Annotated in this window: 45 protein-coding genes and 1 tRNA gene; 11 read left to right on the plus strand and 35 right to left on the minus strand. The window is 73.2% G+C overall.

The features are described 5' to 3' along the window. A partial coding sequence (locus LX15_RS27355) for a 4Fe-4S dicluster domain-containing protein (protein WP_253672849.1) occupies positions 1-1351 on the minus strand: 1351 nt, incomplete at its 3' end. 198 nt (positions 1352-1549) lie between these two features. After that, the gene (locus LX15_RS27360) at positions 1550-2122 is read right to left on the minus strand and encodes a class I SAM-dependent methyltransferase (RefSeq protein WP_253672851.1); all 573 of its coding nucleotides are present in this window, start codon (positions 2120-2122) and stop codon (positions 1550-1552) included. Between the two features lie 55 nt (positions 2123-2177). On the opposite strand from LX15_RS27360, the gene LX15_RS27365 reads away from it, so the two are divergent. Both LX15_RS27365 and LX15_RS27370 read left to right on the plus strand, forming a co-directional pair. Beyond that, complete coding sequence (locus LX15_RS27365) at positions 2178-2948, plus strand: AraC family transcriptional regulator (protein WP_253672853.1); 771 nt, start codon at positions 2178-2180, stop codon at positions 2946-2948. 135 nt (positions 2949-3083) lie between these two features. Beyond that, a complete protein-coding gene (locus LX15_RS27370) occupies positions 3084-3884 on the plus strand; it encodes a methyltransferase domain-containing protein (protein ID WP_253672855.1) in 801 nt (266 codons plus the stop codon). 41 nt (positions 3885-3925) lie between these two features. On the opposite strand, the gene LX15_RS27375 is transcribed toward LX15_RS27370, so the two are convergent. After that, positions 3926-4906, minus strand: a complete 981-nt coding sequence (locus tag LX15_RS27375) for a monodechloroaminopyrrolnitrin synthase PrnB family protein (protein ID WP_253672857.1) — start codon at positions 4904-4906, stop codon at positions 3926-3928. 294 nt (positions 4907-5200) lie between these two features. Here LX15_RS27375 and LX15_RS27380 point away from each other — a divergent pair, with 294 nt between their 5' ends. Together LX15_RS27380 and LX15_RS27385 are read left to right on the plus strand one after the other, a co-directional pair. Continuing rightward, the gene (locus tag LX15_RS27380; protein WP_253672859.1) at positions 5201-5713 is read left to right on the plus strand and encodes a hypothetical protein; all 513 of its coding nucleotides are present in this window, start codon (positions 5201-5203) and stop codon (positions 5711-5713) included. A gap of 478 nt (positions 5714-6191) precedes the next feature. Continuing rightward, positions 6192-6758, plus strand: coding sequence for a response regulator transcription factor (locus LX15_RS27385; RefSeq protein WP_253672861.1), 567 nt, complete (start codon positions 6192-6194; stop codon positions 6756-6758). 41 nt (positions 6759-6799) lie between these two features. On the opposite strand, the gene LX15_RS27390 is transcribed toward LX15_RS27385, so the two are convergent. After that, positions 6800-7378, minus strand: coding sequence for a TIGR03086 family metal-binding protein (locus LX15_RS27390; protein WP_253672863.1), 579 nt, complete (start codon positions 7376-7378; stop codon positions 6800-6802). A 221-nt stretch (positions 7379-7599) separates the two neighbouring features. On the opposite strand from LX15_RS27390, the gene LX15_RS27395 reads away from it, so the two are divergent. Then, positions 7600-8826, plus strand: a complete 1227-nt coding sequence (locus LX15_RS27395) for a metallophosphoesterase (protein WP_308213531.1) — start codon at positions 7600-7602, stop codon at positions 8824-8826. Here LX15_RS27395 and LX15_RS27400 read toward each other — a convergent pair. The 5 genes from LX15_RS27400 to LX15_RS27420 all read right to left on the minus strand — a co-directional run bounded on the left by LX15_RS27400 (position 8798) and on the right by LX15_RS27420 (position 16122). After that, a complete protein-coding gene (locus LX15_RS27400; RefSeq protein WP_253672865.1) occupies positions 8798-9826 on the minus strand; it encodes a DUF418 domain-containing protein in 1029 nt (342 codons plus the stop codon). The genes LX15_RS27395 and LX15_RS27400 overlap by 29 nt on opposite strands. A 113-nt stretch (positions 9827-9939) precedes the next feature. Then, entirely contained in the window at positions 9940-10419 is a 480-nt protein-coding gene (locus tag LX15_RS27405) for a hypothetical protein (protein ID WP_253672867.1), read from the minus strand. Between the two features lie 525 nt (positions 10420-10944). Then, positions 10945-13362, minus strand: coding sequence for a penicillin acylase family protein (locus LX15_RS27410; protein WP_253672868.1), 2418 nt, complete (start codon positions 13360-13362; stop codon positions 10945-10947). A gap of 874 nt (positions 13363-14236) precedes the next feature. Then, positions 14237-15610: a GntT/GntP/DsdX family permease gene (locus tag LX15_RS27415; protein ID WP_253672960.1), complete on the minus strand. Its 1374-nt coding sequence runs from the start codon at positions 15608-15610 to the stop codon at positions 14237-14239. A 14-nt stretch (positions 15611-15624) separates the two neighbouring features. Further along, complete coding sequence (locus LX15_RS27420; protein ID WP_253672962.1) at positions 15625-16122, minus strand: gluconokinase; 498 nt, start codon at positions 16120-16122, stop codon at positions 15625-15627. A 323-nt stretch (positions 16123-16445) separates the two neighbouring features. Between LX15_RS27420 and LX15_RS27425 the strand changes: the two genes are divergently transcribed. Then, positions 16446-17141: a FadR/GntR family transcriptional regulator gene (locus tag LX15_RS27425; protein WP_253672870.1), complete on the plus strand. Its 696-nt coding sequence runs from the start codon at positions 16446-16448 to the stop codon at positions 17139-17141. 227 nt (positions 17142-17368) lie between these two features. On the opposite strand, the gene LX15_RS27430 is transcribed toward LX15_RS27425, so the two are convergent. Beyond that, positions 17369-19762, minus strand: coding sequence for a tetratricopeptide repeat protein (locus tag LX15_RS27430; protein WP_253672964.1), 2394 nt, complete (start codon positions 19760-19762; stop codon positions 17369-17371). Between the two features lie 74 nt (positions 19763-19836). On the opposite strand from LX15_RS27430, the gene LX15_RS27435 reads away from it, so the two are divergent. Next, on the plus strand, positions 19837-21573 hold the full coding sequence (locus tag LX15_RS27435) for a hypothetical protein (RefSeq protein WP_253672872.1): 1737 nt from the start codon (positions 19837-19839) through the stop codon (positions 21571-21573). 282 nt (positions 21574-21855) lie between these two features. Here the strand turns inward: LX15_RS27435 and LX15_RS27440 are convergent. After that, positions 21856-21932 (minus strand) — tRNA-Leu (locus LX15_RS27440). A gap of 146 nt (positions 21933-22078) precedes the next feature. On the opposite strand from LX15_RS27440, the gene LX15_RS27445 reads away from it, so the two are divergent. Then, positions 22079-22300 (plus strand): DUF3618 domain-containing protein, encoded by a 222-nt coding sequence (locus LX15_RS27445; protein ID WP_253672874.1) that lies wholly within the window; start codon positions 22079-22081, stop codon positions 22298-22300. A gap of 37 nt (positions 22301-22337) precedes the next feature. Here LX15_RS27445 and LX15_RS27450 read toward each other — a convergent pair whose 3' ends face one another. From LX15_RS27450 to uraD, 14 genes are all read right to left on the minus strand, one after another. Further along, positions 22338-22952: a TetR/AcrR family transcriptional regulator gene (locus LX15_RS27450; RefSeq protein WP_372502801.1), complete on the minus strand. Its 615-nt coding sequence runs from the start codon at positions 22950-22952 to the stop codon at positions 22338-22340. Between the two features lie 220 nt (positions 22953-23172). Beyond that, positions 23173-23556 carry a hypothetical protein gene (locus LX15_RS27455; RefSeq protein WP_253672878.1) on the minus strand — a complete coding sequence of 128 codons (384 nt, stop codon included), beginning with the start codon at positions 23554-23556 and terminating at the stop codon, positions 23173-23175. Between the two features lie 29 nt (positions 23557-23585). After that, positions 23586-24227, minus strand: a complete 642-nt coding sequence (locus LX15_RS27460; protein ID WP_308213532.1) for a nucleotidyltransferase family protein — start codon at positions 24225-24227, stop codon at positions 23586-23588. Further along, positions 24224-25369 (minus strand): XdhC family protein, encoded by a 1146-nt coding sequence (locus LX15_RS27465; protein ID WP_253672880.1) that lies wholly within the window; start codon positions 25367-25369, stop codon positions 24224-24226. Before LX15_RS27465 ends, LX15_RS27460 begins: the two co-directional genes overlap by 4 nt. Positions 25370-25460: 91 nt before the next feature. Then, positions 25461-26474: a GTP 3',8-cyclase MoaA gene (gene moaA / locus LX15_RS27470; RefSeq protein WP_253672882.1), complete on the minus strand. Its 1014-nt coding sequence runs from the start codon at positions 26472-26474 to the stop codon at positions 25461-25463. Positions 26475-26486: 12 nt separating this feature from the next. Further along, on the minus strand, positions 26487-27959 hold the full coding sequence (locus tag LX15_RS27475) for an NCS2 family permease (RefSeq protein WP_253672884.1): 1473 nt from the start codon (positions 27957-27959) through the stop codon (positions 26487-26489). A gap of 228 nt (positions 27960-28187) precedes the next feature. Beyond that, the gene (locus LX15_RS27480) at positions 28188-28685 is read right to left on the minus strand and encodes a nucleoside deaminase (RefSeq protein WP_253672886.1); all 498 of its coding nucleotides are present in this window, start codon (positions 28683-28685) and stop codon (positions 28188-28190) included. A gap of 158 nt (positions 28686-28843) precedes the next feature. Further along, entirely contained in the window at positions 28844-31153 is a 2310-nt protein-coding gene (pucD, locus tag LX15_RS27485) for a xanthine dehydrogenase subunit D (RefSeq protein ID WP_253672888.1), read from the minus strand. Then, positions 31150-32598 carry an 8-oxoguanine deaminase gene (locus tag LX15_RS27490; protein WP_253672890.1) on the minus strand — a complete coding sequence of 483 codons (1449 nt, stop codon included), beginning with the start codon at positions 32596-32598 and terminating at the stop codon, positions 31150-31152. Before LX15_RS27490 ends, pucD begins: the two co-directional genes overlap by 4 nt. After that, positions 32595-33095, minus strand: a complete 501-nt coding sequence (locus tag LX15_RS27495; RefSeq protein WP_253672892.1) for a (2Fe-2S)-binding protein — start codon at positions 33093-33095, stop codon at positions 32595-32597. The genes LX15_RS27490 and LX15_RS27495 overlap by 4 nt, the downstream gene beginning before the upstream one ends. Beyond that, a complete protein-coding gene (locus LX15_RS27500; RefSeq protein WP_253672913.1) occupies positions 33086-33970 on the minus strand; it encodes an FAD binding domain-containing protein in 885 nt (294 codons plus the stop codon). The genes LX15_RS27495 and LX15_RS27500 overlap by 10 nt, the downstream gene beginning before the upstream one ends. Positions 33971-33988: 18 nt before the next feature. After that, positions 33989-34861: a factor-independent urate hydroxylase gene (gene pucL / locus LX15_RS27505; protein ID WP_253672915.1), complete on the minus strand. Its 873-nt coding sequence runs from the start codon at positions 34859-34861 to the stop codon at positions 33989-33991. A gap of 3 nt (positions 34862-34864) precedes the next feature. Further along, positions 34865-35182 carry a hydroxyisourate hydrolase gene (uraH, locus tag LX15_RS27510; protein WP_253672918.1) on the minus strand — a complete coding sequence of 106 codons (318 nt, stop codon included), beginning with the start codon at positions 35180-35182 and terminating at the stop codon, positions 34865-34867. After that, positions 35179-35697, minus strand: a complete 519-nt coding sequence (gene uraD / locus LX15_RS27515; protein ID WP_253672920.1) for a 2-oxo-4-hydroxy-4-carboxy-5-ureidoimidazoline decarboxylase — start codon at positions 35695-35697, stop codon at positions 35179-35181. The genes uraH and uraD overlap by 4 nt, the downstream gene beginning before the upstream one ends. A gap of 156 nt (positions 35698-35853) precedes the next feature. Between uraD and LX15_RS27520 the strand changes: the two genes are divergently transcribed. Further along, the gene (locus LX15_RS27520) at positions 35854-37398 is read left to right on the plus strand and encodes a PucR family transcriptional regulator (protein ID WP_253672928.1); all 1545 of its coding nucleotides are present in this window, start codon (positions 35854-35856) and stop codon (positions 37396-37398) included. A gap of 25 nt (positions 37399-37423) precedes the next feature. On the opposite strand, the gene LX15_RS27525 is transcribed toward LX15_RS27520, so the two are convergent. The 5 genes from LX15_RS27525 to LX15_RS27545 all read right to left on the minus strand — a co-directional run bounded on the left by LX15_RS27525 (position 37424) and on the right by LX15_RS27545 (position 41629). After that, positions 37424-38215 (minus strand): ESX secretion-associated protein EspG, encoded by a 792-nt coding sequence (locus LX15_RS27525; RefSeq protein ID WP_253672929.1) that lies wholly within the window; start codon positions 38213-38215, stop codon positions 37424-37426. Positions 38216-38242: 27 nt separating this feature from the next. Further along, positions 38243-39580 carry a PPE domain-containing protein gene (locus LX15_RS27530; RefSeq protein WP_253672931.1) on the minus strand — a complete coding sequence of 446 codons (1338 nt, stop codon included), beginning with the start codon at positions 39578-39580 and terminating at the stop codon, positions 38243-38245. A 135-nt stretch (positions 39581-39715) separates the two neighbouring features. Further along, positions 39716-40306 carry a DUF3558 domain-containing protein gene (locus LX15_RS27535; protein WP_253672933.1) on the minus strand — a complete coding sequence of 197 codons (591 nt, stop codon included), beginning with the start codon at positions 40304-40306 and terminating at the stop codon, positions 39716-39718. A 3-nt stretch (positions 40307-40309) separates the two neighbouring features. Continuing rightward, complete coding sequence (locus LX15_RS27540; protein WP_253672935.1) at positions 40310-40669, minus strand: hypothetical protein; 360 nt, start codon at positions 40667-40669, stop codon at positions 40310-40312. Between the two features lie 126 nt (positions 40670-40795). Then, positions 40796-41629 (minus strand): Crp/Fnr family transcriptional regulator, encoded by an 834-nt coding sequence (locus tag LX15_RS27545; RefSeq protein WP_253672937.1) that lies wholly within the window; start codon positions 41627-41629, stop codon positions 40796-40798. A gap of 386 nt (positions 41630-42015) precedes the next feature. On the opposite strand from LX15_RS27545, the gene LX15_RS27550 reads away from it, so the two are divergent. Beyond that, entirely contained in the window at positions 42016-42249 is a 234-nt protein-coding gene (locus LX15_RS27550) for a hypothetical protein (protein ID WP_253672939.1), read from the plus strand. A gap of 11 nt (positions 42250-42260) precedes the next feature. Next, complete coding sequence (gene bcp / locus LX15_RS27555) at positions 42261-42734, plus strand: thioredoxin-dependent thiol peroxidase (protein WP_253672941.1); 474 nt, start codon at positions 42261-42263, stop codon at positions 42732-42734. 389 nt (positions 42735-43123) lie between these two features. On the opposite strand, the gene LX15_RS32770 is transcribed toward bcp, so the two are convergent. The 5 genes from LX15_RS32770 to rph all read right to left on the minus strand — a co-directional run bounded on the left by LX15_RS32770 (position 43124) and on the right by rph (position 46965). Further along, a complete protein-coding gene (locus tag LX15_RS32770) occupies positions 43124-43258 on the minus strand; it encodes a hypothetical protein (protein WP_301305358.1) in 135 nt (44 codons plus the stop codon). 112 nt (positions 43259-43370) lie between these two features. Next, complete coding sequence (locus tag LX15_RS27560; RefSeq protein WP_253672943.1) at positions 43371-44258, minus strand: S1C family serine protease; 888 nt, start codon at positions 44256-44258, stop codon at positions 43371-43373. A gap of 113 nt (positions 44259-44371) precedes the next feature. After that, on the minus strand, positions 44372-45382 hold the full coding sequence (locus LX15_RS27565; protein ID WP_253672945.1) for a zinc-binding dehydrogenase: 1011 nt from the start codon (positions 45380-45382) through the stop codon (positions 44372-44374). A 225-nt stretch (positions 45383-45607) separates the two neighbouring features. Beyond that, a complete protein-coding gene (gene rdgB / locus LX15_RS27570; RefSeq protein WP_253672954.1) occupies positions 45608-46213 on the minus strand; it encodes an RdgB/HAM1 family non-canonical purine NTP pyrophosphatase in 606 nt (201 codons plus the stop codon). Then, positions 46210-46965 (minus strand): ribonuclease PH, encoded by a 756-nt coding sequence (gene rph, locus LX15_RS27575; protein WP_253672956.1) that lies wholly within the window; start codon positions 46963-46965, stop codon positions 46210-46212. The genes rdgB and rph overlap by 4 nt, the downstream gene beginning before the upstream one ends. Positions 46966-47646 lie beyond the last annotated feature (681 nt).

Genomic DNA, 47646 nt, shown 5'->3' on the forward strand with positions numbered 1-47646 from the left:
TCTGCCCCCACGGGTTGCCCTTGTTCTCCAGGTTCTTGAACATCCCTCCCAGCTCGGTGGGGAAGTTCGACTCGATCAGCACCTGGTAGCGGCGCATGTCGATGATGTGGTCGACGTGTTCGATGTCGACCGGGCACTGCTCCACACACGCCCCGCAGGTGGTGCAGGACCACAGCACCTCGGGGTCGATCACCCCCAGCTCGTCCGGGCCACCGACCAGCGGCCGCTCCGCCTCCGCCAACGCCAACACATCAATGCCAGCCAGACGCTGCTCGGCGTTGTCGCCGGTGATGCCGACCTCCTCACCGGCCATGTCCTTACGCCCACCGGCCAACAGGTAGGGGGCTTTGGTGTAGGCGTGGTCGCGGAGGCTGGTGATGAGCAGTTTCGGGGACAGGGGTTTGCCGGTGTTCCAGGCGGGGCACTGGGACTGGCAGCGGCCGCATTCGGTGCAGGTGGTGAAGTCCAGCCAGCCCTTCCAGGAGAAGTCCTCGACCTTGCCCGCCCCGAACACGTCCTTGTCCGGGTCGGCTTCCTCGAAGTCCAGCGGCTTGCCACCACTCATCATCGGCTTCACCGCGCCCAGCGCGATCCCCCGGGGCTCGCGCTTGAACAGCACGTTGAAGAAGACGGTGAACCGGTGCCAGGCCACCCCCATGGTCAACACCAGCCCGACCACGATGAACCAGACCATCGAGATGGCGATCTTGAGTCCGGCGACGCCCCACACCGCGTTCTCCACCGCGGACCGCGACAGCCCGGAGAAGGCCAGCACCAGCGGGTAGCTGATCGCGAAGTGGACGTCGTACGAGGTGACGCCCTGCAACACCCCCTCCAGTCCCCGCAGGACGAGCACGAGGACGGGGATGGCGATGATGACCGACTCGACGAAGTAGGCCTGCCAGAAGCTCGACCCGGCGAACCGGGACTGCCGCTCGGGGCGACGCGGGTGGTGGAGCTGCCGGATCACGACCAACGTCAGGCCGGTCACCAGGGTCGCCGCCGCGAACACCTCGGTGACCAGTTCGAACGGCCACCAGTGGCCGACGCCCGGCAACACGAAGGCCGGGTCGGCGAGCTGGCCGTAGGCGTTGACCAGGGTCGGCACCAGCAGCACGAACCCCAGGAACACCCACCAGTGCGCGAAGCCGACCAGGGTCCACTTGAGCATCCGGGTGTGGCCGAGGGTCTCCCGCAGCACGCTCCCCACCCGGCCGGGCCAGTCGTCGGTCCTGGTCGGGTCGGGCGCGCCGAGCCGGACCACGGCGACCACGCGCCACAACGCGCGGAGGAACAGCCCCCAGCCGAGGACGCTCAGGGGGATCGACACGAGGATGGCGGCGAGCTGCATGGCCGGGCTCCCTGCGCGTGGGTTCGGGCCGTCGCCTCCGATTCTGCGCACCCCGCGTCACGGGCGCTCGCCCACCAGGTGGACGGGCGCCGCCACGCGTGGACAGGCCCCGGGCCGTCGCACCGCCCCCCGTCGGTCCCCCACCGCCGACGACCCGGGAAGCTTTGTCCACTGTGGACCCCGTCCTCAGTCCGCGTCTCACTCCGCCCGTTTGCGGGCGCGGAACCGGAAGGTGCCGCGGCGGAGGGTGACCCTGATGTCGGCGAACCCCACCCGGTACAGCCGATCACCCAGCGTGTCCGGATCGATCGGCATGTAGGTGTCGCCGAGGTGCGCCAGCCGGAAGCCGAGGCTGTGCACGTCGTCGGCCCCGGCGAAGACGCCGCCCGGGCGCAGCACCCGGTGCGCCTCGGCGAAGATCTGGTCCTGCGACCCCGGCGTGGGGACGTGGTGCAGCATCGTGAAGCACACGACGCCGGAGAACCGGGCGTCCGCCAGGGGCATGCGCGTGCCGTCCCCGTGCACGACCTGGACGGCGTCGCCGTGCCGCTCGCGGAGCCCGGCCGCGAGGGCCGCGTCGAGTTCCAGCGCGGTCAGTCGCGGCGCGCGGCGGACCAGGACGCGGGTGGTGGCCCCGTAGCCGGGCCCGATCTCCAGCACGTCGGCGCCGAGGTCGACGCCCTCCAGGGTCCAGGGGATCGTGTGGCGCTCCACGCCCCTGGCCCACAACTCCGACCGGCACAGCCAACGGTGGAGGCGATTCATCGGCATGACCCGACGCTAGGGGCGGGTGCGGATCTTCCGCGAGGCGATAGCCTGCCAGCTCATGTCGCGATCCGGACACCTCACGCCCGTGCCGCCGCTCGGCGCGATCGTCGTCGGCACGTTCGCCATGCCGCGGGGCGCCCGGTTCGACTGGCACCGGCACGGGGTGCACCAACTGGCGTGGGCGTCCCAGGGGGTGCTGACGGTCGGCGCGTGCGGCAGCACGTGGGTCCTGCCGCCGTCGCGGGCGCTGTGGATCCCGGCCGGTGTGCGGCACCGAACGGGGTCGACCAGCCCGTCCACCATGCGCAGCCTGTACTTCTGGCCCGAGCGGTGCCCGACCCGGTGGACGGCGCCGACGGTGGTGGCGGTGTGCGGGCTGTTGCGGGAGCTGATCGGGTACCTGGCCGGCGAGGCCGTCCCCGACGACACCAGGGCGCACGCGGAGGCGCTCGTGTTCGGCCTGCTCACCCCGCTCTCGGTCACCACCATCGACCCGCCCGCGCCGTGCGACGAGCGCGCCAGGGCGGTGGCCGAGGCGGTGCTGGCCGATCCGGCCGACGGGCGCGGCCTCGACGCGTGGGGGCGGGTGGTCGGCGCGAGCGGGCGGACGCTGGCCCGCCTGTTCGTGGCGGAGACCGGGATGAGCTTCGGGCGCTGGCGCGGGCAGGTCCGACTCAGGGCCGCCCTGCCGTTGCTCGCCGAGGGCGTCGCGGTCGCCACGGTCGCCCGACGCGTCGGGTACGCCACGCCGAGCGCGTTCGTCGCGGCGTTCCGGAAGGCCGTCGGGGTCCCGCCCGGCGCCTACTTCGCGCGGGGCGGCTCGCGCTGACCACCGTCGGGAGTCCGACCGCGGCTCTCCTTCGGGGGAAATGGTTCCACCCCTCGGCGCATCTTCACTCAAAAGGGTGATCTTGGGCGCTAGCCTGGCCGGCGACGATCACTCGTTCGGCACGGAAGCAGGGCGATGGGCACGTACGTCTTCGACCAGGCGTGGGCACGCGAGCGGGAGCGGCTGACCGCGTTGGAGGACCTGTACGACGACCAGTCCCTGCACCGGCTGGCCGCGCTCGGGGTGGCCGAGGGCTGGCGGTGCCTGGAGGTCGGCTGTGGGGCCGGCAGCGTGGCGCGCTGGCTGGCCGACCGGGTCGGGCCCTCCGGGCGCGTGCTCGCCACGGACTTCGACCCGCGCTTCGCCGAGGGGCACGGCCTGCCCAACCTCGACGTGCGCCGGCACGACATCCTCGTCGACCCGCTGGACGACGACGCCTACGACCTGGTGCACGCGCGGGCGGTCCTGGAACACGTCCCCCGCCGCGAGCTGGCGCTGGAGCGCATGGTCGCCGCCACCCGGCCGGGTGGCTGGGTCGTGGTGGAGGACTTCGACATCGGCGGGCCGATGACCGTGGCCGCCGCCCGGTACTACCCCGAGGAGCACGCCGAGCTGGCGGAGCGGCTCGGCCGGGCGCTGGAGCGGCTGTTCACCGAGCGGGGGGTCGACGCGAGCCTCGGCCGGCGCCTGCCGGAGATGTTGGCCTCGGCGGGGCTGACCGACGTCGCCGCCGAGGTGCGCGCGCCGGTGCTGTCCGGCGGATCGCAGGACTTCTTCCGGCTCACGCTTGAGCGTCTGCGGCCCGGCCTGGTGGCGGGCGGGCTGCTGGAGGACGCCGAGCTGGACCGGTTCCTCGACCTGCTCACCCTGCCGGCGTTCCGGTACGCGCCGAACTTCATGGTGATCGCCTGGGGGCGTCGACCGGAACCGGCGTGACACCCGACGGGGTGGGCGATCTCTGGTGATCCCGGGCGCCGTCAGCCGTGGCGCCCCGTGGCCGACCGCAGGGCCTCGGCGCACCGCCGGGTGAGTTCGAGGATGTGCCGGACGACGTCCGGTGAAGCGCCCGCGCTTCCCGCGCAATAGTTTTCGTTGTCCGTGTAGGCGGCTTTCACCATCGGGCTGTGCCGACCGCGAAATACGATCAGGACGCGCAGCAGGTCCGACACCACCTCGACCGAGGGAAGCAGTTCCGGACCCGCTCCGCCGGCCTCCCGCACCGCGCGGACGACCCGGGTGACCAACGTTTCCCGCCCCTCGTCGCGCGCGTACAGGCGACGCCACGCCGGCAGCCCGTAATCGATCAGATCGTCCTGGAGCGCGGAATGCACCGCGTCCCCGTGGTCGGCCGACCACACCACCCTGTCAAGCAGGTGCAGCGGCACGTGGGCGGCGGCCGGGCCGTAGTACCGGCGCCCGTCGACCTCGACGTCCTCCATGAACGGGCGCAGCCTGGCGGCGAAGAACCGGGCCGGGTCCACGACCCGGCCGACCGTGCGCATCACCTCCGGCAGGACCTCCAGCCGGGCGACCGCCCGCCGGCCGGCCACGGCGAACGCGGGGTCGGCGACGTCGGTCCCGGCCAGCCCGGCCAGCGCCAACGTGGCGTCCTCGATCGCGGGGGCCGTGCGGCGCACCGCGTCGATCAGCACGGTCTCCTCGCGCGCGCCGACGAACATCCGTTGGCGGGCGCCGGTCGGGTTCCACGGCCCGTAGTGCAGCACCGTGTCCCTGGGCACCATGTCGGTGGCCGCGCCGAGCGCCAGCAGCGGCCCCCGCGCCTCGGGGACGGCGGCCAGCGGCTCCACGCCGTGCCGCTTGAGCGAGCCGAGGAGCATCCCGATGTCCCGCATGGCGGCCAGCCGACCGACGGTGTCCCCCGGCGGGTCGGCGTGGTAGGCGGAAATCAGCGCGCGCAGCGCCCGCGTCAATTCCGGCAGGTCCGCCCGCGCATTCATCTCGGGCAGGGACGACAGGAGGGCGTCGGCGCGGAGTGGGTCCCTGGCCGCGACCTGACGACAAAACCGCTCGGTGAGCCGGAGATCCTCCGGTGCGCGGCTCTTGTTCAGCCGTACACCGTCCGTGACTAATACCCCCACGATCGGAATATTCGCGGACCATGGTTCCGGGGTCAAGGACTGGTCGGTGAACGGTCGTCACCGCTCGCCCCACCCGAGTGACACCTTGGTTGGTGACGCCCGGGACGGCGAGCCGGGGCGGAGATTCCGGTGCGACCGGGTAAGCATCCGGACGTGGACCGTGATCGGGCGCACCGGCGCTCGGTGTTGGACGTGGCGGCCGTGATGGTGGCCGCGGCACGCCGTGGCGAGCTCGACACCGCGGTGGAGGCCCTCCTGCGGCTCCGCGACGACCAGGGCCGGATCCCCCGCGCCGACCTCCGGCTGCTGCTGGCGGTGCTCGTCCGCTACGCCGGCCAGCTCCTGAGCGGCATCGCGGGCGACGCGGCCGGCCCCGACACCGACCCGAACGAGGCCCGGCTCCAGCTCCTCGACGAGAACGGCCCGGTCCCGGTGGACCGGGTGGCCCCGCCCGACCGCACGATCCTGCGCGCCGTGCTCGCCGCCATGCACGGCCATCCCGAGGACGCCGACCTGCACATCTCGATCGCGGTGGACAACGCCGAACGCCAGCACTTCTCCCACCTCATCGGGCGAGCGGTCGAACTGGCCAGCGGGGCGGTGGTGGAGGCGGAGCGCCGCCGGCTGCCGATCCCCGCCCTGCGCCTGCCGCCCCGGGGCGACTGACGACCGGCCGCGCGAGATTCCCGCCAGCGACCCGCGCCGTCACGACCCGCCGCGGCAGTCGCATGTCCGGGCGCGACCTGTTTCCGCCACCTGACTCGCCTCGCGATCGCCACACGCTCGTGCCACCTGGCCGCTCTGGGGAAACCAGCGGAAGCCCTTGCCCTGTCAAGCGTTCCCGCCGGTCGGACAGCGCGGAGGTGCTCATCCACCACTGATGACACCACTGATGAGCACCACCGACCGGGCGTCCCGGTGTCCCTGTCGGTGGGGAGGACCCCGGACGGGCCGAACGGGGAGACCTCACACCAACCCCCGCCCCCACCACATCTGTCACACGTATTGCCGATGCGGACGCGTGGGTTTTTCTCTTTCCTAGTAGGCGCCGGACCCGGTGTCCGCTGCCTCCTGTTCTCCCGCACCGGGTGCGTGCCCGCCGGGGTCCGGCATCCGGAGGGGAAGCGCGAGCTGGGGGTGGGCGATGGCGGACCGAGCGGTAGCCCGGACACCACTGGCGGCGGACGACGCCGCCGGCGACAGGGCGGTCGCGTTCGACCGGCCGAGGATGCCCGGGCCCCTGCCCCGACTCACGCCGCCGCGCCCCGGCGCGCGACGCGTCGCCGTCGAGCCGGTCCCCCCACGCGACGTCGACCAGGACGACGTCGTGCGGCACCTCGTGCAGGCGTTGGTGCGCCGGGTGGTGGAGCTGGGCGGGGTCGGGCAGGACCGGGAGCGCCCCCTGCTCGACACCACGCAGATGGGCGTGCGGTGCGTGCTGATGCGCCCGGCGCCGTCCCCCGAGAAGATCGCCGCCCTGCTCAGCCCCCGGGAACGGGAGATCGCCAGGATGGTCGGCCTCGGGCACACGAACAAGACGATCGCGTCCGTGCTGGAGATCAGCCTCTACACCGTCTCCACGCACCTGCGCCGGATCTTCGCCAAGCTCGGCGTCTCGACCAGGGCGGCGATGGTCGCGGTGCTGTCGGGCAACCCCCACCTGTTCGACCTGGAACCCGACCACCCCGCGCCCCGGATCGGCCGCGACTGAGGACCGCGCCCCTCGACCCGGCGCAGGAGGGGCGCGGGCGCTCAGGGTCGGCGGCCGAGGAAGGCGACGAGACGGTCGCTGGGCGAGGCGTCGGCCGCGACCGGGACCTCCTCGCCGATGGCGCCACCCCTGACCGAGGGCCGCACGAAGCCCCTGGCGAACGCCAGGATCCTCTCCGCCAGCTCGTCGGGGATCGTCGGGTCCTGCCCCGTCGCCCTGGCGACGTCCCAGCCGTGGACGGTGGCGTCGAGCGCGAGGAGGTTCGCGACCGCGCCGGCCGGCAGCTCGCCCACCGGCATCGCGCACGGCCGGCTCATCGCCCGCTCGTCGGTCGGACGCGCGGCCAGCGCGACGGCCGCTGCGGCGTCGAACGCGGCGAGGGGGTCCTGGCCGACGTGGTCCGCCGCCGAGGTCACCGAGGGGTTCATCTCGGCCGGGTCGACCACCTCGCCGCCGAGGACCCTGCCCAGCGCCCCCATCGTGCCGATCAGGTGGTTGAGGAGCTGGCGCAGCGTCCACTCGGAACACGGCGTGGGACCGTCCAGGCCGGCCGCGCCCATCCCCACGATCTTGGATCGGGTGAAGGCGAGCCCGGGTCCCACCAGGTCGACGGTGTCCATGACGTTCCCTCCCGCGCACCGCCACGACCCCGCCGTGGCGACCGGTCCTGTCGCCCGGACGCTAACGCCCCGCACCGACACGATCGTCTCGACTGAGGCGGCGCCGCTGAGAACGCACCCGGCGGGGAATCCCCTGCTCTCAGCGCCGGCCCCCACCGGTGTGCGGCGTTCCCTCCAACAGGTGTTGACTGACGCGGCCGTCATCGCCGAAGGGGGGCGCAGTGCTGTTCGCCGTCGTCGTCTTCGTGGTCGTCACGGGTATCCACTGGTACCTGTGGCTGCGGCTGGTCAGGGACACCACGCTCCCCGGCCGGTGGCGGCGGGTCGGCACGGCCGTGCTCGTCGGGCTCGGCGTGCTCCTGGTCGCGACGCTGACCGGGACCCGGGTGCTCGACCCGGAGGTCGGCGTGTTCCTCGCCTGGCCGGGCTACCTCTGGCTGGCGCTGATGTTCTACCTGCTGCTGGCGCTCGCCCTGATCGAGATCCCCCGGCTCGTGCTCCTGCGCCGCCTGCGCGGGCGCGCCCCGGCCACGCCGCTGGGACCGGAACCCGCGCCGCCCACCGCGACGGAGTCCCCGGCCGCCGAGCCCGAGCACCCGGCGACGGTGGGGATCGGGCAGAGCCGGCGGCTCTTCCTGGCCAGGTCCACGGCCGTGGTGGCGGGGCTCGCCGCCACCAGCGTCGTGGGCTACGGCGCCAGGACCGCCCTCGGCGGTCCGGTCGTCCAGCGGGTCGCGATCCCGTTGCGGCGACTGGACGCCGCGAGCGCCGGCATGCGGATCGCGGTGGTCAGCGACATCCACCTCGGCCCCATCCTCGGGCGCGGCCACACCGAGCGGATCGTGCACACGATCAACGAGCTCCAGCCCGACCTGGTCGCGATCGTGGGCGACCTGGTGGACGGCACGGTCGAGAAGCTCGGCAGGGCGGCCGAACCGCTGCGCGACCTGGTCAGCACGCACGGCTCGTTCTTCGTCACCGGCAACCACGAGTACTACTCCGGCGCGGAGCCGTGGCTGCGCGAGCTGGAACGGCTCGGCGTGCACCCGCTGCGCAACGAGCGGACCGAGATCCGCCACCGGGGCGGCGTCCTCGACCTGGCCGGGGTGAACGACGTGACCGGCCGGCAGCAGGGCGACGGCCCCGACCTCGACCGCGCGCTCGCCGGGCGGCCGGACGACCGGCCGGTGGTGCTCCTCGCGCACCAGCCGGTGCAGGTGGCCGACGCCGCGCGGCGCGGGGTCGACCTCCAGCTCTCCGGGCACACCCACGGCGGCCAGCTCGCCCCGTTCAACCTGCTCGTCCCGCTGCAACAGCCCGTGGTGGCCGGGTTGGCGAAGGTCGACGACACCTGGATCTACGTCAGCAGGGGCGCGGGGTTCTGGGGGCCGCCGGTGCGGGTCGGGGCCCCGCCCGACGTCACGCTGGTGGAGCTGGAACGGGGCTGAGCCGACGGCGGTGGGTCCCACGGGGGTTGGGCACGACCCGGAACCAGGTCACGCACCGCCACCACCACTCCAGCGGCCCGTACCGGAACCGCGTCAGCCACCACCGGCTCAGGCCGGCCTGGAGCGCGAGGACGACCAGGGCCAGACCGAACGCGGCGCCCCATCGGTGGCTCCCGGTGAGCCCGAGGAAGCGGTTCGCCAGGAGCACGAGGACGGTGGCCATGACGTAGTTCGTGAGCGCCATGCGCCCCATCGGCTCCAGCAGGACCGCCGCCGCACGCCCCACCCTCGTGTCCACCAGCAGCAGCACCGCGCTGGCGTAGGCCGCGGCCAGGAACAGGCCGGCGATCGACGCGACGTGGCCGTTCTCCGGAGCGACGTGCTGCCAGGCCGTGAGGACCATGCCCGGCACCGCGCCGCCCACACACAACCAGGTGATCGACCGCCGGTGGGACGCCAGGTCGTGGAACACCCCCCGGCGGGCGGTCGCCAGGCCGAGCAGGAACAGGCCGGGGACCAACCAGACGCCGCCGCTGGCCACCACCACCCCCGCGAGGGTGGCGAGCAGGCCGAGCGCCGTCACCGCCCACCACGGCAGCCAGCTCGCCGGCAGCAGCACGAGGAGCCCGGCCACGGCGTAGGGCAGCAACGCCTCTCCCGGCTGGAGGAGCTGGTGCGCGAAGCCCAGCACGGCCAGCGCCGCCAACCGTCGGGCCACGGCCGCCGACGCCGGCCGGTTCCGCGCCCGCGCGCGGTCCAGGAACAGCGCGAAGCTGACCCCGAACAGGAACGAGAAGATCGGGAAGAACCGCTCCCGCACGACGAGGTCGAGCAGGTGCGCCGCCGGATGCGGCGCGCCGGGCGTCACCACCGGGGCCATGTGGGCGATCGCCGGCAGGTTCACCAGCAGGATGCCGCACAACGCGAAGCCGCGGAGGGCGTCGAGCGCGGTGACGCGGGCGGCCGGGGACACGGCCGCCGGGCCGACGGGGACAGCCATGCGGCCGACGCTAGGCGGGGGCGGGGGCGTCCACCTCGGCCGTCGGACCGACCTCCTCCGCCGAACGGCCGATCCGGGGCGGGTCACGGGCTCGGGCTCGTCGACGGGGCGGGTCACGGGCTCGACGACGTCGACGGAGCGGACGACGACGCGGAGGGCTGCCCGCTCGACGTCGCCGGGGCACTGGAGGACGTGCTGGCGACCGAGGAGGCGCTCGGATCGGAGCCCGAGCGGTCCCTGGGCGCGCTGGGTGAGGTGCCGACCGCCGAGTCGGAGGCGCGGTGGCTGGCGCGCGGGGTCGGGGACGCGGTCCCGGAGGGAGCGGAGGCGGTGGTCGGGGTCGGCGTCCGCGCGAAGGTGGAGCCGTCCTTGGCGCGGGTGCCCGTCGGGCCGCCCTCGTAGTCCATCGGCGGGCCGTCGGGCTCGGCGGGCGCCCGGGAGCCGGACGAGGACGGCGCGCCGTCCGCCGGCCGGTTGCCGTCCTCGCGCCAGGCGTGCTGCCCGACGGCGATGCCGACCACGAGTCCGACGACGACGGACACCGCGGCGCCCGCGGACAGGGCGGGGGGCGGCAGCTTCGGCAGCTTGAGCACGTGACCTCCTGAGCCGGGCGGGTCCCCGCGTGGGACCGCCGGGGCGCCCCCGCGCGCGCCGCGCCGCGCCGACATCCGGAGCCGGGACGTCGCCCGCGAGCGGGGGCGCGGAGGGGCGCCCACGGACGCCACGGAGGTCTCCTCGCCGAACGCGCCGCGTCGACGAGGGCGCGACGCGGCTCACCAAGCCATCGCCGCCGGGGGTCCCCGGCATTAACCCGGTCCCACCAAGATCGCTCGACCGAGTGAGGAGGTGGCGCGCCGTGCCCGGCCGCGCGGTCCCCGGTCGGCAGCGGCGGGGGTGTCGCTCCGGTGACGGGACCAGCCGGAACGGCCGGACCGGCTGGAACGCATGGACCGGCTCGAACGCACGGGCCGGCTGGAACGGCCGGAGCCCGCCTGCGCGGGCAGGCGGGCTCCGGTCACGGAGAACGGACGCTCCGTGTTCCCGTCAGTGTTCGTCGGTGTTCGTGTGTTCGTCGGTGTTCGTGTGTTCGTCGGTGTTCGTGTGTTCGTCGGTGCTCGTCAGTGTTCTCGGATGTGGACCACCCTCAGCTCCGGCGAGGACTGGATGTCCTGCTCGCAGAAGCGGGCGCGCTGCCACTTGCCCTGCGAGAACAACCGGGTCTGGTCGACGTGGTGCGGCGAGGACGGGTCGCTGGACTGCGAGTAGGTCAGCAGCGTCGCCGCGTCCGGGCAGGCGCCCCTGCCGAAGGACACGGCCTGGATGTGGCTGGAGCCGTGGACGACCTCGGTGTAGCCCTGGCCCGCCTTCCACGGCGCGCCCACGATCATGTTCAGCACGCCGAGCTTGTCGTCACCGCCGTGCACGGGGATGCGCTCGCCGTTGCGGACCACGTACTGGTTCTCCCCCAGCCGCGCGTCCGGCGCGATCGCGCCCAGCTCCTCGACGGCGTCGCCGAAGGCCCGCCGCACGGCGGGGTTGGCGATGTCGAGGGTGTTGGGCGTGGTCACCGGCTGGGAGCGGTCGAAGGGCACCCGCCACGGGCTGGGGGTCACGCTCTCCACCCGCTGCCAGAACCGGTCGAACAGCAGGGCGCCACGACTGTCCACTGTGTACCGGCGGTCCCACTTCTCCAGCGCCTCGCAGGACCTGCCGACGTCCACGGTCCCCTTGCTGGTCGGCGCCTTGCCGCCGGGGAACGCGCGGCACATGCGGGCAGTGTCCGCGGCGGCCAGCTCGGCGGTCATGCTCCGGTCGGAGAACAGGACGTCCTGCATGGACTGACGGGAGAACTTCCTGCCCGGCAGGCCGTCCCTGCCGGCGAGCCGGTCCTCGACGGCGGTGACCGCCATCCGGGTGCGCGGCCCGGCCTCGGTCTCCTTGAAGCCCACGATCTGCGGATAGTCGGTGAGGAGCTGGTGCGGGTTGGTCAGCCAGGCGCTGTCGTTCGAGTTGAGCACGTAGTCCGAGCGCTGGAGCACCGGAAGGCGCTTCGGGCCGAACGTGCCGGGCTGGAGGGCGTCGGGGTCCCTGCCCCACGCGCAGTCGCCCCGCGAGCCGTCGAGCACGGGGACACGCGCCGTGCGGAACAACTCCTGCCCGAGCGGGGTCGAGCAGCGCCGCGCCAGCTCGTCCGTCACGTGCGGCACGACCTGGACGTCGGCGTAGAGCGCGTGGCCGGCGCGGTCGGTGGCGATGGTGTTGACCCACGGCACGCCCTGGGTGCTGGTCAGCGCCCGCAGCACGTCGTCGGTGTCGCGCGTGCGCCCCAGCTCGTACCAGGTGTTGAGCAGGCGGATGTTCTGCGCGTTCGGGTCCTGGAGCGCGTAGGCGGTGGTCGTGGTCCACGGCAGCGAGACCCTGGCGATCCCGGTGAGCACGGGGCCGTACCTCGTGCCGTAGAGCGTGCGCTCGACCCGACCAATCGAGCCGTCCGGCTTGCGGACCTCCACGGAGACCTGCCGCGAGGTCATCTTCTCCGGCTTGCCGTCCACCAGGTACGAGGTGGGGTCGCCGGGCACGAGCTTCAGCTCGTGCAGGCCGAACGGGCGCGCCGAGGCGACGGTGTGGCTCCACGCCACGTCCCGGTTGAAGCCGATCTGCACGAGCGGCAGGCCGAGCAGCGTGCCGCCGCTGACGTCCATCCGGCCGGGCACCGTGAGCTGCACCTGCCAGAACCGCCGGCCGCCGTGCCACGGGTAGTGCGGGTTGCCCAGCAGCACGCCCCCGCCGTCGGCCGTGCCGTCCTTGCCCACGGCGATGGCGTTGCTGCCCATGTCCGGCTTGTCCAGCGTGCTCCGCAACAGCTCGGCGGCCTCGGCCGGTGCGGTGGCGGTGGTCTCGGCGCGGGACGGGGCGGGCGGCCGCGCCGCCGTCAGGCCGTCGACCGCGATGCCCTGGCCGAGGGTCGTGGCCAGCGCGGACAGGTGCCGGTACACGTCGATCTCGCCGATCTGCCGGACGGGCACGCCGCCGGGGCACTGCCGGCCGCCGGACTCCCGCACCTGGCGGTTGTAACCGGCCACGTAGCCCCGGATGAGTTCCCTGACCTCGGGCTTCGGTCCGAGTGGCGCGGGCTGGGCGAGCAGGCGCTCCACCTCGCCGCTGTCGATGAGCCGTTGGAAGTGCAGGTCGCTGGCGAGGTTGTTCCCCGCCGAGCCGAGCGCGTCGTTGGCCGGGCCGTCCGGGCCGAGCACCTTCGACCGCTGCGCGGAGAGGGTGAGGTACATGTCGGCCAACACGCACAGGTTGTCCTTGGCGGCGCCGTAGCCGTACCCGTACCCGACGCCGGCGAAGTTGTTGGCGCGGATGTGGGCGACGCCGCCCTCGGTGTACCGGATGGTGGCGGAGAAGCCCCCTCCGGCCACTTCGGACTCGGCGTGTGCCGGGACTGTGGCCACGGTGGTGCCGGCGAGGGCCAGGCCCACCGCCAGCAGGCCCCACCGTCTGGCGGCGGGCCGTCTGCGGGTCGTCGTCACGTCTGTTCGTCCGCCTTCCTCTGCCGTCGTCGATGTTGCGGCTTCAGCAAATCGGGACGACTCGGGCGGGAGCATCGGCCGAACGGCCGGGGCCAGCCGACGGAACCGGTTGGGCCGTTCGAGCGAAAGAGCGGGAGCGACGGCCCACCATCGAACCTATGTCCACTGTGGACAAGCAGCCGTTGTCCCGCTCGGCGGAGGAGGAGAACGCCACGAGAGGAACGGGTGAGCCAACAGGGGCTGCTGGTGGTCGGGATCGGTGGAGGACGGTATCCGGCGTCGTCACCGACGGGAAGGTCTGGGCAGACCCGTCAGGCAGGCCGGTACCGCTTCTCGGTCCTGCCCGCGCGCGGGTACGTGGTGAGGTCCGAGGACCGTGGCCAGGACGGGCCTCGGGTCTGACCTTGGCGACGAACGAGTCGCGCTTCGTGCCAACCGCGAACCGCGGCGAGCCGGTGCGGATCAAGCGCGTCGAAGGCGGCTTCCCGCACGTCACCGGGCTTCACGCCGGCCTGGCCACCGGCTGGGGCGAGCTGGTGGGCACGCCGGTGTGCGCAGGTGCTGTTGATGGTCGCCTGGACGGTCACGTCCGGGCGGCGAGGGTCGAGCAAGTCGTCGGCGCGGCCGACCTCGGCAACGTCGCCGACGCGCTCAGCGTCACCGTCGACCTGCCCCGGGGGCCGCGGAGTGGTCGGGACCGGCGGCATGCGGCCGGACCTGGTCACGGACGGGAAGGCCCTCGCGATCACCGCGAGCTGACCTCGGCGCGCCGCGCCCCGGGGGACGCGGCGGGGCCGCGGGCCGTGGGGACGGTTCGCGGCCCCGCCGTGTCCTGGCGCTCCGGGCGGAGCGCCCCCGGCCTGGTCCGCCCTCGCTACACGACCAGGCCGAGCAGCAGGACGAGCACCAGGGAGACCACGGACACGATCGTCTCCATGATCGACCAGCTCTTCACCGTCTGGCCGATGCTCATCCCGAAGTACTCCTTGACCAGCCAGAACCCCGCGTCGTTGACGTGCGAGAAGAACAGCGAGCCGGCGCCGACGGCCAGCACCAGCAGGGCCGCGTGGGTCGGGCTCAGGCTGGCCGCCAGCGGGGCCACGATGCCGGCGGCGGAGATCGTGGCGACCGTGGCCGAGCCGGTGGCCACCCGGATGGCGACCGCGATCAACCAGCCCAGCAGCAGCGGCGAGAAGTTCGCCCCGGTGGCCAGGTTGGTGATGACCGTGCCGATCCCCGCGTCGACGAGGGTCTGCTTGAACCCGCCGCCGGCGCCCACGATGAGCAGGATGCCGGCGATGGGCGGCAGCGAGTCGCCGATCGTGGCGGACAGCTTGTCCCTGGTGAACCCGGCCGCCCTGCCGAGCGTGAACATCGCGACGACCACGGCGGCCAGCAGCGCGAACAGGGGCGCGCCCACGAAGTCCAGGACGTGCCGGGCGGTGTTGTCCTTGGCCAAGGCGATGTCGGCGATCGCCTTGCCCATCATCAGCGCGACCGGCAGCAGAACCGTGAACAGGGTCGCCGCGAAGCTCGGCCGGCGGCCACCGTCGCCGTCGTGCCGCTCGGGCACCAGGTGCTCCGGCGGCGTCGGGTCCACCCAGCGCGCGGCCACCGCGCCGAACAACGGGCCGGCGACCGCCACGGTCGGCACGGCCACCAGCAGGCCGAGCCCGAGGGTGATGCCGAGGTCGGCCTTGAGCGCGTCGATGGCCACGAGCGGACCGGGGTGCGGCGGCACCAGGCCGTGCAGCACCGACAGACCGGCCAGGGCGGGGATGCCGACGCGCATGAGCGGCTGCCCGGCGCGGCGCGCGACCAGCAGCACCACGGGGATCAGCATGACCAGGCCGATCTCGAAGAACATCGGCAGGCCGATGAGCGTGGCGACCAGCGCCATCGCCCACGGCAGGGTCCTGCCCCGCGCGCGCCCGAGGATGGTGTCGACGATCTGGTCGGCCCCGCCGGAGTCGGCCAGGAGCCGGCCGAGCATCGCGCCGAGCGCGATGAGCACGCCGACGCTGGCGACCGTGCCGCCCACACCCTTGGAGAAGCTGTCGATCACCTTCTCCAGCGGCAGGCCGGCGACCACGCCGAGCACGCCCGAGCCCAGGGTGAGGGCCAGGAAGGGGTGCACCCTGAGCTTCGTGATCAGCACGACGAGGACCGCGATGCCGAGCAGTCCCGCCGCGACCAGGCGGGTGTCGTGTCCGGTCCACGCGGCCGCCACGACGGGTGTGGACGTCATCAACGTCGGCACCGTCACCGCGGCGCTCCTTCCTGTCCCGAGCCCGGGGTGAGGGCGGCCGTCGCGGCCGCGACGATGTCCTGGGGGGTGTGCGCGACGTCGACCGTCAGGCCCGGCTCGTCCGCGCCGAGCGGTTCGAGCGCGGCGTACTGGGAGCCCAGCAGCTCCGGCGGCATGAAGTGGCCGGTGCGGGCGGCGACCCTGGCCCTGATCAGCTCCGGGTCGCCGGACAGGTGCAGGAACCACACGGGCACGCCGGCCCCGCGCAGCAGGTCCCGGTAGCCGCGCTTGAGCGCGGAGCAGGTGACCACCGCGCCCGACGGGTGATCGTGGATCCAGGCGGCGATCGACCGCAGCCAGGGCCAGCGGTCCTCGTCGTCCAGGGCGTGGCCGGCCGCCATCTTGGCGACGTTCGCCGGGGGGTGGAAGTCGTCGCCCTCGGCGTAGGGCACGCCGAGGCGGTCGGCGAGCAGCGTGCCGACCGTCGACTTCCCGGAGCCGGAGACCCCCATGACCACCACGACCGGGGTCGTTCCCACCTCGTACCTCCAACGCGACGTTGCGTTGCCGCACCTGCCGGCGGCCTTCGGGTGTCGATCCCGAGTACCCGCTGGCGTCGGCGTGCCCCGATCCGGCCACGCCTTCGTGCGCCGGCGGCCACTATCAGCTCATTGGTACTACTTTTCAAGGCGATGCGACCAAAAAGTCATACTTAATCGATGCCGGTGCGGCTGATGCCCGCTCGACTACCCTCGGTCGAGGCGTCAGACGGGCGTGCGACAACGCTCCGTGACCAGACGCCGCACCCCGCGACACCTTCGGAGGAGTCACCGCGATGCAGGGGTTGCACGGCCGGGTGCTGGACGCCCTCGGTCCCGCCATCGCCGGTGGCGCCCACCCGGCGGGCTCGGTGCTGCGGATCGAGGAGCTGGAGGAGCGGTTCGCCTGCTCCCGCACGGTCATCCGGGAGGCGGTCCGCGTCCTGGAGTCGATGAACCTGGTGAGCAGCCGCCGCCGGGTCGGGCTCACCGTGCGGCCCCGCGAGGAGTGGAACCTCTACGACCCGCTCGTGATCCGCTGGCGGCTCGCCGGCGCCGACCGCGCGCACCAGCTCCGCTCCCTGAGCGAGCTGCGCTCGGCCGTCGAGCCGGTCGCCGCCGGGTACGCGGCGCGCCGGGCGACCGCCGAGCAGTGTGGCGAGCTGGTGGGGTTGGCCATCAAGCTCGCGGCGACGGCCAGGGCCAGGGACCTGCGGGCGTTCCTGGAGCACGACATCGCCTTCCATCGGCTGGTGCTCCACGCGTCCGGCAACGAGATGTTCGGGCGCTTCCACGACGTGGTGGGCGAGGTGCTCACCGGCCGGACCGAGCACCACCTCATGCCGGCCGAGCCGCACCCCACGGCCGTGCGGCTGCACGCCGACGTCGCGCAGGCCATCCAGTGCGGCGACGCGGAGCGCGCCGAGGCCGCGATGCGGGAGATCGTCGTCCAGGCCATGGCCGAGATGACCCCGGTCTTCGACGACGCCTGAACACCACCTCACGCCGCTCCACGGCCCTGCCCGGCGTCGGTCACCGTCTTCCCGGCCTTCCGGCCGATGCGTCAGGCCTGCGGCTGGCCCTGCCGCCTCGCGTAGGTCAGGTGCACCACGCCGCTGGTGAACACCTGGGTGTCGACGAGGTCGAACCGGTGCGGCTCGAACCCGCGCCCGCCGAACATCGGAATCCCCGACCCGATCACAACCGGGTGCTGAACGTCCTATGAGACACGCTGCCGAGCTTCCGCTCGCAGCTTGCGCGCTCGTCGTCCCCACCAGACAGCGGACGCGACACGGCCTTCTCTGAAGAGTACGTCGGCAAGGTTCATCGCCGCCTCGGTGTCACCACCTTCTGCGGCCCGCCGATACCACCGCAAAGCTCCTTCCACCTCACCTCGATTCGCAAAGATCGCTCCCAGGTTGTAGGCGGCGTCAAGGTTCCCGGCGTCGGCCGCAACAGTCAGAGGCTCGATCGCCTCATCCACTCGCCCGAGCTCTTCGAGCACTTCGCCCAGGATGGCGGCCGCGTCCCGGTCTCCCAGGGCCATCGCTCGCCTGAGCCAGGCCAAGGACTCCTCAGAACGACCTGATCGGTACAGAATCGCGGCCAGCACCTTGGCCGAGTCGACATGCCCGCACTCCGCGGCGCGTCGATACCACTCTTCGGCTTCCTCATCCCGGCCGGCCGTGCGGAACACGTTGCCGAGACTCCCTCCGGCGCGCGCCAAGCCGGCTTCGAAAGCACGGCGGAACCAAACCTCGGCTCCCGCGCTGTCACCCTTCTCGAGACAGAGGGCCCCCCGGTTGAACGCCCCCTCCGGCAAGCCTCGCTCGAATGCCACCTCGTACCAGTACTCCGCCTGCTCCAGTCGACCGGCGTCGTGGTGGAAGCGCCCGATGTTGAACGTCGCGTACTGATCACCAGAACGCTCCGCGAGCTGGAACCAGGGCTGCGCCTCATCCACCCTTCCGCTTTCGCACATCACTCGACCGAGATTCGTGGCGGACCGGTGGTCGCCACTCTGCGCGCCACGGCGGTACCAAACCTCAGCCTCGTCGGAGAATCCCTGTTCTTCCAGTTGCGCCCCGACCAGGAAAAATGCCGGAGGATACCCGGACTCCGCCGCGTTTTTACTCCACCTCAACGCTTCGGCGTGATCACCGTCGTCGTTCAACATCACGCTGAGGTTGTACGCGGCCTTTGGTTCACCCTGCTCAGCTCCCCGCCGAAAATAGACCCGAGCCTCGTCTCGACGGTCGTTCTCCATGCAGAGGACGCCCATGTTGTACGCCGCCAACGCGGAGGCAGGTCCGGCGTCTGCCGCCGCCACACGACTCCATACCCTCTCCGCAATCTCGAACGACGTCGCCGTGCCCGCCTCCGCCGCGTAGACCGCGATGCTCATGAGTTCGTCTCGCGGCGCCTCCTCGAGAACTCGCCGCCACACGTGGTCCGGCACGGGAGGACAGGGCGAGAGGCGGCCCATTCCGTCGACCAGGTAGTCGAACACCCCCCAGTGTCTCGCTTTGACCGGAAGCAAGGGGCTCGTGACGCCGAAACGCTTTCGACTCGCCCAGGCGAAGGCATCCGTGAGAGGCTCGGGACGAAGCAGATACCCGCCTTGTTCCTCCAGGTAGTGCTCGTGGAGGTCAACGATCAGCTCTTCGGCGTACGGCCCCGGTAATCCAGTTCTCGCCAGGTCGACCGCGGCCGCCACCAGGGCGGCGCCTCTGGGTTGTCCGTCGATGTCCATCGAGCGTCGCCATTCCGACCAGATCGCGGGCCCGGCGGCGAGGTACTCGGCGACACCGTAGGGACCGTGGCGGCCGACCGCGTCCGCGATCCTGTCGTCATCACACATCCGCGCGCGCTCGATCTCGCTCTCGCTCCAGATCCGTGGAACCTCGATCGGCTCGGCCATCTCGAGCACGCGCTCACTGATGCGTAGCGCCTTGATCGCACCGAGTGCCGTGCTCGCGTCATCGCGTTCTCGGGCCGCCGCGTTGAAGATCTCGAACGAACGGACACTCATGGTGGCGATGATCGGAACACGGAGTCGCATGTACTGGGCGAGAGTGCGCTGGTCAAGCGCATTCGGCCCAAGAAAGTCCTCGAGATCGTCGAGCCAGAGAACGCATCGCACGCGCTTCTTGGTGATTGTCCGAAGAACGATGGGCAGTTCAGCTCCGACCGAGGGCGCGACGACGCGGTGGTCCGGAAGCACCGAACGCACGGCTTCGAACGCCGCCCTCGTCTTTCCCGCGGCCGAGTGCCCGAGCACGAGAACAAAACCGCCGTTTTCGGCCGCGGCACCCACTCTGGCCCGCAGGCGGGCATCGATGTCCCGTTCCACGTAAGGCGGAACCCTTTCACCACCTGCGGACGAACGCGCGGGGTGCGTGCCAGCTTCCAGCGGGTCCCAGATACGCGCGTATGGCCAGAGATCCGGGTCCTCGAGGTGGGCGATCCCCGCTGACGGCACGGCGAGACTGACGACATCAGCACGCCCGATCTGCAGGACACTGCCGTGGACTGTGCTCTCCGAGGTCGAGTTGGTCGTCGAACTCCGGCCACTGTGCTCGCCAGGCTCGTCGTGATCCCCTCCACCCACCATCACGGTGGATACCATAGCCTGCGCGGAGCGGTGGACACACCCTCATCGGCATCTCCTGAGAAAGGGTATCAACCGTGACCAAAGGCGGACGCGACAAGCGGTCCAAACCGAAGAAGAAACGAGCGAGACGTCGAGGAGACTCGGCGTCGAATGAATCGTTCGATGGTCAGCTCGCCGCTGAACGCGCGCTGCGCGGACTGCTCGCGACCAATCCCCCTGGACGACTGACCCTGGCCGGGGCCTACGCCGCGGGCTACGTGGCAATCGGCCTGGCACAGGTAGAAGGGGACTGCCCCGAGTGGTTCCACAGGACGGACCCACTGGACTTGTTACTGCTGGGAATGACCTTTCCTCAGACCTTCCGCGACGAGTACGAGTTCGGGAACTGCCGAGCCGCGTGGACCGATCTGCTGCGCCAAACTCCCCATTGGAAGGACGTCGAGCGCTTCGTGAGCGAAGCCGTCCAGCTCAGCAAGGAGCGCGATCTTCCGATCGACAGCCCGAAGGCGCTTCTACTCCTGGCCGGACGACTGGAAGCCGCGGGACTCGACCAACACGATCTCCCGAGATCGCTCCATCCTGCGACAGCCTTCTCCGAGCCTCGATTCATCTGTGGCCCGCGTCAGGACTTCACGCCGCCATCACCATCCACGGAAGCGCTTCGACGGGCGGAACAGTTCTTCGCTGACCTCAAAACCGGACTGGCCGAAGGGAGAACGTGTGCCGACGGACTCAGTAACGGCCTGTTCCTGCTCGAGCACTTCGGTCTCCCCGTTCACACCGACTCGGCAGCGCTCTTGGTCGCGCTCTATGTGGGACTGGTCGCGTCGGACGACGAACCTCCCGATGAACTATATGACCGCGCGACCGCATGGGCGCTGGGCCTTCGCGAAGACTCACCTATTGCACAGGTCACTGACACCATCATGATCTCCGCAGTACAGGAGCTGTCGCCCCGCGCGACGGTCAGTCGGTTGTTCATGATTCCGGATTTCACCCGCCCCGTGAACGAGGGCGACCGACGATGGCACAGTGCTCCCGGAACTGGTTTCACACCCCTCGCCTTCGAGTTCGGACACCGCGAGGTGCGCACCCGCTCAGGTCGAACGATCAAAATGGACGCGGTCACCGCGGCGAGCCTGAGAAGCGGATACGACAAGTTCGAAGAAGAATTCGGTCGTCCGCCGGGTCCCGGCGAGTTTTTTGAGGGCGCCGACCTGGAGACAGCGCTAATAAAGATGAAAGATGTTTTGGAGGCCATCGGCATCCATCCAGCATGGGTCCACGCGTTCTTCAAGAAGAAGTTGCCACTTCCGAACATTGACGGTTCCGCCATGTCCACAAAAGACCATCGGCAGTGGGAGAAGGCCGTTGCTAACTATCTTCGGCGACATCCCGAAGAAGAGCCACCCGATCACGAACACGAGATCAGCAAACTGCGCCGGGCGGCCACCATAATGACAATTTGGCAAGCGATCACGGACCCCAACGTCGCCAGGGCGTTGATTGCTACGTTCGACAGCGATCCCAGTTCCGACAGCAGCCCGTCAACTAAGGCCGTCGCAGAACTCGCCAGAGGTTGGAGTGCCGACCTCCTCCGAAGTTTCAAGAGTGTTCCTGCCATGCGGGAGAGGGCACTCGACCTGGCTCGTCACTGGGGTGGCGAACACCTGGAGGAACGGATTAGTGCCTGCGCCGAGGTGAGAAAGAAGCAAGCCCAGTCCATTGACCCAGCAGTGCTGTTCGTCTTGGCGTCAGCGGCTGTCGCGATGCAAGCAGTAGACCTCCACAGATCTGATGAGCGAGTCTGAGCGCGGCCACCCGTGCCACCAAGCCCGCCATCGCCAAACCCGCCGGAACCGTCCGCGATGGGCACAGCAAGCGCCTACTGCGGCGTCAACGCATGCCGCGGTCCTGCCGCGGCGACCCTGTCGATTCGACGACCGCACTGCGCAGGCCAAGACTCTCCGGAGGGCGCGGTAACCGTCCTGACTCGACTGCACCATCGCGTTCACGGCGACCGACGATGGCGACGAAAGAGACAAGATGGAGGGAGACTCCTGTCCGAACCAGGGGTTCTCCCATGCGACTCGTGGTGGGGCCAGTGGGAGTCGAACCCACACTGTCACGGACCTAAACCGTGTGCCTCTGCCGGTTGGGCTATGGCCCCATCCCGGGGTCCCCGGGATGGGGCCAGCGTAGAACGGGGCGGTCCCGGAGCGGAGCGGGGGCCGGTATCGGGGCACGGGCCACCGGCCGGGAAGAGCGGTCAACTACCGTTGTCGCGGCAGGACCCGGCAGGTGCGAGGAGGACACGTGGCGCGCGACCCCGAGACCATCCAGCGGGAGATCGAGCAGGCCCGCGACGCGCTCGCGGTGACGCTGGACGAGCTGGGCAGGAGGGCGAACCCGCAGCGCTTCGTGGACACCGCGAAGTCGACGGTGCGGGCCCGGCTGGAGGACCCGAGGATCAAGTACGCGCTCTACGCCGTGGGCGGCCTGGTGGCGCTGGCGCTGCTGCGCCGCATGTTCCGCTGAGCGGGCGCCCGGGGCCACCGGCCCCGGGCGGGGAACGTCAGCTCAGGAGCGGGAGCAGCACCCCGCGCACGAGGTTGTCGACGAACAACTCGTCCAGCGGCTGGCCGGTGAGCATCAGGCGGCGGACCAACGCGCCCCCGGCGACCTCGACGACCATCCGCACCGGCGCGTCCGGCCGCACCTCGCCCCGCCGCCGGCCCCGGTCGAGGATGCGTTCGAGCACGGCGTCCTGCTGCGCCAGGAAGGTGCCGCGGAACGCCTCGGCCAGCTCGGGCTCGTGCGGCAGCTCGCCGACCAGCGCCTGCGCGGCCTTGCCGACCGGCCCGGTGAGGAACCGGGCGAAGCCGGTGAGGAACTCGGTGAGGTCGCCGGCGAGCGAGCCGGTGTCCGGCTCGGGCAGCCGCTGGCTGGCCAGGTGGTTGGTGGTGTCGATGACCAGGTCGAGTTTGGACTCCCACCGGCGGTAGATGGTGGCCTTGCCGGCCCTGGCCCTGGTCGCCACCGCGTCCATGGTCAACGCCCGGTAGCCGACCTCGGCCATCACCTCCAGCGCGGCCTGGCGCAGCGCCTCGTCGCGGCTCGCGTCGCGCGGTCGGCCGCGCTGGGCGGCCCGTGGTCCGAGGGGCCCCTGTTCGGACGCGGTGGCCAACACTGCCTCCTCCTGGCCCGCCGCGCCCAGACGGCCGGCGCCGCCCGGTGCGCGATCACGCTCCTCCGGCCTGCCACATCCTAGGCGGCTCGGGGGGAACGGCAATGACCTGGACGATCGGCCCACACGTCCGTCCACTGAGGTCCGCCGCACCGGGGCATCGGCGGCGCCTCACGTCCGGGTGGCCGGGCGGCGGGGACCAGCCCGCCGCCCGGCCACACGATCAGGCGTCGGCCTTCTCCCTGGCCGCGTCGGCCTCGGGAGCGGCCTCGGTGGCGGCGTCGGCGTCGGTGGCGCCGTCGGACTCGGCGTCGGTGGCGGCCGGCGCCTCCTCGGCCTCGGCCGGCTTCTCGCCGCCCAGGGTCATCGCGGTGTGCTGGGCGTGCAGGTAGGCGGTGGTGAAGGCCAGCGCGTCGCCCGCCAGCAGGTGCACCACGGTCCGCTGGCCGGCGTCGCCCGCCAGCTCCTCGACGATCTGGTCGGCCCGGTCCCTGGCGGCGATCAGGCCGGGCGCCTGCGCCGCTCTCTCGACCTCGTCGACCCTGACCACGATGTCCCAGTCGTCGCCGTTGGGCACGTAGTTCACCACGACCGGTGCCTTCGCCATGCCTGTACTCCCCCACGGGTGGTCCTGCGTTACCCGGGGTCACCCCGGCCGCACTCTCCCCGTGCGATCCCCCATTTGGGTGAACCCCGCCGGCTCACGTTACCCGCAGCCACGTCACCCGGCAGGTCGAAGTCCTCACCCGAGGCGACTTCGTCACACCTGACCGGTCGGACCTGGCGTTCCCGCAGGTAGTCGCGGGCTCCCACGTCTCCCCGCGCCGCCAGGGCCACGCCGGGCCAGTGGTCCCGCCCGAGGAGGACGGGGTGGCCGCGCACTCCCCCGTACGTGGCCGCGGCGAGGGCATCCGGTCGGGCGAACGCCGCCACCCGGCGCACCGCCTCGGCCGTGACCCCCGGCATGTCGACCGGCAGCACGACCACCGCCCGCGCGTCCCCGTCCGCGAGCGCGGCGAGACCCGCCCGGAGGGAGGAGCCCATGCCGGTGGGCCAGTCGGGGTTGTCGACCAGGACCGCGTCACCCAGCCGCGCGAGCCGCCGGACCTCGGCGGCGGCCGCGCCGAGCACGACGACCACCGGGGCGCAGCCGCCGGAGCGCAGGACGTTGACCGCCCGCTCGACCAGCAACCGGCCGTCGCACTCGACCAGCGCCTTGGGCATCCCGAAACGGCGGCCCGCGCCGGCCGCCAACAGCAGGCCGGCGACCCCGCTCACGGCCGGACCGCCCTCACCGTCTCGTGGTGGATCGGCCCGTCGGTGGTGGACAGCGGCGCGCCACCGCCCCCGCGCCGCACCGCCACGATCTCCGCCGCGATCGACACCGCCGTCTCCTCCGCCGTCCGCGCGCCGAGGTCCAGTCCGATCGGCGACCGCAGCCGCGCCAGCTCGGCGTCGGTCACGCCGGCCGCGCGGAGCCGACGGGTCCGGTCCTCGTGCGTGCGCCGCGACCCGAGCGCGCCCACGTAGGCCAGGGGGCGGCGCAACGCCTCCACCAGCACGGGGACGTCGAACTTCGGGTCGTGCGTCAGCACGCACACGACGGTCCGCTCGTCGGTCGGAGTGCGGGCCAGGTACCGGTGCGGCCACTCCACCACCACCTCGTGCGCCTGGGGGAACCGCGCGGGGGTGGCGAAGACCGGCCGCGCGTCGCACACCGTGACCCGGTAACCGAGGAACCGCCCGACGGCGGCCACCGCGGCGGCGTAGTCGATCGCCCCGAAGACCAGCATGCGCGGCGCGGTCACCCAGGACTCCACGAAGACCGTGAACTCGGTCGTGCCGTCGGCACAGACGTCGCGCAGCCCGGTCACGCCCTGGTCGAGCGCGGCCCTCGCCTCCGCGACCACCACCGAGTCCCGCGCGGGATCACCGGTGGTGCCGCTGTGCCGGTCGCGGTAGACCGCCAGCGCCGCCCCGAGGACGGCGGCCGGACCTCGCACCACCCTGACCAGGGCGACCGGCTCGCCGGCCTCCTCGCCCACCCGTCGCGCGGCCTCCGCGACCCGCAGCGCCTCCGCGACCGGCCCCGACGCCGGGCGACGCATCGGCTGGACGAAGACGTCCAGCTCCCCGCCGCAGGTCAGGCTGGGCGCGAACGGATCGTCGGCGGACTCCCCCGCGACGCCGTAGGACTCGGTGAGCGGTCGTCCCTCGGCCAGCGCGCGCCGCGCCAGCTCGTAGACCGCGGCCTCGACGCAGCCCCCGGACACGCTCCCGACGACGGCGCCGTCGGCCCGCACGGCCATCGCGGCCCCCAACTCCCGGGGAGCGCTGCCCCGCACCGCCACCACGCTCGCCACCGCGTAGGGCTGCCCCGCCGCGTCCCAGTCGAGAACCTGCGTCGCGATGTCCCTCATGGCGACCCCCTGCCTGTCCGATTGTCCGCCCTGGTGTGACGTGGTCCGGTCGGGCCTCCCTCCGGGACACGCCCCGGGAGGGAGGCCCCTGTCAACCGCCGATCGCGGACATGGGCCGCGCCGGTTGTTCGAAGTCGGGCTGGGCGACGCGGTGCCCCGCCTCCTTGCCCGCGACGGCCGTGCGCCAGCGTTCGGCCAGCTCCGCGTCGCTGGCCCCGTCCCGCAGGGGTGTCCGCAGGTCGGTCTCCCGCGTGGCGAACAGGCAGGCCCTGATCTGCCCGTCCGCCGTCAGGCGCAGGCGGTCGCACGAGCGGCAGAACGGGCGGCTGACCGGCGCGACCACGCCGACGACGGCGGGAGCCCCGTCGGGAGACCGCACCCCGTCCAGGAGGAAGGTCTCCGCGGGCGCGGCGCCCCGGCCGGGAACCGGGGTGAGCGACCAGCGCGTCGCCAACCGGTCCAGCACCTCGGCGCCCGTCACCACGCCGTCGGCGCTCCACTCGCGCTGGGCGTCCAACGGCATCTGTTCGAGGAACCGCACCTGGTAGCCGTGCTCCACGCAGAACTCGGCGAGCGGGACGATCTCGTCGTCGTTGAAGCCGCGCCACACCACCACGTTGACCTTGACCGGGGTCAGCCCGGCCGCCGAGGCGGCCCGCAACCCGGAGAGGACGTCCGGCAGGCGGTCGCGTCGGGTGAGCCGGAGGAACCGTTCCGGCCGGAGCGTGTCGAGCGAGACGTTGACCCGGTCGAGGCCGGCCTCGGCGAGCGGGCCGGCCAGTCGGGCCAGCGCCGTGCCGTTGGTCGTCATCGCCAGCGCCGGGCGGGGGCGCAGGGTCGCCAGCCCGCGCACGAGGTCGACCAGGCCGCGCCGCAGGGCCGGCTCGCCCCCGGTCAACCGGACCGAGCGGACGCCCAGGTCGCGCACGGCGACCCCGACCACGCGCAGCACCTCCGCGTCGGTGAGCAGCTCGGCGCGGGGCAGCCACGGCAGGCCCTCGGCGGGCATGCAGTACCGGCAGCGCAGGTCGCACCGGTCGGTCAGGGAGACCCGCAGGTCGGTGTGGACTCGACCGAACCGGTCGACCAGGGGGCGAGCAGGCATGGCGTCAGCCCTTCAGCAGCCCTTCAGCAGCGTCTCGATCGGTTCGACCGCGAAGTACGCCGCGAACAGCAGCGCGATCGCGGTGAGCGTCCACCCGGCCTCCCGCCACCGGCCCCGGAACGTCTTGACCAGCACGAACGAGACCAGTCCCGCGCCGACACCGTTGGTGATCGAGTAGGTGAACGGGATGACCGCGGCGGTGAGGAACACCGGGATCGTGTAGTCGGGGTCCTGCCACGGGATGGAGCGGCACTGGGCGACCATCATGCCGCCGACCACGACCAGGGCCGGGGCGGCGGCCTGCGCGGGGACCACGGCCGCGAGCGGGGTGAACAGCAATGTCAGCCCGAACAGCAGGCCGGTCACGACGCTGGCCAGCCCGGTGCGCGCCCCCTCGCCCACCCCCGCCGCCGACTCCAGGAACACGGTGTTGGGCGAGGAGCCGGTGAGCCCGCCGACGACCGCGCCGGCCCCGTCGACCACGAGGATGCGGCCCATCCCGGGCACCCGGCCGTCAGCGTCGGTCATGCGGGCCTCGGCCGCGACGCTGGTGATCGTGCCCATGGCGTCGAAGAACCCGGAGAGCACCAGGGTGAACAGGAAGACGGTCGCCGCGATCGCCCCGGCCGAGGCGAACCCGCCGAGCAGGTCGACCCGCCCCAGCAGCGAGAAGTCCGGCGCGCCGACCAGGTGGTCGGGCACCCGGGGCTCGACCAGGCCCCAGTCCGGGATGTCGAGGGCGAGGTTCAGCCCGACCGCCAGCAGGGTGGCGGCGACGATGCTGATCAGCACGGCCCCCGGGGTGCGGCGGGCCACCAGCACGACCATGAGCAGCAGACCCACACAGAAGACGAGGACCGGCCAGCCCTGGAGGTGCCCGTCCGCGCCCATCCGCACCGGGACGGTGGAGCGGGCCGCGTCGGGGGTCCTGGTGACGAAACCGGCGCTGACCAGGCCGACCAACGCGATGTAGAGCCCGATCCCGACGGTGATCGCGGTCTTCAGCGGCGCGGGGATGGCGTTGATGACGCGCTCGCGCACCCCGCTGACGGCCATCAGCACGATGCACACGCCCTCCACCACGACCAGGCCGAACGCCTGGGGCCAGGTCATCGTCGGCGCCATCTGGAAGGCCACGACCCCGTTGACGCCCAGTCCGGCGGCGACCGCGAGGGGCGCGTTGCCGACCAGTCCCATGAGGACGGTCATGACCGCCGCCGCCAGCGCGGTGGCCGTGGTGACCTGCTCGGTGGTCAGTCGGGCGCCGGTGACGTCGGTGGTGGCGCCCAGCACCAGCGGGTTGAGCAGGATGACGTAGGACATCGCCACGAACGTGGTGACGCCGCCGCGGATCTCGCGGCCGAGGGTGCTGCCGCGCCCGCCGACGTCGAAGAGACGGTCGAGGAACGGACGCCGGGGGCCGGGGGACGGCGGTAAGGCCGCCTCGGGAGTGTCGCTGCGCAGGGTCAAGGTGCCCCTCCCCATGCCGGTGGGTGTACCGCCGCGCCCCCTCGGCCCGGAGAGGATCGCGGCGGTGCGGGTGTCGGTGGGTCGCGATGCTCCGGTCAGCACCGTCGCGCCGCGTCCGTCGGGTGCGGACGGGCCGCGTCTGGGGCACCGGGGGCGGCCGCCTCCGGTGCGGGGCGCGGGCCGGTGCGGGTCGCCGGCCCACGCCGACGGGGCGGCTGGAACGCCCCGGTCCTGGCGCTCGACCTAGTACTCGACCCGGTCGGGGCGCTCCAGCCACGCGGTGAACGGGTCGGTCCGCCCGGCGCAGGCCAGTTGCTCCACCCGCACCGACCACCGGTCCCTCGGGGTCTCGAACAGGCGGTAGAAGGCCAGGTCGTCGAAGCCGGCCTCGGCGGCGTCGTGCCGGTCGGCGGCGTAGAGCACCCGGTCGACCCGCGCCCACAGCGCCGCCGCCAGGCACAGCGGGCAGGGCTCGCACGAGGTGACCAGCACGCAGCCGGTGAGGCGGAAGTCGCCGATCCGCCGGCAGGCCGCGCGGATCGCGACGACCTCGGCGTGCGCCGTGGGGTCGAGGGTCGGGGTGACCTGGTTGACGCCCACCGCGAGCACCTCGCCGTCCCTGGCGACGAGCGCGCCGAACGGGCCGCCGCCGCTGGCGACGTTGTCCGCCGCGAGCCGGACGCACTCGGTGAGCAGGGCGAGGTCGTCCCGGTCGCGGTCGGTCGGAACCTGGAGCGTCACGGGCCCCTCCTTGTGTTCCAGTTCGCTGGTTCCCTGTGTTTCTCGGGGGTCGCGGTTTCTCGGGGGTCGCGGTTTCTCGGGGGTCGCGTCCCCTGTCCCGCCGCGCGCGGGGCTCCCCCACGGCCGGTCGGCCGTGACACCGCGCGCGACGGGAGCGGTCAGGTTCCGGTGATGTGCTCGGGCCGCACGGGGACGCGGTGGAGTGCCCTGCCGGTCGCGGCCCTGATGGCCGCCACGATCGCCGGTGTGGAGGAGATCGTCGGCGGCTCGCCGACCCCCCGCAGGCCGTAGGGCGCGTGCGGGTCGGCCAGCTCCAGGACGTCGACGGTCATCGGCGGCATGTCGAGGATGGTGGGGATCAGGTAGTCGGTGAACGACGGGTTGCGCACCTTGCCGCCCACCACCTGGATCTCCTCCATCACCGCGAGGCCGAGGCCCTGCGCCGACCCGCCGTGGATCTGCCCCAGCACGGCCTGCGGGTTGATCGCCCTGCCGACGTCCTGGGCGCAGTCGAGCTGGACCACCCTGACCAGCCCCAGCTCCACGTCGACGTCGACCACCGCGCGGTGCGCGGCGAAGCCGTACTGCACGTGGGCGTCGCCCTGGCCGCGCTCGGCGTCCACGCGGTAGGTCGGGCGGTGCCGGTACTCCTCGGTGGCCTCCACGACCTCCTCGCCGAGCACCTCGGCGAGGTCGGCCAGGGCCGCGCCCCGCGCGTCCACGACCTTGCCGCCGGCCAGGGACAGCCCCTCCTGGGGCACGCCGAGGCGGTGCGCCGCCATCCGCAGGACGCGGTCGCGGACGGTGTGGCAGGCCTTCCGCACCGCGCCGCCGGTCACGTAGGTCTGGCGGGAGGCGGAGGTGGAGCCCCCGTTGCCGACGCTGGTGTCCATCGGGTGCACGGTCACCCGCTCGACGCCCAGCTCGGTGCGCACGATCTGCTGTTTGACCGTGACCAGTCCCTGGCCGACCTCGGCCGCGGCCGTGTGGATCATCGCGGTCGGCTCGCCGCCGATCACCTGGAGGCGCAGGCGCGCGGTGGAGTAGTCGTCGAAGCCCTCGGAGAAACAGATGTTCTTGATGCCGACGCCGTAGCCGACGCCCCGCACCACGCCCTCGCCGTGGGTGGTGTTGGAGACGCCGCCGGGCAGCTCCCGGATGTCCACCCGGCCCCGGCGCTCCGGCGGGAGCGGCAGGTCCCGCACGCGGCGCAACAACTCCGCCACCGGCGCGGGCGAGTCGATCCGCTGCCCGGTCGGCATCGTGTCGCCCTCGGCGATCGCGTTGCGCATCCGGAACTCCACCGGGTCCATGCCGAGCCGCTCGGCCAGTCTGTCCATCTGGGACTCGTAGCCGAACGCGGCCTGGACCGCGCCGAACCCGCGCATCGCCCCGCAGGGCGGGTTGTTGGTGTAGACGCCCCAGCAGTCGATCGCGACGTTGTCCACTTTGTACGGTCCAGCGCCGAGGGTCGCCGCGTTGGCGACCACCGCCGGCGTGCTCGACGCGTACGCGCCGCCGTCGAGGTAGATCTTGGCGCGGACGTAGACCAGGTCGCCGTCCCTGGTGGCCCCGTGCTCGTAGTAGATCTTGGCCGGGTGTCGGTGCACGTGGCCGAAGAACGACTCCTCGCGGTTGTAGACCATCTTCACCGGACGGCCGGTGCGCAGCGCCAGCATGCACGCGTGGACCTGCATCGACAGGTCCTCCCTGCCGCCGAACGCCCCGCCGACGCCGGCCAGGGTCAGCCGGACCTTCTCCAGCGGCAGGCCCAACGCGTGCGCCACCTGCCGTTGGTCCACGTGCAGCCACTGGGTGGCCACGTACAGGTCGACGCCCCCGTCCTCGGCGGGCACCGCGAGACCCGACTCCGGTCCGAGGAACGCCTGGTCCTGCATGCCCACCTCGTACTCGCCGACGACCATCACGTCGGCGGTGGCCTCCACCTCGCCCTTGCGGATGCGCAGGTAGCGCACGACGTTGCCGTCCGGGTGCAGCGCCGGCCCCTCGCCCTTGGCGGCGGCCACCATGTCGGTGACCGGGTCCAGCACCTCGTACTCCACGCGGATGCGCTTCGCCGCGCGCTGGGCCGTCTCGGGGTGGTCGGCGGCGACCAACGCGACCGGCTCACCCTGGTACCGCACGACGTCGACGGCGAGCACCGGCTGGTCGGCGTGCTCCAGCCCGTAGATGTTCGCGCCCGGCACGTCCTCGTGCGTCATCACGGCGTACACGCCGGGCATCCGCACCGCCTCGGTGATGTCGACGGCCAGGATGCGGGCGTACGGGTGGGGGCTGCGCAGCGTGGCGCCCCACAGCATGTCCTCGTGCCAGAGGTCGGAGGAGTAGGCGAACTCGCCCCGCACCTTCAGGGTGCCGTCGGGGCGCACCGGGCTCTCGCCGATGCCCCCGGAGACGGCGGTGGTCAGCTCCCGGACGCGGTGTCCTGGGGAGGTCCGCTGGGTCATCGCGCCCCCTCGGTGTCGGTCCGTGCGGACCGGGAACCGACCTGCGCCAGCCCGGCCCGGTCCTCGGCGTCGGCGGCGGCGGCGTTGTCGGCGGCGGCGGCGAGCCTCCGGCTCGCGGCCCGCAGCGCGCGGGCGACGCCCGCCTCGTCCACGGTGCGGATCTCGTCCTCGGCCACCACCGTCCGCCCGCCGACCATCAACACCGCCAGGGGCGCACGCGCGCCGAGGACGAGCGCGGCGACCGGGTCCTCGATGCCGGCGTGCGCCAGGCCGTCCAGCCGCCACACCGCGAGGTCGGCGAGCTTGCCCGGCTCCACCGAGCCCAGCTCCGCGGAGCGGCCCAGGCAGCGCGCGCCGCCCGCCGTGGCCATCCACAGCGCCTCGCGGGCCGCCAGCGCCCGGGGTCCGCCCCGCTGGCGCGCCAGCAACAGGGCCTCGCGCAGCTCGTCGACGAGGCCGCACGACTCGTTCGAGGCGGCGCCGTCCACGCCGAGCCCGACCGGGGCGCCCGCGTCGAGGAGGTCGCGGACGCGGGCGACGCCCGCACCCAGCCGCCCGTTCGACGTCGGGCAGTGGGCCACGCCCGTCCCGGTGGCCCCGACCCGGCGCACGGCCTGGTCGGACAGGTGGACGCCGTGCGCCAGCCACACGTCCTCGGCCAGCCACCCGAGGTCGTCGGCGTACTCGACCGGGGTGCGCCCGAACTCGGCCCGGCACTGCCGCTCCTCGTCGAGGGTCTCGGCGAGGTGCGTGTGCAGGCGGACGCCCCGGCGGCGGGCCAGGTCCGCGGACCGTTCCATCAGCTCCCGCGAGGCGCTGAACGGGGAGCAGGGCCCGACCGCGACGCGCACCCGCGCGGTCGGCGCGGGGTCGTGGTGGGCGTCGATCGCCCGCTCGGTGGCCAGCAACGCCGCCTCGGTGTCCTCGACGAGGCTGTCGGGCGGCAACCCGCCCCGCGACCGGCCCCTGTCCATCGACCCGCGCACGACGTGGAGCCGGAGACCGACGGCGTCGGCGGCGGTGACCAGCGCCTCCACCTGGCCGGCCGGGTCGCGCGGGAAGACGTAGTGGTGGTCGGCGGTCGTGGTGCAGCCGGTGCGGGCCAGCCAGGCCAGTCCCGCCTCCGCCGCCGCGTGGGTGATCTCGGCGTCCAGCCCGGCCCAGATCGGGTAGAGCGCGGTCAGCCACTCGTAGAGCGTGGCGTCCTGGGCGAGCCCCCTGGTCGCCCACTGGTACAGGTGATGGTGGGTGTTGACGAACCCCGGCGTGACCAGGCAGCCCGTGCCGTCGACCCGCCGCTCCGCCGGGAGGCCGGCGGGAGCGGGCCCCTCGCCCACCGCCACGATCCACTCGCCCTCGACCACGACGTGCCCCGAGCGGTGCTCGGTCCCGTGCGCGTCGACCGTCGCGATCGCGGCTCCCTCGATGACGGTGCGCCCGCTCACGGCCCGACCTCGGGGGACCCGCCCCGGGTCTCCGCCCGGCGCGCCGCCGCGAGGCGCACCGCCTCCATGATCTTCTCGTAGCCGGTGCACCGGCAGAGGTTCCCGGCCAGCGCCTCCCTGATCTCCGCGTCCGACGGCTGCCCGGTGCGCGCGATGAGGTCGTGCGCGGCGACCAGCAGGCCGGGCGTGCAGAACCCGCACTGCACCGCGCCCGCCTCGACGAACGCCTCCTGCACCGGGTCGAGCCGGTCCTCCCCCTCGGCCAGCCCCTCGACGGTGCGGACCTCGCGGTCCTGGGCCTGGCCGGCGGCCACGAGGCACGAGCAGACGGGGACCCCGTCCAGGTACACGGTGCAGGACCCGCACTCCCCCTGTTCGCAGGCGTTCTTCGAACCGGGCAGCCCGAGCCGCTCGCGCAGCACGTAGAGCAGGCTCTCGCCCTCCCAGACGTCGTCGGCCTCCCGCCGCTCGCCGTTGACGGTGAACGTCACGCGCACGCCGACCACCCTCCTTCGCGGTACTGGTCCCACACCCAACCGAGTGTCCGGCGGGCGAGGACGGACAGGGCGTGCCTGCGGTAGGCGGCGGTCGCGCGCACGTCGTCGATCGGGGACGCGGCGCGCGCCACCAGCTCGCCGAAGCGCCGGCGCACGGACTCGGCGAGCGGTCCTCGGGACTCCCACAGGCCGGTGTCGGCCAGCTCGGCGGCCAGGAACTCCTCCGCCTCGGTGGCGCGGCGCGGTGTGGGCGCCGCCGAGCCGATGCCCGTTCCCACCCGCCCCCGGTCGGGGTGCAGGGCCAACCCGAAGGCGCACACCGCGATGACCATGGCGTTGCGGGTGCCGACCTTGGCGAACTGCTGCGGCCCGCGGGCCACGTCCAGGTGGACGGCGGCGACCAGCTCGTCGGGCTCCAGCGCGTTGCGCTTGACGCCCCGGTAGAACTCGACGGCCGGAACCATGCGCACGCCCCTGGTCGAGGCCACCTCCACGTCCGCGTCGGTGGCGAGCAGCACGGGGTGCGAGTCGCCGGCGGGCGAGGCCGCGCCGAGGTTGCCGCCCACCGTGCCCCGGTTGCGGATCTGCGGCGAGCCCACGGTCCGCGAGGCCATGGCCAGCCCCGGCAGGCGGTCACCCAGCTCCGCGATGATCCGGGCGTAGGGCACGCCGGCGCCGAGCCGGACCCTGCCGTCGCGCTCGGACCACTCGGCCAGCTCGGCCACCCGGTTCAGGTCGAGCAGGGCCGGGGGCCGGCGGTGGTCGAAGTTGATCTCGACCATCACGTCGGTGCCCCCGGCGATCGGGACGGCGTCGGGCAGCGCGGCCTTGGCCTCCAGGGCCTCGGCCCAGCTTCCCGGTCGCAGGAAGTCCACTGTGGACACTCCTTCCGCTCACCACGCCATGCCGGCCGGCGGCGCGTCGTCCCTGAGCACGGACCCCTCGATCAGGCCGTACGGCCGGTCGGCCGCGTGGAACACCTCGTTCGGGTTGTCCAGGCCGAACGGGGCCAGGTCGACCAGGAAATGGTGCTTGTTCGGCAGGCTCAGCCGCACCTCCACGATCTCGGGACAGGTCCGTAACACGCGCTCGCCCATCGCGTAGAGGGTCTGTTGCAGCGACAGGCTGTACGTCTCGGCGAACGCGTCCAGCAGGGCGCGCCGCGCCGTGGCGTAGGACTTGCCCCAGTCGGTGTCCTCCGCACCCTCGTGCCGCCAGGTGGCGTTGACGGCGGTGGCGAGGATGCGGTCCCGCGTCTCCTGGAGGGTGGTGTACCGGTCCTTCAGGAACCCCCAGAACTCCGAACCGGTGGAGTTGAGCACGACCAGGTCGGTGATGCCGGAGACCACCCACGCCTGTCGCCCGTCGTAGGTCACCACCGCCGTGCGCGTGCCCTCCCCCGACCGGGCGAAGGAGTGGTGCGCGGGCGCGCCCTCCAGCTCCAGCCGCGTCCACGGGTACTGCTCGATCCGCACCCTGGCCCTGCCGACGGTCGGCTGCGAGTCCACGAAGTGCCGGGCCAGCCGCAGCCCGAACTCCTCGATCTCGCCGACGCCGTCCCTGGCGAACACGTAGACCGTGTTCTTCTGGGTGTCGGTCGGCAGGACCTTGTCGTTGGCCCCGGTGAGGTGGGTGTCGGTCATGTCGCCGGACAACGCCACGCTGACGTTGAGGTCGGTGACGCGGTGCGCCTCGGCGTCCCGGTCGATCCGGACGACGCGGGTCTCGGCCTTGCCGTACTGGTTGTCCCCCAACACGATCGACATTCCTCAGCTCCCTCGGTACGTGGAGTAGGCGAACGGGCTCAACAGCAGCGGAACGTGGTAGTGCTCGGCGGGGTCGTCGATCCGGAAGGTCACGGCCACCTCGGGGTAGAAGGCGTCCTCGCCCAGGTAGCCGGCGGTGTCGAAGACCAGGCGGTGCGTGCCGGGACCCGGGTCCCACCCGGTGACCCTGCCGTCGTCGTTGGTGCGGGTCGCGGCCACCGGCTGCCAGCCGTCCCGCCCGTCCCACCGGTCCAGCCGGACCGCGAGGCCGGCGGCGGGCCGGCCCCGCGCGGCGTCCAGCACGTGCGTCGACAGGCTCATGGCGTCACCAGCCCCGTCACCCGCAGGGCCACGATCTCGCCCAGCTCGGCCCGGACCACCGCGCGCTCGGTCTCCTCGTCGTTGCCCAGCCGGGCGCGCAGGGCGGCGAGCACCTCCTCGGCGCTCCTGCCGGTGGCCCGGATGAGGAAGACGTGGCCGAAGCGCTCCTCGTAGGCGAGGTTCCCGGCGACCAGCGCCGCCCGGACCTCCTCGTCCCCGGTCGCGGCCGCCGACTGCTCCCGCCGCGACCACACCGCCTCCCTGCTCCCGCCCCGCGCCCGCTCGCCGATGCGCGGGTGGGCGGCCAGGGCGCGGAGCACGGCGGGCCAGTCGAGGTCGGCGAGCGCGGCGTCGGCGGCGGCGCGCAGCGCGGCCGGGTCGGGGTACGGGCGGCCCGCGGCCACCCTCCGCGCCCACTCGTCGACGGCGCAGCACGCCGTCAGCTCCTGGACGGCCCGGTCCGGCGACAACGCGTTGAACCACGCGAGTCTGTCCGCCGTTCGGGTGACTGACACCGCCTGCTCACCTCCTGCCCGACAACGACCTGGTGTGACTGAGTACACACACGAAGGAGTGAGGGCAGCTAGTGCAGGAAGGCATGAAACCGAGGACTGCCGCCGCCCCCGCTTTTGTGGTTTCCTCCAAGCCCGACGCGGGGAGGTGGCTGCGCCGTGTTGTTGCGGACACTGCTGGAGGCCCGGGACCTGAAGCTGTCGGTGCTGGTGGGCGCGGAGGACGTCGACCGCCCGATCCGGTGGGTGTTCACCACCGACCTGCGCGACCCCCGCCGCTACCTGTCCGGCGGCGAGCTGGTGCTCACCGGGCTGATGTGGCGCCGCGCGCCCGAGGACTCCTCGGCGTTCGTCTCGGCCGTGGCCGAGGCCGGCGTGGCCGCGCTGGTCGCCGGCACCGCCGAACTCGGCCACGTGCCCGACGACCTCGTCGACGCCTGCCGCCGGCACGGCCTCCCGCTGCTGGAGCTGGCCGTGGACGTCTCGTTCGCCACCGTGACCGAGCGGGTCATCCTGGCGCTCGCGGCCGAACGCGCCGAACCGACCGCCGCGCTGGAGCGGCACCGGCAGCTCGTCACCGCCGTCGCCGAGGGCGGCGGGCTCACCGAGCTGCTCCGACTGGCCGCCGGCGAGCTGGGCGCCGACTGCCGGGTGCTCGCCCCGACCAGCCGCCCGGTCGCCGGCACCGGCCCCGACCTGCTGCCGGGCCAACGCGCCGAGCTGGCCCGCCGCTTCCTGCTCGCCGACCGGCTGCCCAGGACGGTCCGCCTGCCCGGCCACGGCCCCGTCGCCCTGTTCGCGGCCGGCGCGCGCGGCGGCAGCCGGCTGACGAGCTGGGTGCTCGCGGTCGACGGCGACCTGGAGCGGTGGTCGACCCAGCACCGCGAGCTGGCCGTGGAGCTGGCCGGCCTGGTCGGGCTGGAACGCAGCAGGGCCGAGGACCGCCGGCACATCGAGAACCGCTCGGCCGCGGCGCTGACCCGGCTGGTGCTGGCCGAGGCCGGCGGCCAGGCCGAGATCACGGCCCGGCTGGCCGCCGCCGGGTTCGACCAGGAGCTGCCGCTGCGACTGCTGTCGGCCGAGATCACCGGCGCCCCGGCCGCCACGGTCGCCGCCGTGCTGGACGAGCTGGTCGCCGACCTGGTGCCGCACGCGCTGGTGGCCCCGGCCGACGAGGAGGCCATCGCCGTGGTCGCCGCGGCCCCCGACCGGCTCGGCGCGCTGGTCGGCCAGGTCAGGGAGGGCGCCAGGGTCCTCCAGGCCGGGCTGGGCGGCGCCGGCCGCCTGGTGGTCGGCGTCAGCGGGCCGGTCGCGGTGACCGGGGTGCGGGCGGCGGCGGTGGAGGCCCGCAGCGCGCGTCGACTGGCCCTGCACCGGGACGCCAGGGGCGGCGTGCTGTCCGGCGAGGAGATCGCCTCGCACCAGCTCCTCCTCGCCACCGTGCCCGACGAGCTGCGCCGCTCGTTCCGCGCCCGCCTGCTCGGCCCGCTGCGCGACTACGACGCCGAGCACGGCAGCGACCTCGTCCACACCCTCCGCGTGTTCCTCGACTGCGCCTGCTCGTGGACCCGCACCGCCGCCCAGCTCCACCTGCACGTGAACACGCTGCGGTACCGCATCGGGCGGATCGAGGAGCTGACCGGCCGCCGGATGACCTCCTTCGCCGACCGGGTCGACCTCTTCCTCGCCCTCGAACTGGGCTGACCGGCCCCGCCCGCCGCCGCGCCGGTCAGGCGATGCCGTTGAGCAGGCGCTCGACCTGGCCCACCAGCCGGTTCGCGTCGGTGGGGGCGACGGTGACCCACCACCGCCCGTCCACCGCGCGGTGCCGTTCCATCAGGTACCGGCCGGCCGGGGTGTCGTGGAACCCGACCACGTGGTCCGCGCGGCCCCAGCGGCCGAGCCCGTCCACCACGGTCGCCCCGAACCGCCCGCCGTGGCAGGCGTCCGCCGACATCCTGGCGAGGTGGTGGGCGTCGGCCGGGTGCGCGCCCAGGTCGCACAACGCGGTCCGCAACGACGCGACCGAGGCGCCGGACATCGCCGCGGCCTGTTCGAGGAGGTCGGCCGGTAAGGACACCGACCGGCCGGGCCCCGCCGGTCGGGGCGGCAGCAGCCGCACCACCGACACCGCCAGGCCGGCCGGGTCGATCGCGTGCACCCTGAGGTGGTCGGAGACCAGGACGGCGAGCACGGCGCGGCTGCCCGAGGCCGCGGCCAGCGCCCTGACCTCCGTGCCCAGCCACAACCGGGCGTCGACGCTGCGCCTCGGCCTGGCCAGCACGGCCAACGCGGCCACGAAGTCCAGGTCGTAGCCGTGGCCGTCGAACAGACCGGAGGCCCGCATCTCGGCGTACGCCTCGTCGACCACCCGTCGCCGCTCCTCCTCCGGGTAGCCGCGCGGGGCGACGTGCAGCACGGCCGGCATCGGCGGCAGGCCGAGGTCCTGCCACGCGACCTGGTAGGCGGTGGCCGAGACCATCGGGACATGCGGCATGGTGATCATCTGCGAGCGGTCCACCGTCCTGGGGTCCGTCCTGGCGGCCGTTCAGTCCTCGGCCTTCGGGTCCTGGTCGATCACGGCCGGCGCCACCCACGCCGGGTCCTCGAACAACCGGGGCTCGGCGTCGACCACGAACCGCGACCGGTGCTCGCCGTCCCGTTCGCGCGGCCACTGCCCCGGCACGTGCTGGAGCCACGGCCCCGTGTGGTTCGCACGAGCGACGCCCTGCACGCCAGCCTCGCCAGGAAGTCGTTGCGGCGTCGGGGTTTCCTCGGCGGCGGCGAAGCCGCCGGCGCGCCGGTCACCCGGCCACGCGTCGCCGTGCTCGCCAGGGCCGGGCGACGGTCCACCGCTCCGGGACGGCCCGCCGGGGCCGCCGCCCCGCGACGGGAAGGCGCCAGGGCCGCCCGCGCCGAGCGGGCGGCCTGCCGTCGTCCCCTGGGTCCGCGTCAGCGGGGGGACCACGTCGCCCGGGGTCGGGGCGACCGACGGGACGGGTGATCCGCCCAGGACGGCGGGGTGGGGCGACGAGCCGGTCGCTGGCCGGGCCGCGACTGTCCTCTGTGGATTGATGGCCACGGGTCCCTGTCCCTCGCGCCCGTCCGCCCGGCGCGACGCCGTCCGGTCGTCCACCGCCGCGTCGCGCGCGGGGTCCTCAGGGGACGGATCCGACCCGCTCCCCATGGTGTCCACAGTGGACTTACCACCGTCGGTGCCGTCGGTGCCGTCAGCGCTGTCGGTACCGTCAGCGCGGCCGTCGTGCGCCGTGACGGTCACGTCCGCCTCCCCGCCCGACACCACCACCGGCGGCCGTGCCGACCCCTCCTCGACGACCTCGACCACCACCCGGGGCGCCGGCTCGAAGCGCGGGATCCTGACCAGGGTGTCGAACGTGCTCGCGGCGTAGACGTCCATCACCGCGGCCGCCTTCATGTGGGCCTCGCGCGCCGCCACCTCCTGTTCCTGGAGGTCGGTCGTCAGCCCGAAGAACTCCGCGAGCCCCCGGGTGAACGCGGTGTCGGTGGCGGTCACCGGCACGGGCGGCGGCATCGTCCTGACCGCGCGGACGTAGTGTTCCACCTGGGCGTCGAGCCCCCTGCGGACCTCCCGCACGAACGCGACCGCCTCGTCGGTCCAGTTCCGGAGTTCCCGCAGGGCCACGTCCGCCCGCTCGGCGGCCTCCCCCTCCCAGCCCTCCCTGAGGCGCGCGAGGCCCAGGAGGAGCTCCGACTGCGCCTCCTCCAGCCTGGCGCGCGCCTCGTCCAACAGCTCGCGGACCGGGTCGGCGACCCCCACCCCCGGCCCGGAGTTGAGGTCGTGGTACAGCTTCTCGTGCGGCACCGCGAGATAGTCGCGGCAACCGAACCACGCCGCTTCCCCCATGGAAAACCCTTCCCCCGCCCCGTTTCCCGTTCGAGCCCCGTTTCCTCAGGACTCCGCCTTCTCAGGGCTCGGTTTCCTCAGGAGCCCGTTTCCTCAGGACCCCGTTCCCGATCAAGCCCTATTCCCGTTCGAGCCCTATTCCCGTTCGAGCAACGTGCCGACGACCGCGTCGGCGAGCAGCCGAACCCGCCGGCACAGCTCGTCCTTCCCGAGGGGCGGCCTGATCCCGTCCTCCCGGTACTGGAGCTGAAGCATGTTCCCCGGGGCCACGTCGATGGACGCGGTGCAGAAGTCCGACGCCGGCGGCGCCCCGTCGGTGCGCAGCTCCAGGGCGGGGAAGCCGCGGACCCGGTAGTCCTGCCGCGCCCCGACCGCCCGGCCCGGCGCCATCACCTCGATCCCCGCCTTGATGCCGGTCACCACCTGGAACGCGACCTTCTCGTTGCTGTTCCGGAAGCTGCACGCCGGGCTCTCGAACACGTAGCTCTTGGCGGGGATGGGCGGACGGTCGATGCCGAACCGCTGCCGGGTTTCCGGGGTGACCAGGGAACAGGGATCGATCCCCACCAACCGCACCTCCTTCGGCCGGGACACCAGCGACGTGGGTGTCGCGGGGGCCGAGGTGCGCCCGGGGGTCGGGGTGCCCTGGGCGACGACGGTCCGGCCACACCCCGGCAGCGCCAACACCATCCCCAGCAGTACGACGAGCCGCGCACCGCGAACCATCGCTCAACCTCCACCGCCGGAGAAGCCCCCGGCGTTGTCCTCGTCAGCCTGTCGGTAACGCGTGCTGATCTCGGTGAGCCCGGAGGTGATCTCGTCGATCCGGTCGCGGTACTGGCTGAGCGCCGCCCTGGCCGGCATCAACCGCTCGTTCAGCACGCGCGCCGCGTCCATGCTGACGTCGTCGCTGGCCATGGACTGGATCTGGAGACGGTGGTTCATGTCCTCCACGAACGGGGAGAGCCGGTCCAGCGCCCGCTGGAACAGCCGGTGCGCGACGAGGACCTCGTCCCGGTCGAAGCGGAAACCGATGTCGTGTCGCGGACCGTCTCGCGGCGGGATTCCCGATCCGCCCTCGCCCGACATGCGCACCCCCGCTGTGCGTTAGATCACACGCTGGGGGGCAGGTTGCCCGATCGAGGTTGGGCGCAGGTTGGCACCCACGCCTTCTGGGTGAAGGTCGTGACGATCTCGTGACCGCCATGCGGCGGATCAGCCGATCGCCCGGTCAGACCCACCCACTCCGGCGGCGACGGCCAGCCGCCCGGGATCAACCACCACCAGTCGACCCCCGACCGTGGCGACCACGCCCTGCCGGCGGAGCCGGGCCAGGGCCGCCGTGAGCGACCCGCGCGCGACGCCGAGCGCGTGGGCCAGCTCCACCTGGGTCAACGGCACGGTCGCGGCGACGCCGGCCGGCGGGTCGGCGGCCTGGTGCAGCCGGAGCAGGATGCGCGCCACCCGCTCCCGCGCGGGCAGGCCGGCCAGTTCCGCCGCCAGCCCGTCGCGGGCGCGCGCGGTGTCGAGCACGTACCGGTCGACCGCCTCGGCCAGCTCGCCCCGGCGCAGCAGGCGCCGGAACGGCCCGCCCTGCACGAGGAACGTGACGCACGAGTCGATCGCGATGACGCTCGCCGTTCGGGGGCCGCCGTCCAGCACCGCCGTCTCCCCCACCAGGTGCCCCGGCCCCCGGATGGTGAGCAGCCGCCGCCCGCCGTCGGCCCCGACGCGCACCACCGTGAACCGGCCGGTCTCCACGAGGAGCACGTGGGTGCCGAGATCGCCCTGGCGCATCACGACCTGGCCGGGCCGGTGGCGCAACGGCGTGCCCACCCGGCGCAACTCGTCGGCCAGCTCCCGACTCACCCGTCCCCGCCCGGGGCCGCCCACCGGTTCCGTCGCGCCCATCGCCATCCCGCTCTCACCCCAGCAGGTGAACCACGAGCCAGCCCGCCCCGAGCCCGCCCCCAGCCCGAGCGCCGCCACCACCGGGTCGACGGCGAGCCGCACACGCCGGAACTTGGCACCGGCGGTCTCGGACGGCAACCGCCAACGGTGCGCCCGCCACTCGTCGGGGCCGGCCTCCACCGGACGGCGTCACCGGTCGGGGCCGGAAGGCCGCCGGCGTCACGCCGGGAGGTGTCCCTGGCCCTGCCGTCGGTCGGTCCGAGCCCCTCGCGCGCCTCGGCCAGCTCGGCGAAGAGCAGGTCAGCGTGGTCCTCGGCGCTCACCGTCGGGCTCATGAGGTGGTGGTCATTCCGAGACGCGGGGACAGCCCTCCCAGGGTGCCGGGGCACGGGTTCCCCCGAAAGCGCCCGACCGGTCAATGTTCACCTCCCGCCTCCCCGGGTACTTCGGCAGGGGGACCACCTCCGACGACGCCCCCGTGGGCGTCCCGGTGGAAGCCGACGAGCGCGGCGGGGAGGTCGGGAATGGGCGTGCGCTTCTACCTGACCAGCGTGGCGGCCGTCCTGCTGTCCGCGGTGGTCGGCGTGTGGATCGGCGCGCTGGTCGCCGCGGTGCGCGCCGAGATCACGCGACAGGGGACCACGACCCCGGTAGTCGTGGAGATCACGGTCAGCGCCACCACGACACCGACGCCGACCGTGGGGGCCGGAGCGGGGGCGCCGGGCTCCCCCGAGCCGGACGTCGGCCGCGGCGGATAGCGTCGGTGGCCATGAGCGAGCAGAAGCGCCTGTCCCCCGGCGACCCCGCGCCCGACTTCACGCTGCCGGACGCCGACGGCAACCCGGTGTCGCTGTCGGACTACCGGGGCCGCCACGTGATCGTCTACTTCTACCCGGCGGCCGGCACGCCCGGCTGCACCAAGCAGGCCTGCGACTTCCGGGACAACCTCAGGGAGCTGGAGGACGCGGGACACGCGGTCCTGGGCGTCTCCCCCGACAGCCCGGCCAAGCTGGCCAAGTTCCGGGACGCCGAGGGGCTCACGTTCCCACTGCTGTCCGACGCGGACCGCTCGGTGCTCACCGCGTGGGGCGCCTACGGCGAGAAGAACAGCTACGGCAGGACCATCGTCGGCGTGATCCGGTCCACCTTCCTCGTCGCCCCGGACGGGACCATCGCGAAGGCGATGTACAACGTGCGCGCGACCGGGCACGTGGCCAAGCTCCGCAGGGACCTGGGCATCTGAGGCGCGCAGCGTCACGACGGCGCACTGGGCGAGGTGGTCGGGAGCGGGCCGCGCGCTCACGACCGAGGGCCGGCGACGGGGTGAGGCACGCGATCACGCGGAGGTGGACCGGCGCGGAGAGCGCTCGTGAGCGGGCGCTCGCCGCGCGAGTGGGACGCCATCGGGCCACAACCCCGCGGCGACCCCAGCCGGGCCTGCGCGAGGGCGAAGCCCTCGCCCTCGCCCTCACCGCCGAGCCGGCGGGCTGGCCTGCGCCCGCCCGCCGCGCCGCCGCCAAGGACAACGACCCCGGGGACACCGTCGATCACTCTCGATCCTGGTCGTTGTCGGGCCAGGCGAGGAAGGACACGGCCCGTGGGACGGCCGGGCGCGCGGCCTCCCACGGGCGCTCAGCGGGCGGCCCCGAGGATGCGGTCGGCGACCTGCCTGGCCTGGTCGGCCGGGATCGCGAAGCCCTCGCCCTCACCGCCGAGCCGGCGGGCTGGCCTGCGCCCGCCCGCCCCGCCGCGCCGCGCCGCCGCCAAGGACAACGACCCCGGGGACGCCGTTGATCACTCTCGATCCTGGTCGTTGTCCGGCCAGGCGAGGAAGGACACGGCCCGTGGGACGGCCGGGCGCGCGGCCTCCCACGGGCGCTCAGCGCGCGGCCCCGAGGATGCGGTCGGCGACCTGCCTGGCCTGGTCCGCCGGGATCGCGAAGCCGATGCCGATGCTGCCGTCGGAGGTGTCCGAGGTGGCGATGGCCGAGTTGATCCCGACGACCCTGCCGGACAGGTCGACCAGCGCGCCGCCGGAGTTGCCCTTGTTGATCGGCGCGTCCGTCTGCACGCCCCGGTAGGAGACGGCGGTGCCCAGGTCGGTGCGCCCGCTGACGCTCCGGTCGAGGGCGCTGACGATGCCCGAGGTCACCGTGCCCTCCAGGCCCAGCGGCGACCCGATGGCCACCACCTGCTGGCCGACCCGCAGCCCGGCGGAGTCGCCGAACTGGGCCGGGGTCAGCCCGCTCGCCCCGTCGACGCGGAGGACGGCCAGGTCGCTGCCGCCGTCCCGGCCGACCACCCTGGCGGGGCGCTTCGCGCCGTCGGGGAGCGTGACGGTGATCGGCGCGCCGGTCGCGACCGCGCCCTCCACGACGTGGTTGTTGGTCAGGACCGCGCCGTCGGCCGTGAGGATCACGCCGGACCCCTCCGCGCCGGAGCGCCCGGTGGACCACGCCACGTCCACCACGCTGCGACTGGCGACGGCCGCGGCGTTCTCCACGCCGGTCAGGGAGGTGGAGGCGGCGTTGACCGGGGCCGCCCCCGGCGACGTCACGACGCCCTGGTCGCGGTCGGCCACCAGGTAGCCGCCCGCCACACCCACCCCGCCGCCGAGCAGGCCGGCGGCCAGCGCGAGCGCCGTCACGCGCAGACGCCCGCGTCGACGCTCCGGGCCGCGCTCGGGCGCGGCGGGGTGGGTGAGCAGGGGCAGCGGGATGGGAGTGGTCGGCGGGTCCTGCGGACCGGATGCGTGTTGGCTCGTCATGGCCCCACCGTGCTCGCCGAAACTCAGAACGGGCTGAGCGGCGGCTGAGTGCCTCCAGCGGGTTCGCCGTGAACTTCCGATCTCCCGGGCGAGGCGGTCGACGCCATCGCGACCTACGCCATCGTCAGGACGAGCTTGCCGAACTGGCGGCCCTCGGCCAGGTCCGCGAGGGCGGTCGGCGCGTCCGCGAGGGCGTAGGAGCGGTCGACGACCGGGCGCAGCCGGTGCTGGTCGACCATGGCGAGCATCGCCGCGAACTCCTCCGCGCTGCCCATCGAGGTGCCGAGCAGGCTGAACTGCTCCAGGAAGAACCGCCGCAGCGAGAGCCGGACGTCCGCGCCGGTGGTCGCCCCGAGCGTGACCAGCCGGCCGCCCGCGCGCAACGCGGACAGGCAGGACTCGAAGGTGGCCGACCCGATGCTGTCCACCACGAGGTCGGCCGGCCGCGACAGCCGGTCCGCCCAGTCGCCCGCGCTGTCCACGGCGGCGTCCGCGCCCAGCTCCAGCGCGCGCCGCCGCTTCTCCTCGCTCCGCGAGGTGACGGTCACCTCGGCGCCCACGGCCTTGGCCAGCAGCAACGCGAAGGTGGCGACGCCGCTACCGATGCCGGGCAGCAGCACGTGCTCACCGGACCGGAGCCCGCCCCTGGTGAACAACGCGCGGTACGCGGTCAGACCGACCAGGGGCAGCGCGGCGGCCTCGGTCCAGTCCAGGTGGGACGGACGGGGCGCCACGTTCCTGGCGGGCACGGTGACGAACTGGGCGAACGTGCCGTCGGTCGGCCCGCCGAGCACCTGCGGCACCGCGGGCGCCTCGTCGGCCCGCTCCCAGCCCAGGGACGGGTTGACGATCACCTCGTCGCCCACCGCGACCGCGCGGACGGCGGAGCCGACGGCGCGGACCACGCCAGCCCCGTCCGAGCCGAGCACCAGGCGGGAGTCGGCCTCCGACCGCGCGGAGACGATGAACAGGTCCCGGTGGTTGAGGGCCGCGGCCCTCAGCTCGACCAGCACGTCGTGCTCGCCGACCGCCGGCACCGGCACCGCGTCGACCCGCACGCCGTCGAGGCCCTCCCGCCCCTCGTGCACGACCGCGGTCATCGTCGACCTGTCCGTCTCCGCCACGCCTACCTCCGCTCGGGTCGGCGGCCCCACCGGCGGGGCACGCCCTCACCGGTCACGACTCCCATCGATGACCATCTATTCCCTTTCGGGGATGATCATCGACACATCGTGGGTGACCAGGGGAAATGCTGAGCGCACGCGGTGGTGACGCGACAGCGCCACGCGCGTCGGCGGGTTCCCACGCGGAGCACGCCCCACGTGGACCCGCCGACGCGGGCGACCGACTCAGTCCGCCAGCTCGCGCAGGTGCGGCAGCAGGGCGCGCAGGGCACGCCCCCGATGGGACATCTCGTCCTTCTCGGCCGACGGCAGCTCGGCGGAGGTCCGCTCCTCGCCCTCGGGCACGAAGATCGGGTCGTAGCCGAAGCCGTTCTCGCCCCTCGGCTCGCGCACGATCCGCCCGGGCCACTCGCCCCGGACCGTCAGCTCCCGGCCATCCGGCCGCACCAGCGCGACCGCGCACACGAACGTCGCGCCGCGCCGCTCGTCCGGGACGTCGCCCATCTGGCCGAGGACCAGGTCCAGGTTGGCCCGGTCGTCGCCGTGCCGGCCGGACCAGCGGGCGGAGAGCACGCCGGGCATGCCGTTCAACGCGTCGATCGCCAGACCGGAGTCGTCCGCGATCGCCGGCAGGCCGCTCGCCCGCACCGCGTCCCGCGCCTTGGCCAGGGCGTTCTCCTCGAACGTCGCCCCCGTCTCCGGGGCCTCCGGGAACGGCGGCACCTCGTCGAGACCGACGATCTCCACGCCGGCCACGCCGTGCTCGGCCAGGATCCGCCGCATCTCCCTGAGCTTGCCCGCGTTGCGGGAGGCCAGCAGCACGCGCGTCACCTGGCCCCCTCCGGCAGCGTCCCCGGGTACGGCCCGGCCAGCGCCTCGGCCTGGAGGCGGGCCAGCTCGGCGCACCCGGCCAGCGCCACGTCCAGCATCCGGTCCAGTGTGGACCTGGCGAAGGTCGCGCCCTCGCCGGTGCCCTGCACCTCGACCAGCGTGCCGCCGTCGGTGGCCACCACGTTCATGTCGACCTCGGCGCGGGAGTCCTCCGCGTACGGCAGGTCCAGCCGCACACGGCCGTCCACCACACCCACGCTCACCGCGCTGACCGAGCACGACAGGGGCTGCGGGTCGTTGAGCCGGCCGGCGGCGCGCAGGTAGGTCACCGCGTCGGCCAGGGCCACGTACCCCCCGGTGATCGCGGCGGTGCGGGTGCCGCCGTCGGCCTGGATCACGTCGCAGTCGATGACGATCGTGTTCTCGCCGAGCGCGGCCAGGTCGATGCAGGCGCGCAGCGACCGGCCGATCAACCGGCTGATCTCGTGCGTGCGGCCGCCGATGCGGCCCTTCACCGACTCACGGTCGCTGCGGGTGTGCGTGGCCGAGGGCAGCATCGCGTACTCCGCGGTGACCCACCCCAGCCCGGACCCGGACCGCCACTTCGGCACCCCCTCGGTGACGCTGGCCGCGCACAGCACGCGGGTCCGGCCGAACTCGACCAACACGGACCCGGCCGGCCAGTCCTGGTACCCCCGGGTGATGCGGACTTCCCTGAGCGCGTCGTCGCTCCTGCCATCGGCTCGAACCACGACGACTAGCCTATTGCTCCGTCCGAGTGCCGGTTCCGCAGGTGGGCGTGAGCGACACTCTTCATCTGCTCCGCTCGCGGACACCGGCCACACGCAGGCCTCCCAGACAACACAGCGGTCGGCGTGAGCGACACTCTTCTGCCCTCCGCCCATGACCACCCACAGGGTGCGGATGCCCAACAACACCCAAGGGGTCGGCGTGAGCCACACTCTTCGCTCCCCTGGCCACGGACACCCATCAGGTGCGGGTGTCCCGAAAGGCACAACGGCAGCCGCGAGCGACACTTTTCGTTTCCCTACCCACGTAGCATCGGCCACGCGCAGGCCTCCCAGACGACACGCCGGGCCGCGTTTTCCTCTACTCCGCCCACCACCAACCAGGCGCGAGTGCCCAGCAAGACAAACCAGCAAGACAAAGAGGTGGGCGTGAACGACACTTTTCGCTTCCGTGCCCACGACCACCGACCAGGTGCGGGTATCCCGAAAGGCACAACGGCGGCCGTGAGCAACACTCCTCCCTTCTCCGCCCGCGGACACCGACCGGGTGCGGGTGTCCCGCACGACACAACGGCGGCCGTGGGACACACTTTTCGCTTCCGTGCCCACGACCACCGGCCACACGCAGGCCTCCCAGACAACACGCCGGGCCGCACCTTCCTCTACTCCGCCCACCACCAACCA

Source organism: Streptoalloteichus tenebrarius (assembly GCF_024171885.1).
Lineage (GTDB): Bacteria > Actinomycetota > Actinomycetes > Mycobacteriales > Pseudonocardiaceae > Streptoalloteichus > Streptoalloteichus tenebrarius.

Coding starts and splice junctions, on each gene's coding strand:
- moaA (WP_253672882.1), bottom strand. CDS start 26,474: ATGCCTGCTCGCCCCCTGGTCGACCGGTTCGGTCGAGTCCACACCGAC.
- LX15_RS27535 (WP_253672933.1), bottom strand. CDS start 40,306: ATGGTTCGCGGTGCGCGGCTCGTCGTACTGCTGGGGATGGTGTTGGCG.
- LX15_RS27465 (WP_253672880.1), bottom strand. CDS start 25,369: ATGAGGGACATCGCGACGCAGGTTCTCGACTGGGACGCGGCGGGGCAG.
- LX15_RS27475 (WP_253672884.1), bottom strand. CDS start 27,959: ATGGGGAGGGGCACCTTGACCCTGCGCAGCGACACTCCCGAGGCGGCC.
- LX15_RS27425 (WP_253672870.1), top strand. CDS start 16,446: ATGCAGGGGTTGCACGGCCGGGTGCTGGACGCCCTCGGTCCCGCCATC.
- LX15_RS27385 (WP_253672861.1), top strand. CDS start 6,192: ATGGCGGACCGAGCGGTAGCCCGGACACCACTGGCGGCGGACGACGCC.
- LX15_RS27370 (WP_253672855.1), top strand. CDS start 3,084: ATGGGCACGTACGTCTTCGACCAGGCGTGGGCACGCGAGCGGGAGCGG.
- LX15_RS27415 (WP_253672960.1), bottom strand. CDS start 15,610: ATGACGTCCACACCCGTCGTGGCGGCCGCGTGGACCGGACACGACACC.
- LX15_RS27420 (WP_253672962.1), bottom strand. CDS start 16,122: ATGGGGGTCTCCGGCTCCGGGAAGTCGACGGTCGGCACGCTGCTCGCC.
- pucL (WP_253672915.1), bottom strand. CDS start 34,861: ATGTCGATCGTGTTGGGGGACAACCAGTACGGCAAGGCCGAGACCCGC.
- uraH (WP_253672918.1), bottom strand. CDS start 35,182: ATGAGCCTGTCGACGCACGTGCTGGACGCCGCGCGGGGCCGGCCCGCC.
- LX15_RS27560 (WP_253672943.1), bottom strand. CDS start 44,258: ATGACGAGCCAACACGCATCCGGTCCGCAGGACCCGCCGACCACTCCC.
- LX15_RS27390 (WP_253672863.1), bottom strand. CDS start 7,378: ATGGACACCGTCGACCTGGTGGGACCCGGGCTCGCCTTCACCCGATCC.
- LX15_RS27530 (WP_253672931.1), bottom strand. CDS start 39,580: ATGGGGGAAGCGGCGTGGTTCGGTTGCCGCGACTATCTCGCGGTGCCG.
- LX15_RS27375 (WP_253672857.1), bottom strand. CDS start 4,906: ATGAATGCGCGGGCGGACCTGCCGGAATTGACGCGGGCGCTGCGCGCG.
- LX15_RS27400 (WP_253672865.1), bottom strand. CDS start 9,826: ATGGCTGTCCCCGTCGGCCCGGCGGCCGTGTCCCCGGCCGCCCGCGTC.
- LX15_RS27360 (WP_253672851.1), bottom strand. CDS start 2,122: ATGCCGATGAATCGCCTCCACCGTTGGCTGTGCCGGTCGGAGTTGTGG.
- pucD (WP_253672888.1), bottom strand. CDS start 31,153: ATGACCCAGCGGACCTCCCCAGGACACCGCGTCCGGGAGCTGACCACC.
- LX15_RS27365 (WP_253672853.1), top strand. CDS start 2,178: ATGTCGCGATCCGGACACCTCACGCCCGTGCCGCCGCTCGGCGCGATC.
- bcp (WP_253672941.1), top strand. CDS start 42,261: ATGAGCGAGCAGAAGCGCCTGTCCCCCGGCGACCCCGCGCCCGACTTC.
- LX15_RS27550 (WP_253672939.1), top strand. CDS start 42,016: ATGGGCGTGCGCTTCTACCTGACCAGCGTGGCGGCCGTCCTGCTGTCC.
- LX15_RS27455 (WP_253672878.1), bottom strand. CDS start 23,556: ATGGCGAAGGCACCGGTCGTGGTGAACTACGTGCCCAACGGCGACGAC.
- LX15_RS27540 (WP_253672935.1), bottom strand. CDS start 40,669: ATGTCGGGCGAGGGCGGATCGGGAATCCCGCCGCGAGACGGTCCGCGA.
- LX15_RS27430 (WP_253672964.1), bottom strand. CDS start 19,762: ATGGTGGGTGGAGGGGATCACGACGAGCCTGGCGAGCACAGTGGCCGG.